The sequence below is a fragment of the Pseudomonas sp. HN8-3 genome, from assembly GCF_020790195.1.
In the GTDB taxonomy this organism is placed as follows: domain Bacteria; phylum Pseudomonadota; class Gammaproteobacteria; order Pseudomonadales; family Pseudomonadaceae; genus Aquipseudomonas; species Aquipseudomonas synxantha_A.
Genome location: NZ_CP086206.1, coordinates 1 through 56,079 on the forward strand (window position 1 = coordinate 1; position 56,079 = coordinate 56,079).

Below are 56,079 nucleotides of genomic sequence, written 5' to 3' on the forward strand. Positions count from 1 at the left end.
GTGTCAGTGGAACTTTGGCAGCAGTGCGTGGAGCTTTTGCGCGATGAGCTGCCTGCCCAGCAATTCAACACCTGGATCCGTCCGCTACAGGTCGAAGCCGAAGGCGACGAGTTGCGTGTCTACGCACCCAATCGTTTTGTTCTCGACTGGGTCAATGAGAAGTACCTGAGCCGCGTTCTCGAATTGCTCGATGAACATGGCAATGGCCTCGCGCCCGTGCTCTCCTTATTAATAGGCAGCAAACGTAGCTCAGCACCCCGTGCTGCGCCGAACGCGCCTTTGGCTGCAGCGGCATCGCAAGCCCAGGCGGCAGCGGCACCGGTTGCTGCTTCTACTGCACCTGCTGCAACGTCGTCCAAATCCTCTGCGCAAAAAAATGCGCCAGAGCATGAAGAACCGTCTCGCGACAGCTTCGATCCGATGGCAGGCGCCAGCTCCCAGCAGGCTCCCGTTCGTGCCGAACAGCGCACTGTGCAGGTTGAGGGTGGGCTCAAGCACACCAGTTATCTGAACCGCACCTTCACCTTCGAGAACTTCGTCGAGGGCAAGTCCAACCAACTGGCCCGTGCAGCTGCCTGGCAAGTCGCCGATAACCCCAAGCACGGTTACAACCCGCTCTTCCTTTATGGTGGCGTTGGCTTGGGTAAGACGCACTTGATGCACGCCGTAGGTAACCACCTACTAAAGAAGAACCCGAACGCCAAGGTCGTGTACCTGCATTCGGAGCGCTTCGTGGCTGACATGGTCAAGGCCCTGCAGCTCAATGCGATCAACGAGTTCAAGCGTTTCTACCGCTCCGTTGATGCTTTGCTGATCGATGACATTCAGTTCTTCGCTCGCAAGGAACGTTCCCAGGAAGAGTTTTTCCACACCTTCAACGCCCTGCTCGAAGGTGGCCAGCAGGTCATCTTGACCAGTGACCGTTACCCGAAAGAAATTGAAGGCTTGGAAGAGCGCCTGAAGTCGCGTTTCGGCTGGGGCCTGACCGTTGCGGTGGAACCGCCGGAGCTGGAAACCCGGGTTGCGATCCTGATGAAGAAGGCCGATCAGGCAAAGGTTGATCTGCCTCACGACGCTGCCTTCTTTATTGCCCAACGCATTCGCTCCAACGTGCGTGAGCTGGAGGGCGCGCTCAAGCGGGTCATCGCTCACTCGCACTTCATGGGCCGTGATATCACCATCGAGTTGATTCGCGAATCCCTGAAAGACTTGTTGGCCCTGCAGGACAAGTTGGTGAGTGTGGATAACATCCAGCGCACCGTGGCCGAGTACTACAAGATCAAGATTTCCGACCTGCTGTCCAAGCGCCGTTCGCGCTCGGTTGCACGCCCGCGTCAGGTGGCTATGGCTCTCTCCAAGGAGTTGACCAACCACAGCCTGCCGGAAATCGGCGATGTGTTTGGCGGTCGCGACCACACCACGGTCTTGCACGCCTGCCGCAAAATCAACGAACTTAAGGAATCCGACGCGGATATTCGCGAGGACTACAAGAACCTGCTGCGTACACTGACTACGTGATGACACCAGCGCAGCTTATTAAGGCAAGGGACTAGACCATGCATTTCACCATTCAACGCGAAGCCCTGTTGAAACCCCTGCAACTGGTCGCAGGCGTCGTCGAGCGCCGACAGACCTTGCCGGTGCTCTCCAACGTATTACTGGTGGTCGAAGGCCAGCAGTTGTCCTTGACCGGTACCGACCTGGAAGTCGAGCTGGTTGGTCGTGTGCAGCTTGAAGAGCCCGCCGAACCCGGCGAAATCACTGTGCCGGCGCGCAAGCTGATGGACATCTGCAAAAGCCTGCCCAACGATGCGCTGATTGACATCAAGGTCGATGAGCAAAAATTGGTGGTCAAGGCTGGCCGTAGCCGGTTCACTCTGTCGACCTTGCCGGCCAATGACTTCCCAACCGTGGAAGAAGGGCCAGGCTCGCTGACGTGCAGCCTGGAGCAAAGCAAGCTGCGTCGCTTGATCGAGCGCACCAGCTTCGCCATGGCCCAGCAGGACGTGCGCTACTACCTTAACGGCATGTTGCTGGAAGTATCCGAAGGCATCATTCGTGCGGTTGCCACTGACGGTCACCGTCTGGCGATGTGCTCGATGCGTGCCGATATCGGCCAGCCTGATCGTCACCAAGTGATCGTTCCGCGCAAAGGTATCCTTGAGTTGGCGCGTTTGCTCACCGAGCCGGACGGCAATGTCAGCATCGTGTTGGGTCAGCACCATATCCGCGCGACCACTGGTGAGTTCACCTTCACCTCCAAATTGGTTGACGGCAAGTTCCCGGATTACGAGCGTGTGTTGCCTAAAGGTGGCGACAAGCTGGTGATTGGCGATCGCCAGGCCTTGCGTGAAGCGTTCAGCCGTACTGCGATTCTGTCGAACGAAAAGTACCGTGGTATTCGCCTGCAATTGGCCAACGGCCAATTGAAAATCCAGGCCAACAACCCGGAGCAGGAAGAGGCAGAAGAAGAAGTGGGCGTCGACTACAACGGCGGCTCTCTGGAAATCGGCTTTAACGTGAGCTACCTGTTGGACGTGCTGGGCGTCATGACTACCGAACAGGTTCGCCTGATCCTGTCGGACTCCAACAGCAGCGCTCTGGTGCAAGAATCCGATAACGACGACTCGGCTTACGTTGTCATGCCGATGCGCCTGTAATCATGCTCAGCAGAAGCTAGATGTCCCTTAGTCGCGTCTCTGTCACCGCGGTGCGTAATCTGCACCCGGTGACCTTCTCCCCTTCCCCCCGCATCAATATCCTCCATGGCGCCAACGGCAGTGGCAAAACCAGTGTGCTGGAAGCTATCCACTTGTTGGGGCTGGCCCGTTCCTTCCGCAGTGCCCGCCTGTTGCCGGTGATTCAGTACGAACAGTTGGCGTGTACAGTGTTTGGCCAAGTCGAGTTGGCGGAAGGTGGTCAGAGTGCACTGGGGATATCCCGCGATCGCGGCGGGGAGTTTCAGATTCGTATCGACGGGCAAAATGCGCGCAGTGCCGCACAACTGGCAGAAATTCTGCCGTTGCAGTTGATCAACCCCGACAGCTTCCGTCTGTTGGAAGGTGCACCGAAAATCCGCCGCCAATTTCTGGACTGGGGTGTGTTCCACGTGGAACCCCGCTTCATGGCCACTTGGCAGCGCCTGCAGAAGGCCCTGCGGCAGCGGAACTCATGGCTGCGGCATGGTACACTTGACGCCGCTTCGCAAGCAGCCTGGGACCGAGAGCTATGCCTGGCCAGCGACGAAATAGATGAGTACCGTCGTGCCTATATCAAAGCCTTGAAACCAGTCTTTGAGCAGACCTTGAGCGAGTTGTTGGACCTCGAGGGGCTGACGCTGAGTTACTACCGAGGTTGGGATAAAGACCGTGAGCTCAGTGCTGTGCTTGCGACGTCCCTGCAGCGGGATCAGCAAATCGGACACACCCAGGCCGGCCCCCAACGCGCTGATTTGCGCCTTAGATTAGGTGCACATAATGCTGCGGATATTTTGTCCCGCGGCCAGCAGAAGTTGGTGGTGTGTGCGCTGCGTATTGCGCAAGGGCACTTGGTTAGCCAGGCAAGGCGCGGTCAGTGTATTTATCTGGTGGATGACTTGCCGTCGGAGCTCGACGAGCAGCACCGCCGTTCGCTATGCCGCTTGTTGGAAGACTTACGCTGCCAGGTATTCATTACCTGTGTAGACCACGAATTATTGAGGGAAGGCTGGCAGACGGAAACGCCAGTCGCTTTGTTCCACGTGGAACAAGGCCGTATCACCCAGACCCACGACCATCGGGAGTGAAGGCATGAGCGAAGAAAACACGTACGACTCGACCAGCATTAAAGTGCTGAAAGGTTTGGATGCCGTACGCAAACGTCCCGGTATGTACATTGGCGACACCGATGATGGTAGCGGTCTGCACCACATGGTGTTCGAGGTGGTCGATAACTCCATCGACGAAGCTCTGGCCGGTCACTGCGACGACATCAGCATTATCATCCACCCGGATGAGTCCATTACCGTGCGTGACAACGGTCGTGGCATCCCGGTAGACGTGCACAAAGAAGAAGGCGTTTCGGCGGCAGAGGTCATCATGACCGTGCTCCACGCCGGCGGTAAATTCGACGACAACTCCTATAAAGTATCCGGCGGTTTGCACGGTGTAGGTGTGTCGGTAGTGAATGCTCTGTCCGAAGAGTTGATTCTCACCGTTCGCCGTAGCGGCAAGATCTGGGAACAGACTTACGTCCACGGTGTGCCACAGGAACCGATGAAAATCGTTGGTGACAGTGAAACCACCGGTACCCAGATCCACTTCAAGCCATCGGCTGAGACCTTCAAGAACATCCACTTCAGCTGGGACATCCTGGCCAAGCGGATTCGTGAACTGTCCTTCCTCAACTCCGGTGTTGGCATCGTCCTCAAGGATGAGCGCAGCGGCAAGGAAGAGTTGTTCAAGTACGAAGGCGGCCTGCGTGCGTTTGTTGAATACCTGAACACCAACAAGACTGCGGTCAACCAGGTGTTCCACTTCAATATCCAGCGTGAAGACGGCATCGGCGTGGAAATCGCCCTGCAGTGGAACGACAGCTTCAACGAGAACCTGTTGTGCTTCACCAACAATATTCCCCAGCGCGATGGCGGTACTCACCTGGTGGGTTTCCGTTCTGCGTTGACGCGTAACCTGAACACCTACATTGAAGCGGAAGGTTTGGCGAAGAAGCATAAAGTCGCCACCACCGGTGACGATGCCCGTGAAGGCCTGACGGCTATTATCTCGGTCAAGGTTCCGGATCCGAAGTTCAGCTCCCAGACCAAAGACAAGCTGGTGTCTTCCGAAGTGAAGACCGCGGTTGAACAGGAAATGGGCAAATACTTCTCCGACTTCCTGTTGGAAAACCCCAATGAGGCCAAGCTGGTTGTCGGCAAGATGATCGATGCTGCCCGCGCCCGTGAAGCCGCGCGTAAAGCCCGTGAGATGACCCGTCGTAAAGGCGCGCTGGATATCGCCGGCTTGCCTGGCAAACTGGCTGACTGCCAGGAGAAGGACCCTGCCCTCTCCGAACTGTACCTGGTGGAAGGTGACTCTGCTGGCGGTTCCGCCAAGCAGGGTCGTAACCGTCGCACCCAGGCCATCCTGCCGTTGAAGGGCAAGATCCTCAACGTTGAGAAGGCGCGCTTCGACAAGATGATTTCCTCTCAGGAAGTCGGCACCTTGATCACTGCACTCGGCTGCGGTATTGGCCGTGATGAGTACAACATCGACAAGCTGCGTTACCACAACATCATCATCATGACCGATGCTGACGTCGACGGTTCGCACATTCGTACCCTGCTGCTGACGTTCTTCTTCCGTCAGCTGCCAGAGCTGATCGAGCGTGGCTACATCTACATTGCCCAACCGCCGTTGTACAAGGTGAAAAAAGGCAAGCAAGAGCAATACATCAAAGACGACGACGCCATGGAAGAATACATGACGCAGTCGGCCCTGGAAGATGCCAGCCTGCACCTGAACGACGAAGCCCCGGGCATCTCCGGTGAGGCGCTGGAGCGTCTGGTCAACGACTTCCGTATGGTCATGAAGACGCTCAAGCGTTTGTCGCGCCTGTATCCTCAGGAGCTGACCGAGCACTTCATCTACCTGCCGGCCGTGAGCCTGGAGCAGTTGGGCGATCACGCCGCCATGCAGGATTGGCTGGCCCAGTACGAAGTGCGTCTGCGTACCGTTGAGAAGTCTGGCCTGGTGTACAAAGCCAGCCTGCGCGAAGACCGTGAACGTAACGTGTGGCTGCCGGAGGTCGAACTGATCTCCCACGGTTTGTCCAACTACGTCACCTTCAACCGCGACTTCTTCGGCAGCAACGATTACAAAACGGTCGTTACCCTCGGCGCGCAACTGAGCACCCTGCTGGACGATGGTGCTTACATTCAGCGTGGCGAGCGCAAGAAAGCGGTCAAAGAGTTCAAGGAAGCCCTGGACTGGCTGATGGCTGAAAGCACCAAGCGCCATACCATCCAGCGATACAAAGGTCTTGGCGAGATGAACCCGGATCAGCTGTGGGAAACCACCATGGACCCGGCTCAGCGTCGTATGTTGCGTGTGACCATCGAAGACGCCATTGGCGCAGACCAGATCTTCAACACCCTGATGGGTGATGCGGTCGAGCCTCGTCGTGACTTCATCGAGAGCAACGCCTTGGCGGTGTCTAACCTGGATTTCTGATCAGGTAAACCTGCTTGAACAAAAAGGCCAACGCTTAGCGTTGGCCTTTTTTATTGGGTGATGGTTAAGCGTTTTAAAATGCTCCACGTGGAACATCAAGATTTCAACTTTGCGCCGTTGTCGCCACACTCTCCAAACGATACCCATATCCATAGATCGTCAACAGCTGCCAGCCGCGATCCGCCGTCAGCCCGAGCTTGTTACGCAGACGGTAGATATGGGTATCCAAAGGCCGTGACGAGACCATTTCCTCATGGCTCCAAAACCGCTCATACAGGTACTCGCGAGACAGCGGCCGGGCCAGGTTGGCAAACAGGCAACTGGCCAGGCGGTATTCCCGCTCTGTCAGGTTAATGGGTTTGCCGGCGCGGGTGACGGTCAGTTCGGCATCGTCGAAGGTTAGATCATTAAAGCTCTGTACTTCCTGGGTAGCCGACTTCTGCAAGCCGTGACGTCGCAGGACGGCGCTGACGCGTGCTTTGAGCTCGTTGGGGCGAAAGGGTTTGCTGACGTAATCATCTGCGCCGCTGTTCAATGCGGTGACGATATCGCTTTCGGCATCGCGACTGGTGAGCATGATGACCGCGGGGGGCGATTCCATGTGTTCGCGGGTCCAGCGCAACAAGGCAATGCCTGAGATATCCGGCAGTTGCCAGTCCAGGATCAGCAGGTCAAAGGTTTCCCGCCGCAGTTGGCGCAGCAGGTCTTCGCCGCGCTCAAAGAAATGCAGCGACCATGGCTGTTCCGCAGTGCTGGGAATCTGTCGCAGTGTCTGTTCCACCCGTCGCAACTCGGCGGGCTCGTCATCCAGTATTGCGACTCGCATTGGGGTCCTTCCTACAAAAAATACGACTGCTTTAATGAGTGGCGACTGTGCAAAGCCAGCCTCTGAATCTGAACAATTATGGGCGGATTCTACGATCCTTGTATCTCTCGATACGCTGATAAGATCCCGTGATGCTCAAAGCAAAGATACCGGCTCCTGTCTGTGAGGAAAAGGACTCGCTCATACCCTGCCCTGCAACAAGGTGAGGTATGGTTTGTTGCACGGTTCTGGGTAAAGTCCTCAACTGAGACCGAAATAAGCTTCACTTGTTTCAGAACACTGTTGAACGTCACCACATGGAGAGGGAGCGGGCCTATGGCACCTTTACGCGATGACCATCAATGCCTTCGCATACTTTCGGTGGTAGCCCTGTGAAACTATGGCGCAAAGCCGAGAAACGCCAACCCACCCAGGCACAGCTGTTGTTCCACGGGTTGGTCCGTGAATGGCTGCTGATCGGTCTGGTGTTACTGCCCTTTACCGTTTACCTGTCCTTGAGCCCGGGCCTGGCACTGAATAACCCTCTCTACGACAGCCTGCGCCGCCTGACACCTTTACCGGTGGATCCACGGATTCTGCTGGTCACCATTGATGCGCCCAGCCTGGAAGTACTCGGCCCATGGCCGTGGCCGCGCAGTGTGCATGCAGATCTGATTGAACGCGTTAGCGCCGCCCAGCCGGCAGGCATTCTGTTTGACGTAGTCTTCAGCGAACCTAGCAAGGGGGCCGATGGACGACGGTTGGCTGATGCGGTCTGCAATGCTGGCAATGTACTGCTGCCCATCGTCGGTGATAGCAGTGTAAGGCCCAGCCTGCCAGGAGAGCCGCTGTCACCGTTGCTCAAGTGCGCCAAGGGCGTGGGGCATATCAACGTCGAAGCGGATAGCGACGGCATCGTACGCAGCGTGTATCTGCGTGAAGGCCCACCGGGAAGCACGCTCCCTCAATTGGCATGGCTGGCGTTCGCGCTGAGTGAGCAAGCACCGGTAATGCCGGGCCTTGCCCAGGAGCCCAGCAGCCAGCAGTGGCATCAAGAGCATGAAATCCGCGTGCCTTTCACCTCGGAAGATGACCACTTTCCCAGCGTGTCCTACCTCAGCGTATTACGCGGCGAGGTAGCTCCCGAGACACTGCGCGGCCGGCTGATTCTGATAGGTGCCACGGCGTATGGAATGGCCGATCGTTTTGTGACACCGCTCTCCTCCACCGTCGGCACGACCGCAGGAGTGGAGATCCAGGCCGATATCCTCAATGGTCTATTGCAGGGACGCAGCATTGTCGACCTGCCCGGATGGCTTGCCGCCCTGTTGGCGACATCCCTGGTGACCTTGCTGCTGGGCCTTCTGCTGTATCGCCCTCGCTACGCCCTGTGGATGACCCTGGGTGGCATGACCGCGGCGCTGGTGGCCTCATGGGCATTGCTGCGCCTTGGGCATTGGTGGTCTCCCGCCGCATGTTTGATCGGGCTGTTACTCAGCTATCTCATCTGGAACTGGCGGCGCCTGAGCGTCATCCTGGCCTACTTTGGTTGGGAACTGACGCGGCTGGATAACGAGCCCAAGGTGCTGCCGGAGCGTCGTCGAGCGCCCGCCAGCAAGGGTGATGTGTTGCAGGGGCGGATCTTTGCCCTTGAGCAGGCAGTCAGTCGTACGCGTGATACGCGGCGCTTTATGGCTGACGGGTTGGAGTGCCTGCCGGTGGCTACGCTGATAACCGACCCACAGGGCAATATTCTGTTGGCCAACCGTGTAGCCCGTGATGTGTTTGGTAACGACCTGGTCAATTCAAACCTCATCGAACAACTCGCCGATCTGGGTTATCCCCCGCTGCATAACGGCGTACGCCCTGCCCTGTCAGCACTGGAATTGGTTGAGTTCCGCGATATCCACCAGCGCAGTCTGCGGATGGAGCTTGCGCCCTTGCTTCCGGCCGAAGGTGACTTCGCCCTCGGATGGCTGTTGAGCCTGACGGACCTGAGCAAGGAGCGAGAAGCCCAGCAGCATCGCGAGACCATGCTGCGTTTCCTCTCCCACGACCTACGCGCACCCCATTCGGCGATCCTCGCCCTGCTGGATGTGCATAACGGCGAATCGCCAGTCTTTGCCCAGGTCGAACAACAGGTCCGACGGGCCTTGAGCCTTACCGAATCCTTTGTGCAATTGGCCAAGGCCGAGGCTGACGGTTACCAGTTCCAGCCTACCTTGTTCGCCATGCTGGTGATGGACGCCTTTGATCAGGTTGCGGTGATTGCGCAGCTCAAGGGCATCCATCTGGTCAACGACCTGGATGAGGCGGATGAAGCCATGATCCATGCCGATCAATCATTGCTTACCCGTGCGTTGTTCAACGTGCTGGAGAATGCGATCAAATATTCCCCATCCGGCACTACCGTCAGGTTGAGGCACGGCAGTGCACAGGGTTGGTTGGAATGCCGCATCAGCGATCAGGGGCCGGGGATTGCCCCCGAGGATTTACCGGAACTGTTCAGCCAATACCGGCGTTTCGATTCGGCCCAGGGCAGTGACGGTCTTGGACTGGGGCTGACGATGGTTAAGGCCGTGGTGGAACGGCACGGTGGACGCATCGTTTGTGAAAGTGAGCTGGGCAAGGGCTCGACATTCATCCTGTTATTGCCGCAGTTGGAAGACTAAAAAACCGACTTTTCTGCTGTGCATAAAAAACCGGTCACAAGGACCGGTTTTTTTATGAAGAAAAAACTTATGCACGTTTTTCGAGATTTTATGACCTTCAGAAATATGCAGCTAAATCAGAAGGTTATGAATCAAAAAAGCCAATTCGCCAACAAAGCGTGCACAGGTTATCCACAGATCCTCAAATCGCCGGGGTCTCGACTACCAAGGGCTCAGGAGGCAGGGAACCCATGGCTCGCTGCTGTGCTTCATTCCATGCAGCGGCGCGGTCGTTCAGTGCAGCAATCGCACGCGGCCCCTCGCCTTCTGCGTACATCGGCTCGCCTATAACCACGGTGATGGTGCCAGCGCGTTTGGCCCAGCCGGTCTTCGGCCAGAACTTGCCGGCATTGTGGGCAATGGGTAGCACCGGCAGGTTGGCGTTGACCGCCAATGCCGTACCGCCCCGTGAGAACTTGCCTACGGTGCCGTAGGGCACACGCGTACCTTCGGGGAAGATCAGTACCCAGACGCCGTCCTTGAGCAACTCGTCGCCCTTCTTGGCCACGTGCTTGAGCGCCGCCTTGGGGTTGTCACGGTCAATGGCGATCGGGCGCAACATGGCCATGGCCCAGCCAAAGAACGGCACGTACAACAGTTCACGCTTAAGCACCTGGCTCAGGGGCGAGAAGTACGCGGAAAGAAAGAAGGTTTCCCAAGTGCTTTGGTGGTTCGACAAAATCACGCAGGGTTGGTCCGGGACGTTTTCTGCGCCCTTGACCTCAAAACGGATGTTCAGGAACACCTTGCTCAGCCACAACGCGCAACGGCACCAATAAACGTTGATGAAGCGATAACGCGCCTTGAACGGCAGGAAGGGGGCAATAAAAAAGCTCAGGGTGCACCAGAGAAACGAACTGGTGCCCAGCAGCAGGTAAAAGAAAAAGGTTCTGATGGCCTGCAAGATCGACATGGCGGCATTTACCGTTGCGGGACACGGCCCGCCTGTTAAAAGCGCACTCCCGAACAATCCTTGGTCAGGAAGTCGAGGGCGGCTAGTTGTTAATAAGTTCTGCGGCAACCGCCGCCAGATCGTCAAAAATCAAAGTGCCTACCGGCAGGTTTTTCGCCTGGGTCTTTTCGCCTTTTCCGGTCTTTACCAAAACTGGCTGAGAGTCGACGGCTTTGGCCGCCTCCAGGTCACCGAGGCTGTCCCCGACGAACCATATCCCAGCCAAGGGCACCTTGTAATGTTCTGCAATAGTTTTCAACATGCCAGGCTTGGGCTTGCGGCAATCGCAGCCCTCATCCGGCCCGTGAGGGCAGTAAACCACCAGCCCCACCTCACCTCCCTGTTCGGCCACCAACGTGCGCAAGCGCGCGTGCATGGCGTCCAGGGTGGCGATGTCGTAGTAACCGCGGGCGATGCCGGACTGGTTGGTGGCGATGGCCACCGTCCAGCCGGCTTTGCTCAACTGCGCGATGGCCTCGATCGAGCCGGGCAAGGGGATCCACTCCTGTACCGACTTGATGTAAGCGTCGGAGTCGTAGTTGATCACCCCGTCCCGATCGAGAATCAGCAGTTTCAACATGATCAACCCAATACGGAAATGTCAGCGATATTGATGAACAGGCCACGCAAACGCGCGAGCATGGCGTAACGGTTTTTCCGCACGCCGGCATCGTCGGCATTGATCATCACCGCTTCGAAGAACGCGTCTACCGGCTCACGCAGAGACGCCAGGCGCGCCAACGCTTCAGCGTAGTTACGCTCGGCGATCAGCGGTTTCACAGCGTTCTCGGCCTTGGCGATGGCCGAGTTCAGCGAGAACTCCTTGGCATCGGCAAACAGGCTTGGGTCAACGTCGGCATTGCCGAGGTTGTCGGCCTTGCTCAGCAGGTTCGACACACGCTTGTTCACGGCCGCCAGGGCATCGGCTTCCGGCAGCTTGCGGAACGCTTGTACGGCTTGTACGCGCTGGTCGAAGTCCAGTGCCGAACCCGGTTGCAGGGCACGTACCGACAGGTAGACGGAAACGTCCACGCCTTCGTCTTCGTAACGCGCACGCAGGCGGTCGAACACGAACTCCAGCACTTGCTCGGCCAGGCCGGCTTGCTTGACCTTGGTCCCGAACTGGCCGACCGCGAACACCACGGCCTGGGTCAGGTCGAGATCCAGCTTCTTGTCGATCAGGATCCGCAGCACGCCCAATGCCGCACGGCGCAGGGCATACGGGTCTTTGCTACCGGTGGGCAACATACCGATACCGAAGATACCCACCAGCGTATCGAGCTTGTCGGCGATGGCCACGGCCGCACCCGTCAGGGTGGTCGGCAATTCTGCACCGGCACCGCGTGGCATGTACTGCTCGTTCAGGGCCAGGGCGACGTCGTCCGGCTCGCCGTCGTTGAGGGCGTAGTAGTAACCGGCGACACCTTGCATCTCAGGGAACTCGCCAACCATCTCGGTGGCCAGGTCGCACTTGGACAGCAAGCCGGCACGGGCGGCCCAGGCTGCGTCGCCGCCGATGCGTGGCGCAATGTAGGCCGCCAGCTTGGAAACCCGCACGGCCTTGTCGTAGACACTGCCGAGTTTTTCCTGGAACACCACGTTTTGCAGGCGCAGGTTGAAGTCTTCGAGCTTCTGTTTCTTATCTTGCTTGAAGAAGAACTCGGCATCGGTCAGGCGCGGGCGAACGACTTTCTCGTTACCGGCGATGATCTGCTGCGGGTCCTTGCTTTCGATGTTGGCCACGGTGATAAAGCGCGGGAGCAACTTACCGTCTGCGTCCAGCAGGCAGAAATACTTCTGGTTGTCCTGCATGGTGGTGATCAATGCTTCTTGCGGCACGTCGAGGAAACGCTCTTCGAACGAGCACACCAGCGGCACCGGCCATTCCACCAGGGCGGTCACTTCGTCCAGCAGGCTTGGCGGCACGATGGCGGTGCCTTCCTGCAGGCGGGCCAATTCTTCGGTGCGCTTGCTGATCAGCTCGCGACGCTCATTGGCATCGGCCAATACGTAAGCGGCGCGCAGGTCGTTGAGGTAGTTGGCCGGCGAAGTGATGCGCACGCTTTCGGGATGATGGAAGCGGTGACCACGGGAATCACGACCAGCCTTCTGGGCGAGGATGGTGCAATCGATGACCTGGTCACCGAGCAGCATTACCAGCCATTGGGTCGGACGTACGAACTCTTCCTTGCGCGCACCCCAGCGCATGCGCTTGGGGATAGGCAGGTCGTTCAGGGAGTCTTCAACGATGGTCGGCAGCAGGCTGGCGGTCGGCTTGCCGGTGATGACCTGGCTGAAACGCAGTTTCGGGCCGCTCTGGTCGATCTCGCTCAGCTCTACGCCACATTTCTTGGCAAAGCCAAGGGCGGCTTGTGTCGGGTTGCCGTCGGCATCGAAAGCTGCCTGGCGCGGTGGGCCGTCCAGGTTGATGTTGCGGTCCGGCTGCTGGGTTTCCAGCGCGGTCAGCAGCACAGCCAGGCGGCGCGGCGCGGCGTAGACTTTTTTGGCTTCAAACTTCAGGCCGGCAGTCTGCAGGCCTTTTTCGATACCGGCCAGGAATGCATCGGCCAGGGTATTGAGTGCCTTGGGTGGCAGCTCTTCGGTGCCCAGTTCAACCAGGAAATCTTGAGCACTCATTGTGCAGCCTCCAGCTTAGCCAACACTTCATCACGCAGGTCAGGGGTTGCCATCGGGAAGCCCAGCTTGGCGCGAGCCAGCAAATAGGCTTGGGCGACGGAACGTGCCAGCGTGCGCACACGCAGGATGTATTGCTGGCGCGCAGTTACCGAGATGGCACGGCGGGCGTCCAGCAGGTTGAAGGTATGGGACGCCTTCAACACCATTTCATAGCTTGGCAACGGCAGCGGCTGGTCGAGTTCGATCAGGCGCTTGGCTTCGCTTTCATAGAAGTCGAACAGTTCGAACAGCTTCTCGACGTTGGCGTGTTCGAAGTTGTAGGTGGACTGCTCCACTTCGTTCTGGTGGAACACATCGCCGTAAGTCACCTTGCCGAACGGGCCGTCAGCCCATACCAGGTCGTAGACCGAATCCACGCCTTGCAGGTACATGGCCAGGCGCTCGAGGCCGTAGGTGATCTCCCCGGTCACCGGGTAGCATTCGATGCCGCCGGCTTGCTGGAAGTAAGTGAACTGCGTCACTTCCATGCCATTGAGCCAGACTTCCCAGCCCAGGCCCCAGGCGCCCAGGGTTGGCGATTCCCAGTTGTCTTCGACAAAACGGATGTCGTGCACCAGTGGGTCGAGGCCGACGTGTTTCAGCGAGCCCAGGTACAGCTCCTGGAAATTATCCGGGTTGGGCTTCAATACCACCTGGAACTGGTAGTAGTGCTGCAGACGGTTCGGGTTTTCGCCGTAGCGGCCGTCAGTCGGGCGACGACTGGGCTGCACATAAGCGGCGTTCCAGGTTTCCGGGCCGATGGCCCGCAGGAATGTAGCGGTGTGGAAAGTGCCGGCGCCTACTTCCATATCGTAGGGCTGAAGTACCACACAACCTTGCTCGGCCCAGTATTGCTGGAGGGCGAGGATCAAGTCTTGGAAGGTACGCACGGCTGGCGTAGGCTGGCTCACGAAATTCACCTGTTACTTGGGCTGCGATTTAAAGAGCGGGAGTATACCCGATTCGGCCCCGCCACCACTCCCTGGAGCCTTATGCCACGCTGCTTTTGGTGTTCTGAAGATCCGCTGTACATGGCTTATCACGATCAAGAGTGGGGAACGCCGCTGCGCGATGCGCAGGGTTTGTTCGAGTTGCTTTTGCTCGAAGGGTTCCAGGCGGGCCTGTCCTGGATCACCGTTTTACGCAAACGCGAGCATTATCGAAAGGTCTTGTTCGGCTTTGATGCGCAGCGTCTGGCGCGGTTAAGCGATGAAGAAATCGAGGCGCTGATGCAGGATCCGGGCATCGTGCGCAATCGCTTGAAGCTCAATGCTACCCGGCGCAACGCCGCGGCCTGGCTGGCGCTGGAAGACCCGGTGGGGTTGCTGTGGTCATTTGTCGGCGGTAAACCCAAGGTCAATCACTTCAAGGATCGCAGCGACGTCCCGGCCATTACACCCGAGGCTGAAGCCATGAGCCGCGCCTTGAAGAAAGCCGGTTTCACCTTCGTCGGGCCGACCATCTGCTACGCCTTCATGCAGGCCTCGGGCATGGTCATGGACCACACTCAGGACTGTGACCGTTACGCGGACTTGGTCAACGCCGGTTAGAATGCCGGTTTTGCGCACCACACACGATCAGGAGTGACCTGTGGAAAAGTTTAAAGGCGCCTTGCTGGTAGGCGCTCTCCGGTTGTTTGCCCTGCTGCCCTGGCGCGCCGTACAAGCCGTCGGCACGGGCATCGGCTGGATCATGTGGAAAACCCCCAACCGCTCCCGCGACACCGTGCGGATCAACCTCTCCAAATGCTTCCCGGATATGGACCCGGCCGAGCGCGAGCGCCTGGTGGGCCGCAGCCTGATGGACATCGGCAAGTCCCTGACCGAAAGTGCTTGCGCGTGGATCTGGCCAGCCCAGCGCTCCATCGACCTGGTGCGGGAAGTCGAGGGCCTGGAAGTGTTGCACCAAGCCCTGGCCTCGGGCAAAGGCGTGGTGGGTATCACCAGTCACCTGGGCAACTGGGAAGTGCTGAACCACTTCTATTGCAGCCAGTGCAAACCGATCATTTTCTATCGCCCGCCCAAGCTCAAGGCGGTGGACGAACTGCTGCGCAAACAACGCGTGCAATTGGGCAACCGCGTGGCGGCGTCGACCAAGGAAGGCATTCTCAGCGTGATCAAGGAAGTGCGCAAAGGCGGCCAGGTAGGCATTCCTGCCGACCCGGAACCAGCCGAGTCCGCCGGCATCTTCGTCCCGTTTTTCGCCACCCAGGCCCTCACCAGCAAATTCGTGCCGAACATGCTCGCGGGCCACAAGGCTGTTGGCGTATTCCTGCACGCGTTGCGCCTGCCGGACGGCTCAGGCTACAAAGTGATCCTGGAAGCGGCGCCGGAAGACATGTACAGCACCGACACCGCCACCTCCTGCGCGGCGATGAGCAAAGTGGTGGAGCGCTATGTGGGCGCCTACCCGAGCCAGTACATGTGGAGCATGAAGCGCTTCAAGAAGCGCCCGCCGGGTGAGGCGCGGTGGTACTGATTCACACCTGACTCAAGACCGATATAGAAACAATGTGGGAGGGGGCTTGCTCCCGATAGCGGTGGTTCAGTCAAATATGCATTGGCTGACACACTGCCATCGGGAGCAAGCCCCCTCCCACATTTAGTCCTGTATCAAGCCTGGCGATCGAGTTTCTTCAGGAACACGGTCATCTCTTTTTCGGCCTGCTTGTCGCCGTGGGCCTGGGCCGCTTCAATGCCTTTTTCCCACGCCTGTCGTGCTGAGGCACTGTCACCCTGCGCCTGGTGCGCCTTGCCCAACAGCTTCCACGCCGCCGAATACTTCGGATCGAACTCGACACACTTGCCCAGATGCTCGGCGGCTTTGGCGTTGTCCTTCAAGTCCAGATAACCCTTGCCCAAGCCGAAGCGCAGCAGCGAATTATCCACACCCTTGGCGAGCATTTTTTCCAGGGATTCGAGCATGTCGGTCACTCCGTTTGATCAGAAAAAGCTCAAGCCCACGTGGAACAGCTTCTCTACATCGCGGATATGTTTTTTATCCACAAGGAACAAAATCACATGGTCTCCAGTGGCGATCACCGTGTCGTCGTGGGCGATGATCACTTCTTCATCGCGGATGATTGCACCAATGGTGGTACCCGGCGGCAGGCCGATATCGCGGATGGCCTTGCCAATCACCTTGCTCGACTTCGAATCACCGTGGGCAATCGCCTCGATGGCTTCCGCCGCACCCCGGCGCAGGGAGTGCACGCTGACAATATCGCCACGCCGCACGTGGGCGAGCAAGGTACCGATGGTCGCCAGTTGGGGGCTGATGGCGATGTCGATATCGCCGCCCTGGATCAGGTCCACATAGGCCGGGTTGTTGATGATGGTCATCACCTTCTTCGCCCCCAGCCGCTTGGCCAGCAACGACGACATGATGTTGGCTTCGTCATCGTTGGTCAGGGCGAGGAAGATATCGGCGTCGGCGATGTTTTCTTCCATCAGCAGGTCGCGGTCCGAGGCGCTGCCTTGCAGTACGACAGTGCTGTCGAGGGTGTCGGACAAATGCCTGCAACGCGTCGGGCTCATCTCGATGATCTTCACCTGGTAGCGGCTTTCGATGGCCTCGGCCAACCGCTCGCCGATCTGCCCGCCGCCGGCGATGACGATGCGTTTGTAACTCTCGTCGAGCCTGCGCATTTCGCTCATGACCGCACGAATATTCGCCTTGGCGGCGATGAAAAACACTTCGTCGTCGGCCTCGATCACCGTGTCGCCTTGGGGCAGGATCGGCCGGTCACGACGGAAAATCGCGGCCACGCGGGTTTCCACGTTTGGCATGTGCTCACGCAGCTGGCGCAGTTGTTGGCCAACCAACGGCCCGCCGTAGTACGCCTTTACCGCCACCAGTTGCGCCTTGCCCTCGGCGAAGTCGATCACCTGCAAGGCGCCAGGGATTTCGATCAGGCGCTTGATGTAGTGGGTGACCACCTGTTCCGGGCTGATCAATACGTCCACCGGAATGGCGTCATTATCGAACAGGCCGGCGCGAGTCAGGTAGGCCGCTTCGCGCACCCGGGCGATCTTGGTTGGGGTGTGGAACAACGTATGAGCGACCTGGCACGCGACCATGTTGGTCTCGTCGCTGTTGGTCACCGCCACAAGCATGTCGGCATCGTCGGCACCCGCCTGACGCAGCACCGTTGGAAACGACGCCCGGCCTTGTACCGTGCGGATGTCCAGGCGGTCGCCCAGGTTGCGCAGGCGCTCGGCATCGGTGTCGACCACGGTGATGTCGTTGGCTTCGCCGGCCAAGTGTTCGGCCAGCGTGCCTCCGACCTGCCCTGCCCCAAGGATGATGATTTTCATCCGGTCACTCCCTTAAACCCATTCAGCCGCGTGCGGCGGCGATCTTGATCAGTTTGGCGTAGTAGAAGCCATCGTGCCCGCCTTCCTGCGCGAGCAGTTGGCGGCCGTGGGGCTGCTTGATGCCGGCGCTGGTAGCGAGGTCCAGTTCGCGCGCGCCGCTGGTGCGGGCGAGGAAGGCTTGGATGACCTCAGTATTTTCGGTGGGTAGCGTGGAGCAGGTGGCGTACAGCAGGATGCCGCCGACTTCCAGGGTTGGCCACAGGGCGTCAAGCAATTCGCCTTGCAGCACCGCGAGGGCGGCGATGTCGTCGGGCTGGCGGGTCAGCTTGATGTCCGGGTGCCGACGGATTACGCCGGTGGCAGAGCAAGGTGCGTCCAGCAGGATGCGCTGGAATGGCTTGCCGTCCCACCAGGTCGCTGTGTCGCGGCCGTCGGCGGCGATCAGGTCGGCGCTGAGGCCCAGGCGCGCAAGGTTTTCCCGCACGCGCACCAGGCGTTTGGCTTCAAGATCCACAGCCACTACACCGGCCAGGTCTTTTTCAACCTCAAGGATGTGACAGGTCTTACCGCCTGGCGCGCAGCAGGCGTCGAGTACGCGCTGGCCGGGGGCCAAATCGAGCAGGTCGGCCGCCAATTGCGCGGCCTCGTCCTGCACGCTGATCCAGCCTTCGGCAAAGCCCGGCAGGCTGCGCACATCAGTGGCGGCTTCGAGCACGATGCCGTCGGTGCTGTACACGCACGGGGTGGCGTTGATGGCGGCGTCGGCCAGTAATTGCAGATACGCATCACGACTATGGTGGCGACGGTTGACCCGCAGGATCATCGGCGGGTGCGCATTGTTGGCCGCGCAGATAGCCTCCCATTGCTCGGGCCAGAAGGCTTTCAGGGATTTTTGCAGCCAGCGCGGGTGGGCGGTGCGCACCACCGGATCATGTTCCAGCTCGGCCAGCAGTGCTTCGCTTTCACGCTGGGCCCGGCGCAGTACGGCATTGAGCAGGGCCTTGGCCCAGGGCTTTTTCAGCTTGTCGGCGCAACCGACGGTTTCACCGATGGCGGCGTGGGCCGGTACGCGGGTGTAGAGCAGTTGATAGAGGCCCACCAGCAACAGCGCCTCGACATCAGCGTCTGCCGCCTTGAACGGTTTTTGCAGCAGCTTGGCTGCCAGTGCCGACAACCTTGGCTGCCAGCGGGCGGTGCCAAAGGCCAGGTCCTGGGTGAAACCGCGATCCCGGTCTTCGACCTTGTCCAATTGCGTGGGCAATGAACTGTTCAGCGAAGCCTTGCCGTTGAGCACGGCAGCGAGAGCCTTGGCGGCGGCCAGACGTGGGTTCATTGAGTGGCCACCCCGAGGATCGTGCCCAAGGCAAATTTCTCACGGCGGCTATTGAACAAATCGCTGAAGTTCAGCGCTTTGCCGCCGGGCAATTGCAGACGTGTCAGGCACAGCGCCTGATCACCGCAAGCGACGAACAGCCCGTCTTTGCTGGCGCCGATAATCTCGCCGGGGGCGCCTTTGCCGTCGGCCAGGGTCGCGTTCAACACCTTCAAGGCTTCGCCGTTCAGGGTGCTATGGCAAATTGGCCATGGGTTGAAGGCACGTACCAGGCGCTCCAGCTCCACGGCCGGGCGGCTCCAGTCGATGCGCGCTTCGTCTTTGTTCAATTTGTGCGCGTAGGTGGCCAGGCTGTCGTCCTGTACCTCGCCTTTCAGGGTGCCTGCTGCGAGGCCGGCGATGGCCTGGATTACGGCAGGTGGGCCCATTTCGGCAAGGCGGTCGTGCAGGCTGCCACCGGTGTCTTGCGCGGTGATCGGGGTGGTGACCTTGAGCAGCATCGGTCCGGTGTCCAGGCCCGCCTCCATGCGCATCACGGTCACGCCGCTTTCGCTGTCGCCCGCCTCCACGGCGCGCTGGATCGGCGCCGCACCACGCCAGCGAGGCAGCAGCGAAGCATGGCTGTTGATGCAACCCAGGCGCGGGATATCCAGCACCGCCTGGGGCAGGATCAAACCGTAGGCCACCACCACCAGCAGGTCCGGTTTCAGCGCGGCCAGTTCGGCCTGGGCTTCGGCGTTACGCAGGGTCGGCGGTTGCAGCACCGCTATGTTGTGTTCAAGCGCCAATAGCTTGACCGGGCTCGGCATCAGTTTTTGCCCGCGACCGGCCGGGCGATCCGGCTGGGTGTACACCGCGACGATGTCATAAGGGCTGGCAAGCAGCGCCTTGAGGTGTTCGGCGGCGAATTCAGGGGTGCCGGCAAAAACAATGCGCAATGGCTCGGTCATGGGAGTTCTCGGTTAAAAACAGTCACAAAAGAAAAAGGCTTGCCGCAGCAAGCCTTTGGAAGAAGGGCATCAAGCTTGCTGGCGATGCTTTTTTTCCAGCTTCTTCTTGATCCGGTCCCGCTTGAGCGTGGACAGGTAATCGACAAACAGCTTGCCGTTAAGGTGGTCGCATTCATGTTGGATGCACACTGCCAACAGACCTTCGGCAATCAGCTCAAACGGTTTGCCATCACGGTCCAGGGCCTTGATCTTCACGCGCAACGGGCGTTCGACGTTCTCGTAGAACTCCGGCACCGACAGGCAGCCTTCCTGGTATTCGCCCATCTCATCGGTCAGCGGTTCGAACTCGGGGTTGATGTACACCCGGGGTTCGCTGCGATCTTCCGACAGGTCCATGACCACGACACGCAGATGCACGTTGACCTGGGTAGCGGCGAGGCCAATGCCCGGAGCTTCATACATTGTTTCAAACATGTCATCGACCAACTGACGAACCTTGTCGTCCACTACGGCCACCGGCTTGGCGATCGTGCGCAGGCGCGAGTCGGGAAATTCGAGGATGTTCAAAATAGCCATAAGCGTAATTGCTGCACATGTGAGGTAAAGACCAATCGGCGGTGGGATGGACCCACACGGCCGGTGTGAAACGCTCAGAAGCCACGAGGGCCAAGGCATTTCACGCGAACGCACATAATAAAGGAGATTCACCCCATGAGGAAATCGCTACTCGTCTTGCTGCTGTGGGCCCCCGTCGCCATGGCGTTGATTCCCAAGCCCACTGAACGCCTGGATCACGCGACGCAACAGGCCATCCAGCACTTTTTACTGCATAACCGGATTGTCGATACGCCCCAGGACCTGGACAACGCGCCTTATATCGTCGCAGCGCAAGGCGGTCGCGTGCTGGGGGCCAACGGTGAGCGCGTGCATGCTCGCGGTCAGCTGGACCCGGCCCAGCCAAGCTACGGAATCTTTCGTCGAGGCAAGGTCTACACCGACCCAGGCACCCAGGAGCTACTGGGCATCAATGCCGACGATATCGGCACCGCACGCTTTGTACTCGCCGACGACCTCACCACCCTGGCGGTGCAGCGGGTTACCCAGGAAATCCGTCCAGGTGACCGCTTGCTTGGTGCCCAACGTCCGGTCGCGCTGAACACCCTGGAGTCAGCCAAATCAACGGCTTTCATCGCAGGGCACATCATCGACATCCCCAGGGGCGTCACTCAGATTGGTGTGCTGGACGCCGTGACCCTGAACAAGGGCCGACGCGATGGATTGATCGAAGGCCAGTTACTGACGGTGATCAAGGCGGGTGCCACGGTGCGAGACGTCCTTACCGGCACGCCAACACAACTCCCGGAAGAACGGGCCGGCACCCTTCTGGTGTTTCGCACCTATGAAAAACTCAGTTACGCCTTGGTGCTCAGTGCTTCACGCGCGCTGGCTGTAAAGGATCGTTTCGAGACCCGTCAACAAGCGCAATAAATAGCCTGCTAAATAAGTTACCAACAGAGTTATCCACAGCTTGTTCCGGTCAAGGATGATCAAATGAATCCGATAAACAGTAGCGAAATTTCTCCGGCAGAGCTGGAAGCCCGACTACGCTTGCACAGGCTGCCAGAACTGGGTCCCAAGCGTTTTCACGTATTGATTCAAGCGTTCGGCTGCGCCTCCAAGGCCCTCAGTGCCCCCGCCAGTGCCTGGCGTTCCCTCGGGTTGCCCACCATCAGCGCCGATGCCCGGCGTAGCCCGCAAATCCGTGATGGCGCCAGTGCGGCATTGGCCTGGTTAGAGCGTCCGGCCCAGCATTTGCTGATGTGGGACCAACCTGAGTACCCGGCCTTGCTTGCTCAGATCGACGACGCACCGCCGCTGTTATTCGTTGCGGGCGACCCGGGCATTCTGGAAAAACCACAGTTGGCCATGGTCGGTAGCCGGCGTGCTTCCCGCCCCGGCATGGACACGGCCGCCGCGTTTTCCCGCAGCCTGGCGAGCGCCGGTTTTGTCATCACCAGTGGTTTGGCGCTGGGCATTGACGGCGCAGCACACCAGGCAGCGCTGGAGGTGGGCGGTCGTACAGTCGGGGTGCTTGGCACCGGGCTGGAAAATTTTTATCCACAGCGCCACCGCAAGCTCGCTGCCGCGATGATTGCCCAAGGCAGCGCGGTGGTTTCTGAGTTTCCGTTGGACGCGGGGCCCCAGGCCGGTAATTTTCCACGGCGCAATCGGATTATCAGCGGGCTCTCGCTGGGGGTTCTGGTGGTGGAAGCCAGCATGGCCAGCGGTTCGCTGATCACCGCACGGCTGGCCGCAGAGCAAGGGCGCGAGGTGTATGCGATCCCGGGCTCCATTCACCATCCCGGTGCCAAGGGTTGCCATCAACTGATCCGTGATGGCGCGGTGCTGGTGGAAACCATCGAACACATCCTTGAGGCGCTGCGCGGTTGGCAGGCGTTATCGCGCCCTGCGCCGGTGCCGATCACCCACCCACTGGTGGCACTGCTGCATGCTGCGCCGCATACAAGTGAAGCCCTGGCGATTGCCAGTGGTCGGCCGTTGTCCCAGGTGCTGGCGACTCTTACGGAGCTGGAGCTGGAAGGCCAGGTCATCTGCGAAAGCGGGCGCTGGCTGGCGCGTTGCCAGGTTTAGGTGCTGCCGGTTTTTGGCGCTGGGTTTTGTAACGAAGATCGGTAAACTGCCCAGAGCTTTAGTCCGGAGATTAAATAATGGTCAACAGGTGGCGTGTGCTGCAAGCCGCACGGGAAATTCGCGCAGGCGCGGTGATTGCCTATCCGACCGAGGCGGTCTGGGGCCTGGGTTGCGACCCGTGGAATGAAGAAGCGGTGGATCGGCTATTGGCGATCAAGAACCGCTCGGTGGACAAGGGCCTGATTCTGGTAGCGGACAACATTCGTCAATTCGACTTCCTGTTCGAAGACTTCCCGGACACCTGGATCGATCGCATGGCCAGCACCTGGCCCGGGCCGAATACCTGGCTGGTGCCCCACCAGGACTTGTTGCCCGAATGGGTCACGGGTATGCATGACACCGTGGCGTTGCGGGTCACTGATCACCCGTTGGTGAGGGATTTGTGCGCTCAGGTCGGGCCGTTGATCTCCACGTCGGCCAACCCTCAGGGGCGCCCGGCGGCACGCACGCGTATTCGCGTGGAGCAGTATTTCCGCGGGCAAGTGGACTTGGTGTTGGGTGGCGCGCTGGGTGGGCGCAAGAACCCAAGCCTGATTCGGGACCTGGTGACAGGTGAGGTTGTGCGCCCCTCCTGAGATCGAGGCACGGCCATCGCGGGCAAGCCCGGCTCCCACATTTGATCAGTCATCGCGGTCAAATGTGGGAGCTGGCTTGCCTGCGATGACGCACTCAAGGCAACAGAATGGTTGAGCCAGTCGTGCGTCGCGCCGACAACTCGGTCTGCGCTTTGGCCGCATCCGCCAGCGGGTAGCGCTGGTTGATATCAATGCGCACCTTGCCGCTCTTGATCATCGAAAACAGATCGTCCGCCATCGCCTGCAAGTTCGCCGGATTGTTGGCGTAGGTCGCCAGCGTCGGGCGGGTCACGTATAGCGAGCCCTTGGCCGACAGAATGCCCAGGTTCACCCCGTCCACCGCGCCCGACGCGTTGCCAAAGCTTACGACCAAACCCCGTGGCGCCACGCTGTCCAGAGAGGTCAGCCAGGTGTCCTTGCCGACGCCGTCGTACACCACCGGCACCTTTTTACCGTCAGTCAATTCCAGCACACGTTGTGCGACATTCTCCTTGCTGTAGTCGATGGTTTCCCAGGCGCCGAGGGATTTGGCCAGGGCGGCCTTTTCCGGCGAACTCACGGTGCCGATCAGCTTCACGCCCAGGGCCTTGGCCCATTGGCAGGCCAGGGAGCCGACGCCACCGGCAGCGGCGTGGAACAGGATGGTTTCGCCGCCTTTCAATTCGTAGGTCTGGCGCAGCAGATATTGCACGGTCAGGCCCTTGAGCATGGCCCCGGCGGCCTGCTCGAAACTGATGTCATCCGGCAGGTGCACCAGGTTGGCGGCGGGCAACACATGCAACTCGCTGTAGGCACCCAGCGGGCCGCTGCCGTAGGCCACGCGGTCGCCGACTTTGAACTGGGTGACTTCACTGCCCACGGCATCGACTACACCAGCGCCTTCTGCGCCCAGGCCCGATGGCAGCGCGGGCGGTGCGTAGAGGCCACTGCGAAAATAGGTGTCGATGAAGTTCAGACCGATGGCCTCGTTACGCACCCGCACCTGTTGTGGGCCAGGCTCCGCTGGCGTGTAGTCCACATACTCAAGTACTTCGGGGCCGCCGTGGGCGCTGAACTGGATACGTTTGGCCATCTGCACTTCTCCTTAGGTTCGAATCTGCGTAGCCCCCTATCGGACTCCTAAGCTTGATCTTCGTCAACTGCCGCGCACCTAAGTGCAGTGGCATGTGGGCGCAGTGGTATCCTGTGCGCCCATTTGCCGCCGACGCCCGATGGCCTCGCGTAGCTTTGCCCGATTCAAGGTGATGCCATGACTACCCGCACCGAGGCCGTTAAAGCCTACCTGCTTGACCTGCAAGATCGCATTTGCAACGCCCTGGAAACCTTCGAGACGGATACTCGCTTTATCGAAGACGCCTGGACCCGGCCTGCCGGTGGTGGCGGTCGCACCCGTGTGATCGAGAACGGTTCGGTGATCGAAAAAGGCGGCGTTAACTTTTCCCACGTGTTTGGCAGCGGTTTGCCACCGTCCGCCAGTGCCCATCGGCCTGAGCTGGCTGGTCGGGGGTTTGAAGCCTTGGGCGTGTCACTGGTGATTCATCCGCATAATCCCCATGTGCCGACATCCCACGCCAATGTGCGCTTTTTCATCGCTGAAAAAGAAGGCGAAGAGCCGGTGTGGTGGTTCGGTGGCGGCTTTGACTTGACCCCGTATTACGGCAACGAAGAAGACTGCGTCCACTGGCACCGTGTGGCCGAGCAAGCTTGTGCGCCCTTTGGCCCGTACGTGTACGCACGCTATAAAGCCTGGTGCGACGCCTATTTCCACATCAAGCATCGCAATGAACCTCGCGGTATCGGTGGCCTGTTCTTCGATGACTTGAACGAATGGGGCTTCGACACCTGTTTCGCCTTTATCCGTGCCATCGGCGATGCCTATATCGATGCCTACCTGCCGATTGTGCAACGTCGCAAGGCCATGGCGTATACCGAGCAGCAGCGTCAGTTCCAGGAGTTCCGCCGGGGCCGCTACGTCGAATTCAACCTGGTCTATGACCGTGGCACCCTGTTCGGTTTGCAGTCGGGCGGGCGTACAGAGTCGATCCTGATGTCGCTGCCGCCCCAGGTCCGTTGGAGCTACGACTGGAAGGCCGAGGCCGGTAGCGAAGAGGCGCGCCTCACCGATTATTTCCTGCAAGACCGCGACTGGCTCGGCGTCGTTGCAGCCAAGGCGGCGGTGTGATGGACCGTTATGTCGTGTTCGGCAACCCCATCGGCCACAGTAAATCGCCGCTGATCCACCGTATGTTCGCCGAGCAGACCGGCGAACAACTGGACTACAGCACGTTGCTCGCGCCGTTGGAGGATTTCACCCTCTGCGCCCGTGAGTTTTTTCGCCAGGGCCGTGGCGCCAACGTGACCGTGCCGTTCAAGGAAGACGCCTATCGTTTGGCCGATACCTTGACCGAACGCGCCCAGCGCGCTGGAGCCGTGAACACCCTGAGCAAACTGGCGGACGGTACGTTGTTGGGAGACAACACCGACGGCGCCGGCCTGGTGCGCGACCTGACGGTCAACGCCGGGCTGAACCTGCAAGGCAAACGCATCCTGTTGTTGGGAGCCGGTGGCGCGGTGCGCGGTGCACTTGAGCCGTTGCTGGCACAGCAACCCTCTTCGTTGATCATTGCCAACCGCACCGTGGAAAAGGCCGAGCTGCTGGCTGAGCTGTTCGACGACCTGGGCCCGGTGTCTGCCAGTGGTTTCGACTGGCTACGTGAGCCGGTTGACGTGATCATCAATGCCACGTCCGCCAGCCTGTCAGGCGATGTACCGCCGATTGCCGGCAGCCTGATCGAGCCGGGCAAGACGTTCTGCTACGACATGATGTACGCCAAGGAACCTACCGCGTTCTGCCGCTGGGCTGCGGAACACGGCGCTGTGGTGGCGATGGATGGTTTGGGGATGCTGGTGGAGCAGGCAGCGGAAGCCTTCTTCCTGTGGCGTGGTGTGCGCCCTGATTCAGCGCCGGTGTTAGCCGAACTACGCCGTCAATTGGCCTGATCGTGTTCAATCTTGGAAATGGAGGGGGCAACTCTTGGCCCCTTCCAGTTTTCTTAACTCTTCGATTACTTGCGGCCTGGCCCCACGCAAGGTCAGGCTACGCCCCAACCGCGCCAACCGTCGCGCCTCCTGATGCAGCATCTCCACCCCGGAGTAGTCGATAAAATTGATCTGCTGCGCTTCGATCACCACCCGCGTGCCCTGCAGACTTTGCAGGCGTACTTGCAGGTAATGGCTGGCGCCAAAAAAGATCGAGCCACCCACGCGTAATACATCCTCGTCCCCATCGCGCCATTGCTGAACCCGTGGTTGCGAAGTGCGCTTGAGGTAGAAAAACAGCGATGCCAACACCCCGGCATAAATCGCCGTTTGTAGCTCCAGCAGCAAGGTGGCGACACACGTCAGGCCCATCACCACGAATTCGGCGCGGCTGACACGAAACAAAGCACGAATCCCTCGATGATCCACCAAACCCCAGCAAATCAGCAGGATGCTGGCGGCCATGCTGGGGATGGGAATATGCGCGATCAACGTCGCGCCGAACAACGCAAATAACGCCACCCACAGCGCCGAAAACACCCCAGCCAGGGGCGAACAAGCACCCGCCTCGTAACTGAGGCCCGAACGGGTGAACGAACCCGCTGACAGGTAGCCGGAGAAAAATCCGCCAACGATGTTGGATAAACCCTGGGCGCGCACTTCCTGGTTGGCGTCGAGTAATTGTTGCGAGCGAGCCGACAGTGAGCGCGCAATCGACAGGCTGGTCACCAACCCCAGCATCCCCACCGCCACCGCGCTGGGCAACAGGCGCAGTACCAGGTCCAGGTCCATCGGCAATGGACTGAACGGCGGCAACTGGCCGATAAACGAACTGACCAGCGCCACATGCCCGAACATCGTCGGCCACAGCCATGCCGTCAGGCTACCCAGGACTAAAGCGATCAACAGCGTCGGCCAGCGTGGCACCAGAGACTTGAGCAGCGCGCCCACCAGCAAAGTGCCGAGCCCGAGGATCAGGGACGCACGATCCCACTCACCGCCATGGTCGACCAGCGCCAGCAGGCTGTTGAGGGCGGTGGCCTGGCTCGGCAAGTCCAGCCCCAGCAGGTTCGGCAACTGCCCCAGGGCAATCACCACCGCGGCGCCCAGGGTGAAACCCAGCACCACCGAATGGGAGACAAAATTCACCAGCGCGCCAAAGCGCAGAAGGCCGAGCAACCACTGGAACACCCCGGCGAGGAAGGTCAGCAACAGGATGAGGGTGATGTAGTCCTGGGAACCTGGCACGGCCAATGGGCTGATACTGGCGTAAAGCACGATGGAAATCGCCGCCGTGGGCCCACAGATCAGGTGCCAGGAAGAGCCCCACAGGCAAGCGATCAAGACCGGGATGATCGCCGCGTAGAGCCCGTATTCCGGTGGCAGGCCGGCGATCAGTGCGTAGGCAATCGACTGTGGCAGGGCCAGTACGGCGCCACTGAGGCCGACGATCGCATCCCGGCCGACGCTGGCGCGGGTTTGGCGCGGGAGCCAGCTGAGGAAGGGGAAGAGTGTGTGGCGGTTGGGCCGGGGCATCGCAGGCTCGGGTAGAAGGTTTGGCTTAGAGTATCAGTACACACCGGCTCCCTGTGGGAGGGGGCTTGCTCCCGATAGCGGTGTTTCAGCCAATACATTCATAGCTGATAGGCCGTCATCGGGGGCAAGCCCCCTCCCACATTTGGATCCAGGCGCATCTTAGAGTTGGGCTTTGACCGCGGGCAACGCATCCTGGCCATCCAGGGTTTTCACGCCGTCGAGCCACTTGTCCAGCACCGCGGGGTTGGCCTTGATCCACGCTTTGGCCGCCTCGGCATTGCTGACCTTGTTGTTGGCCACCTGCGCCATGATGCCGTTCTCCATCTCCTGGGTGAAACTCAGGTTGGTCAGCAGTTTGGCGACATTCGGGCAGGCTTGGGCGTAACCCTTGCGGGTCAAGGTATACACGCTACCGGTGGCGCCAAAATACTGCTCGCCGCCCTTGAGGTAATGCATCTTCAACTGCACGTTCATCGGGTGCGGCGTCCAGCCGAGGAAGGTGACGAAGCGCTGTTTCTTCACCGCTCGCGACACCTCGGCGAGCATCGCCTGCTCGCTGGATTCGATCAGCTTCCACTGGCCCAGGTCGAAGTCATTCTTTTTGATGATCTCCTGCAACGAGATATTTGCCGGCGCGCCGGAGCCGATGCCGTAGATCTTCTTGTCGAACTTGTCGGCAAACTTGTTCAGGTCGGCAAAGTCACGTACGCCGGCGTCCCATACGTAGTCCGGCACCGCGAGGGTGAACTCGGTGCCGTCGAGGTTCTTCGCCAGTTGCACCACATCGCCGTTGGCCACGAACTTGTCATAAAAACCTTGTTGCGCCGGCATCCAGTTGCCGAGAAACACATCCACCTGGCCGTCCTTGAGCCCGCCAAAGGTGATCGGCACCGCCAGGGTATCGACCTTGGCTTTGTAGCCCATGCCCGTCAGCAAAAAGCCGGTAATGGCATTGGTGGCGGCAATGTCGCTCCAGCCTGGATCGGCCATCTTTACCGTTTCACAGCGAGCGTCTGCGTACACGTTGGCGCTGCCCAGCGCCAATATGCTCAGTACCACGGTCAACTTTTGCATGGCCTTCCCTCTGTCTGTTTATTGGTTTTGGCAGGGTTGTGGATAACGTGCCTTGCGCTCCAGGTCGTCGAGGTCGATATGGTTGCGCATGTACTGCTGACTGGCATCCACCTGTGGCTGGTGGTCCCAGCTCTTGAGCGTGCCTTGAGTCAGTGCCTCAAACACCAGGCGGCGGCGACGCTGGCTGGCAAGCACTTGCTGATGGATCGCCGGGATGTCCCATTTGGCCCGCGCCTCATGCAAAAAGGCCTCGAACAGCGAGCGATGTTCTGCTGACAGGCTGAGGTTCTCCCGCTCGTGCGGGTCGTTGCGCACATCAAACAGTAGGCAAGGGTCGTCTTCGCTGTAGATAAATTTGTAGGCGCCCCGGCGAATCATCATCAATGGGCTGATGGTGCCTTCGGCCATGTATTCGCCAAACACTTCGTCATGCCCGCCCTGCCCTTGCAGGTGCGGGACCAGAGAGCGACCGTCCAGCGGCAAGTGTGGGTCCAGCTCGCCGCCGGCCAGCTCCACCAGGGTCGGCAGCAGGTCGGCGGTGGACACGGCCTGAGTGACCCGCCCAGCCGCAAATTGGCCCGGCGCACTGATCAGCAGCGGCACGCGGGCGGCCATTTCAAACCAGTGCATTTTGTACCAGAGGCCGCGCTCGCCGAGCATGTCACCGTGGTCGCCGGAGAAGATGATCAGGGTGTCGTCAGCCAGGCCGGTGTCTTCCAGGGTTTGCAGGAGTTTGCCGACATTGCTGTCGATGTAACTGCACGCACCGAAGTAGGCGCGACGGGCATCGCGGATCTTGTCCACAGGCAGCGGTTTATCCCACAAGTCATAGACCTTGAGCAGACGCTGGGAGTGTGGGTCCAGCTCTGCTTGCGCCGGCGTTGCAGGCAAAGGGATGTCGGCGTCGTCGTACAGGTCCCAGAACGGCTTGGGAATGGTGTAAGGGTCGTGGGGATGGGTCATCGATACGGTCAGGCAGAAGGGCCGATCACCGTCCTCGCGGATATGATCGAACAGGTATTGCTGCGCCTTGAACACCACCTCCTCGTCGAAGTCCAGCTGGTTGGTGCGCACGCACGGGCCCGCTTGCAGCACCGAAGACATGTTGTGGTACCAGGTGGGGCGTACGTCGGGCTCATCCCAATTCACCGCCCAGCCATAGTCCGCGGGGTAGATATCGCTGGTCAGGCGTTCTTCATAGCCGTGCAACTGGTCGGGGCCGCAGAAATGCATCTTGCCCGACAACGTGGTGCGGTAGCCGAGGCGACGCAGGTAGTGGGCATAGGTCGGCACATCGGCGGGGAAATCGGCAGCGTTGTCGTAGGCGCCGATCTTGCTCGGCAACTGGCCGCTGACCAGAGTGAAGCGCGAAGGCGCACACAACGGACTGTTGCAATAGGCGGCCTCGAATACCACGCCTTGGGCGGCGAGGCGGCTGAGGTTGGGCAGCTTGATCGAGGAAGGCCCGTAGAACGGCAGCATGGGAGCGGCCATTTGATCGGCCATGATGAAAAGAATGTTCTTGCGCTTCATGGTTTCTCGGCATTCCATAGTAAGTGTTTATGCCAATGAGAATGCGGCCCATGGAAATCAGGGTAAAGCCCATGACAAGCAATGCCTAGGATAACGACAGCTTATGTATGAAGCGCTGGGTAACCTCTCTCTCGATCTGCTGCGAGCCTTCGAAGCGGCGGCGCGCCACCGCAGTTTTACCGCCGCGGCGATGGAGCTTGGCACGACCCAGCCGGCGGTCAGCCAGCAGATCAAGCGTCTTGAAGAACAACTGGCAATCCGCCTGTTTGACCGCATCTATCGCGGTATCGAACTGACCGACGCCGGCGTGCTGTTGTTCGAGCACGTACAGGGCGCCCTGCAAAGCATCAATCAAGGGCTCAGCACCATCACCCAACAGGACCAGCACGAAGTACTGCAAGTGGCTACCGACTTCGCCTTCGCCGCCTATTGGCTGATGCCGCGCCTGCATCGCTTTCACCAGGCCAACCCGCAGGTGGATGTGAGCCTGGTTACCAGTGAGCGCAACCATGCCAGCCTGCGCAGCGATATTGATGTGGCGGTGCTGTTCGGCGATGGCCGTTTCAAGCAGGGCGACAGCCTGTGGTTGTTCAATGAGGAAGTGTTCCCGGTATGCAGCCCGCAGTGGCTCAAGGCTCAGGCCGCGCCGATGACGGTGCAATCCTTGCCCGAGTACCCGTTGCTGCACCTGCGTCAGGAAAACAACAGCCAATGGTTCGACTGGAGCGGGGTGTTCCGCCAATTGGGTATATCCGCTGCGCCAACTCCCGGGCAATTGCGCTTCGACAACTACACCTTGCTGATTCAGGCTGCGATTGCCGGCCAGGGCGTTGCCATCGGCTGGCGCCATTTGGTGGATAACCTGCTGGAACAGAACTGGCTGTGCCGACCGATCAGCCCCACGGTGACCTCGCGTTTCGGTTATTACGTGGTGCAACCCCAGCGCAAACGCCGCGGGCAGTTGGTTGAGCGTTTTGTCCAATGGCTGATGGCGGAACAGGCCAGCAGTGCGCAGTCGTTGACCGGGCTGGCCCTGCCTTCGATTGCGGTCTAGGATCGGCACATCGTGGATCCGGAGTCCGTCATGCAACGTATCAAGGGCTATCACGCCCATATCTACTTCGACGCCAGCACCATCGACCAGGCGCGCACGCTGTGTGAGGACGCCGCCAGGCTGTTCCCGTTGCGCATGGGCCGTGTGCATGAGCGGCCGGTGGGCCCGCATCCGGATTGGAGCTGCCAGCTGGCATTCGAGCCGGAATACATCGGCGTGGTGTTGCCGTGGCTGGCGCTGCACCGCGATGGCCTGGTGGTCTTCCTGCACCCTGAAACCGGCGATGACCTGAAGGACCACACCGACTACGCGATCTGGATGGGTGCGATGCGCGAGCTAGATCTGTCGGTTTTTTAACTTTCCTTATCAGATAACGCCTTGCCTTTCCCTAAGTAAAAACAGGGAACGGTGTAGGATTAATCTTGCTTCGTCTCATTATGTGGGATCGATATTTATATATTGAGATATTCCGGCGCGTAGGTTTATATTCGCCCATCTGCTTTTTTCAGCACCCACTCATTTCAGGTGAAGCGATGCAGGCGCAATTGATCGCGCTCGATTGGGGGACCAGCTCCCTTCGTGCTTACAAACTCGGCTCGGCGGGCGTTGTGCTGGAACAGCGCGCGCAAGCCTGGGGCATCATGCATTTGCCCAGCGAGCCACGGGACATCAACGGTATTCATTGCACTGACGGCTTCGAGTTGGCGTTCGATAGCGCCTGCGGCGATTGGCTCGACGCCCAGCCTGAATTGCCAGTGATTGCCTGCGGTATGGTTGGCAGCGCGCAGGGTTGGAGCGAGGCGGCTTATTGCGCCACGCCTGTGGATGTCGCCAGCCTGGGCTTGGCGTTGCACCGCGTGCGCAGCCTGCGTGGGGTGGATGTGCATATTGTGCCGGGGGTGATTGAGCAAGCGGGTTTGCCCAATGTGATGCGCGGCGAAGAAACCCAGGTGCTCGGCGTGCTGCAGGGGCTTGGGGCCCAAGTGCTGATCGGGTTGCCCGGCAGCCACTCCAAATGGGTCGAGGTGAGTGAAGGCTGCATTACGCATTTCGACACCTTCATGACCGGTGAACTGTTCGCGGTGTTGAGCAAACACAGCATCCTGGGTCGCACTCAACAGCCGAGCGAGCAATTCCAGGCCGAGGCCTTTGACCGTGGCGTGCACGTGGCGTTTTCAAAGGATGGCAGGCGTGGCGTGCTGTCGACCTTGTTCAGTGCCCGTACCCTGGGCCTGACGGCTGAGCTTGCACCCAACCAGCAGCCCGACTACCTGTCCGGCCTGTTGATCGGCCACGAACTCGCCGGTTTGCCAGACAGCGCCAAAACCAAGCCGATCATCCTGGTTGGCGCCGCCCCACTCTGCGCCCGCTATCAACGCGCTCTGGCCCTTTGCGGCTTCGCCCACGTCAGCCTGGCGCAGGAAGCCACCGAGCGCGGCCTGTGGCAATTGGCCGTGGCGGCTGGGCTCACTCAACCTGTAACGGAGGCCTGACATGCTCAAGCAAGCACTCGCGCAAAACGGTTTGATCGCAATCCTGCGTGGCATACGCCCGGACGAAGCCCAGGCCATCGGCCAGGTGTTGTACGACGCGGGTTTTCGTGTGATCGAAGTCCCGCTCAATTCGCCGGAGCCGTACACCAGCATTCGCACCCTGCGCGACAGCCTGCCCGCCGATTGCCTGATCGGCGCCGGCACGGTGTTGACGCCTGAACAGGTCGAGCAGGTGAAGGCGGCTGGTGGCCAAGTGATTGTCATGCCCCATAGCGATGCCAAAGTACTGCGCGCCGCCAAGGCCGCAGGCCTGTACTTGTCGCCTGGCGTGGCGACGCCAACCGAGGCGTTTGCCGCACTGGCCGAAGGCGCCGACGTATTGAAGCTGTTCCCGGCCGAGCAGATCGGTCCTTCGGTGATCAAGGCGTGGCTGGCGGTATTGCCGGCGGGCACGCTGCTGCTGCCGGTAGGCGGTGTTACGCCGGACAACATGCAGGTGTTTATCGACGCCGGCGCGAAAGGGTTCGGGTTGGGCTCCGGCTTGTTCAAGCCGGGAATGACAGTGGATCAGGTCGCGAGCCGTGCCCAGGCTTATGTCGCCGCCTGGAAAGCCCTGAGCTGATAGCAAGTTCCGCGCCCGCAGGCGCTGCATCCATAAGAGAGACAAGAGATGAAAATCACCAAATTGACGACCTTTATCGTCCCGCCGCGCTGGTGCTTCCTCAAGGTCGAAACCGACCAGGGCGTGACTGGCTGGGGTGAGCCCGTGGTCGAAGGCCGCGCTCACACAGTGGCCGCCGCCGTCGAAGAACTGTCCGACTACCTGATCGGCAAAGACCCACGCAATATCGAAGATATCTGGACGGTGCTCTATCGCGGCGGGTTCTATCGCGGCGGTGCCGTGCACATGAGCGCCCTCGCCGGTATCGACCAGGCGTTGTGGGACATCAAGGGCAAGGCGCTGGGCGTCTCGGTCAGCGATCTGCTGGGCGGCCAGGTGCGTGACAAGATTCGCGTGTACTCGTGGATCGGTGGCGACCGCCCCGCCGACACTGCCCGTGCAGCCAAAGAGGCCGTGGCTCGTGGCTTCACTGCGGTGAAAATGAACGGCACCGAAGAACTGCAGTTCCTCGACAGCTTCGACAAAGTCGACCTGGCACTGGCCAATGTCGCTGCCGTGCGCGATGCGGTGGGCCCTAACGTCGGTATCGGCGTCGACTTTCATGGCCGCGTGCACAAGCCCATGGCCAAGGTGCTGATGAAAGAGCTTGATCCTTACAAACTGATGTTCATTGAAGAACCGGTGCTCAGCGAAAACTACGAAGCATTGAAAGAACTGGCGCCGCTGACCAGTACGCCGATTGCCCTGGGCGAGCGCCTGTTTTCGCGTTGGGATTTCAAGCGTGTGCTCAGCGAAGGCTACGTCGACATCATCCAGCCGGACGCCTCCCACGCAGGCGGGATTACCGAAACCCGCAAGATCGCCAACATGGCCGAAGCCTACGACGTGGCCCTGGCCCTGCACTGTCCGCTGGGCCCGATTGCCCTGGCAGCGTGCCTGCAACTGGATGCGGCTTGCTACAACGCATTTATCCAGGAGCAAAGCCTGGGTATCCACTATAACGAAAGCAACGACCTGCTCGACTACGTGCGCGACCCGGGCGTGTTCGACTATGACCAGGGCTTTGTGAAGATCCCCAACGGCCCGGGCCTGGGCATCGAGATCAACGAGGAATACGTGATTGAGCGCGCGGCTATCGGCCATCGCTGGCGCAATCCGATCTGGCGCCACGCCGACGGCAGTTTTGCCGAGTGGTGATTTTTATCTGAAGGAATGCGCTCCCACATTGACCGCGTTCCTTCAGCACGTTTTGTCCTCAACAAACATAAAAAGAGGCACCCCATGCACCCTGAATCCCACACCGGGCAGGCTTCTTTAGTCACGCCTAGCCGAAAGCGCTTCTTCATCATGGTGCTGCTGTTCATCACCGTGGTGATCAACTACCTGGACCGCAGCAACCTGTCGATTGCCGCGCCTGCGCTGACCAGCGAGCTGGGTATCGACCCGGTGCAGGTCGGGCTTATTTTTTCCGCTTTCGGCTGGACTTACGCGGCCATGCAAATCCCCGGCGGCTGGCTGGTAGACCGGGTGCCGCCGCGCATTCTCTACACAGCCGCCCTGCTGCTGTGGTCGATTGCCACCGTGATGCTCGGTTTCGCCGCCAGCTTTATCGCGTTGTTCGTGTTGCGTATGGCCGTTGGCGCGTTGGAGGCGCCGGCCTATCCCATCAACAGCCGTGTGGTCACCACCTGGTTTCCCGAGCGCGAGCGCGCCACGGCTATCGGCGTCTACACCTCCGGGCAATTTGTCGGCCTGGCGTTCCTCACGCCGGTACTGGCTTGGCTGCAACACCAGTACGGCTGGCACATGGTGTTTGTCGTTACCGGTGGCGTCGGCATCCTGTGGGCCGCGATCTGGTACGCGGTGTATCGCGAGCCCAAAGATTTCAAAGGCGCCAACGAAGCCGAAATCCAGTTGATCCGTGACGGTGGTGGGCTGGTGGACATGCAGGCGCAAACGGCCAAGGCACCCTTCAGTTGGGTCGACCTCGGTATCGTGCTGAGCAAGCGCAAACTCTGGGGCATCTACCTGGGGCAGTTTTGCCTGAACTCTACGCTATGGTTCTTCCTGACCTGGTTCCCGACGTACCTGGTGAAATATCGCGGCATGGACTTTATCCAGTCAGGTTTGTTGGCGTCGTTGCCGTTCCTGGCCGCTTTTGTGGGCGTGCTGTGTTCGGGGGTGTTTTCCGATTGGTTGATCCGTCGTGGTGCCTCGGTAGGCTTTGCCCGCAAGTTGCCGATCATCAGTGGGCTGCTGATTTCCACGGCGATCATCGGTGCCAATTACGTGGACTCCACGGCGTGGGTCATCGCGTTTCTGGCGGTGGCATTTTTCGGCAATGGCCTGGCGTCGATCACCTGGTCGCTGGTTTCGACCTTGGCGCCTGCGCGGTTGCTTGGGCTGACCGGAGGCGTGTTCAACTTCATCGGTAACCTGTCGGCAATCGCTACGCCCATCGTGATTGGCTTTCTGGCCAGTGGTTCGTCGTTTGCGCCGGCGATTACTTACATCGCGGTGCTGGCGTTGCTGGGAGCACTTTCCTACATATTGCTTGTAGGTAAAGTCGAGCGGATCGAGCTGTAAAAAAGGGCGACCTTGGAGTCGCCCTTCTTTCGCGATTACGGCACCGACATTTCGTTATGGAAAATGTTGTGTGGGTCCCAGCGCTTTTTGGTACGCCGCAGGCGGCTTTCGATGATCAGGTCGGGAAAGAAGATCTTGTACCACTGTGGGTTTTTGCCATCGGCCGGATTGCCACCGATGTAGGTCATATCGAGGTCGGGGTAATTGATGTAACAACCTTCAAACTCGTCGTTGACCGGTACGCCCTGATCATCGGCGAACGCGTTGAAGTACAACCCTCGGATCCAGTCGGCATGGGCTTGATCCGAGGCGGCGCTATCGCCGCGCCAGTAACATTGCGGTTGCCACTTGAGGTATGACGAGCGCTGAGCGGCTGACGACTCCCTGCGCACTGGCTCGCTGGCGGCATTGATCTGGCCACCGAAAGACTGAATCTGAATGAGGCTTTGTGTCAGGTGGTTATCAGGGTCTGGCCAGGTCAATGTGGTCCAGATGGCGTCCAGCACTTGAGGGCTGAAAGGGCCCTTCTGGTAGGCCGATTTATAGCGCCCACGCTGGTTGTCCCCCGAACCGTTCAATGTCTGTTGGCACACCAGCCAGTCCAAGCGTTGAGAGGCTGCTCGGGCGGATGACACTGAGTCGATGGTGCGCCCGTTGGTAGTGCTGCGCGGCAGATGGATGACGTGAAATGGGACCAGGGACTCTGTAGCGGGCAGGCCAATGGCTGTGAGCATCTTGTCGACGAAGTCATCGAAGGGCGCCCGTTCGTTCAGTTCGCCATCCTTGTCCACATAGTGAATACCCAGGGTCACATTGCCTGTGTGCTGGTGGCGCATCTCCAGCTTGGTCGCCAGGCCCCAAGTGTCCGTGTTGCTTTGATTGCTGGCGAACCATGATTGATAGGCCACCAGCAGGTTATCGAGTGCAGGTTTGGTCAGTACGGACCAGTCCCATTCCAACACCAGCCACAGTACCTCTTTCGGTGCCGGTGGCAGGTCTTTGAAGTAATAGCTGGTGATGATGCCGAACTGTCCGCCACCGGCACCGCAACACGCGGCGAACAGGTCCAGTTCGTCCTGATTGGTGCTGTCGCGAGAAACGTGGCGCGGTTCGAGGCCTTTGCCAAGGCTGTCGGGCACCAGGATATCCACACCGCTGAGCCAGTCACATACCAGTCCATATTTGCGCGACAGCAGCCCATAGCCGCCTCCGCAAATATGTCCGCCAAGGCCCACTGAATAACACGAGCCACCGGGCAGGGTTTTGTTGGCAAGCTTGTATAACGCGACATAGGCATCCCAGTTTTGTCCGCCGGCTTCCAGGCGAAAGCTATAGCGTTCAGCAGCGCTGGGGTCCAGCTCGGAGCCGATTTGCCCGCTGGCGTCGTAGACCACCTGGTTCAACGCACTGATATCCAGAATCGACAGTACCTCAAGTGGACTGTCGGGCATCTTGTTGGCGACAAAGCCTTCGTAGCAATGACCACCACTGCGTACGGTGATGCGCCCCTCGGGAAGGGCCAATGCCTGCGCGGCGGCGTCAATGATGTCTTGTGGGTTGCGGCAGAGGTAGATCAGGTTGGCGCCATTTTGCGAAGACTGACCCTGCACATTGCCCAACGGCCAGCGCAGGTTGAAGCCCTTTTGCAAGGTTGAGTGACGGGAGTCTGAAGAGGTAATGAGATCAAAGGCCATGATGTACTCCTGAGAGCCAGGGATGACTTCTGATGCAACTAACTTAACGACCGGGAAGCAAGAAATGCGGGGGGGCTTGCGAGGGTGGTTAGACGGCAATAGGCATGGAAGTGCGTTGGGGTGACGTGGTGTCACCCCTCAGCGTAGCGCAAAGTATCAAAACGCAGGTGCTTACTTGCGTGCGTTGCGCACACCTGCCGACAGCGCCGCGCAATGACTCAGCACGCCATCGATCGCTTGCTGGTCGCTGCCGGCATTGGCGATGTGATCGATCAGTGCCGAACCCACCACCACACCGTCGGCCAGGCGCGCAATGGCCGCAGCTTGTTCCGGTGTACGAATACCGAAACCGATGCTGATCGGCAGGTCGGTGTGGCGACGCAGACGCGTGACCGCTTCTTCGACGTGTTCCAGCGTGGCGGCGCCGGCACCGGTCACGCCTGCTACCGACACGTAATACACAAACCCGGAACTGCCGTTGAGCACCGTCGGCAGGCGCACGTCATCGGTGGTCGGCGTGGTCAGGCGGATGAAGTCGATGCCCGCGGCCTGAGCCGGGTCGCACAACTCGCCGTTGTGCTCAGGTGGCATGTCGACCACGATCAGGCCGTCGACGCCGGCTGCCTTCGCATCGGCGATAAACTGCGGCACACCGTATTTGTGAATGGGGTTGAAGTAGCCCATCAACACCAGGGGGGTGTCGCTGTCGTCGGTGCGGAACTCGCGGACCATTTGCAGGGTTTTCGCCAGGTTTTGCTTGGCGTCCAGCGCACGGATATTAGCCAGTTGAATCGCCGGGCCGTCTGCCATCGGATCGGTGAAGGGCATGCCCAGCTCGATCACGTCGGCGCCGGCGGCCGGCAAGCCCTTGAGGATCGCCAGCGAGGCGTCATAACCCGGGTCGCCAGCGGTGACGAAGGTCACCAGGGCGGCGCGGTTTTGTTCCTTGAGTTGCGCAAAGCGGGTTTGCAGGCGGCTCATTTAGTGTTTCTCCTGCTTGGACTGTTCCATGTGATGCATCACGGTCTGCATATCTTTGTCGCCACGGCCCGAGAGATTGACCACCATCAGATGATCCTTGGGCAGGGTGGGTGCGCGCTTGAACACTTCAGCCAGGGCGTGGGCGCTTTCCAGCGCAGGAATTATCCCTTCCAGGCGGCAGCATTTGTGGAATGCATCCAGGGCTTCGTCATCAGTTACCGAGGTGTACTGGACGCGGCCGATGTCATGCAACCAGGCGTGCTCAGGGCCGATGCCGGGGTAGTCGAGGCCGGCGGAAATCGAATGGGCGTCGATGATCTGGCCGTCGTCGTCCTGCAGCAGGAAGGTGCGGTTGCCGTGCAGCACGCCGGGTACGCCGCCGTTGAGGCTGGCGGCGTGCTTGCCGGTTTCGATGCCATGGCCCGCTGCTTCGACGCCGATGATTTCGACGCTGGTGTCATCCAGGAACGGGTGGAATAAGCCCATGGCGTTGGAGCCACCGCCGATGCACGCCACCAGGCTGTCCGGCAGGCGGCCTTCCTGGGCTTGCAGTTGGGTGCGGGTTTCCTTGCCGATCACGGCCTGAAAGTCGCGCACCATGGCCGGGTAAGGATGCGGGCCGGCCACGGTGCCGATCAGGTAGAAGGTGCTGTCGACGTTGGTCACCCAGTCACGCAGGGCTTCGTTCATGGCGTCTTTGAGGGTGCCGGTGCCGGCGACCACCGGGATCACTTCGGCACCCAGCAGCTTCATGCGAAACACGTTGGCCTGCTGGCGCTCGATATCGGTGGTGCCCATGTAGATCACGCATTGCAGGCCGAAGCGTGCGGCAACCGTAGCGGTGGCTACGCCGTGCATACCGGCACCGGTCTCGGCGATGATGCGTTTCTTGCCCATGCGCCGTGCCAGCAGGATCTGGCCGATGCAGTTGTTGATCTTGTGCGCGCCGGTGTGGTTCAGCTCTTCGCGCTTGAGATAGATCTTGGCGCCGCCACAGAACTCCGTCAGGCGTTCGGCGAAGTACAGCGGGCTTGGGCGTCCGACGTAATCGCGCTGGAAGTAGGCCAATTCTTCATTGAACGCTGGATCCACTTTGGCCGCTTCGTATTCACGGGCCAGGTCGAGGATCAACGGCATCAGCGTTTCAGCCACGTAGCGGCCGCCGAACGCACCAAACAGGCCGTTGGCGTCAGGGCCGTTGCGTAGATCGGTCTGGGACTGGGTCATGGGGCGCTCCAGGAATGAATGTGTGTTGAGAGGCAATGACGGCCACTCTACCCCTGACGCTTTGGCCTGAAAACCGATAAGATCGCCGTAACCTGTCAGGAAAACTCACAGATGAGCCGCGACCTTCCACCCCTCAATGCCTTGCGTGCTTTTGAAGCCACCGCCCGCTTCAGTAGCGTCAGCCAAGCCGCTGAGCAACTGCACGTGACCCACGGTGCGGTCAGCCGGCAGTTGAAAGTCCTGGAAGAACATTTGGGTGTGAGCCTGTTCGTCAAGGATGGACGTGGCCTTAAACTCACAGATGCAGGCGTTCGGCTTCGGGATGCCAGCGTGGAGGCTTTCGAGCGGTTGCGGGACGCGTGCGCCGAACTTACCCAAAGCAGCGCCGACGCACCCTTTGTGCTCGGCTGTTCGGGTAGCTTGCTGGCGCGCTGGTTTATCCCCCGGCTGGGGCGCTTGAATGCCGACTTGCCCGATTTGCGCCTGCACCTGTCGGCGGGCGAAGGCGATCTGGACCCCCGGCGGCCTGGCCTGGACGCCTTACTGGTATTCGCCGAGCCGCCGTGGCCGGCCGATATGCAAGTGTATGAGCTGGCCAGCGAGCGAATCGGCCCGGTGTTGAGCCCTCGTTTCGCAGGTTTTGAACAGTTGCGTCAGGCTCCAGCAACGGCATTGCTAAGCGAAGCGTTGTTGCACACCACCTCACGACCCCAAGCCTGGCCCAGCTGGGCGCGGCAATACGGCATCGAGCCCGGCGCGTTGAAACTCGGCCAGGGGTTTGAGCACTTGTATTATTTGCTGGAAGCGGCAGTAGCAGGATTGGGAGTGGCGATTGCGCCAGAACCACTGGTGGCAGAGGACCTGCGAGCGGGTCGCCTGGTGGCGCCGTGGGGCTTCAGCGAAACCCCGGCGCACCTGGCGTTGTGGCTACCCAAGCGCGCCGCAGACGGGCGCGCCGGGCAGTTGGCGCAATGGCTCAAGGCTGAGCTGTTGCGTCAACCGGTGTAACCGGTCAATCAGTCACCGCGCTTGCACAGCAGGTAGGCTGCCAGCAAGCCCAGTGCACCTACGGCAACGCCGGCGGTCGTCCATGGGTGCTCTTGTGCGTAGTCACGGGTGGCAGCACTGGTTTCACGAATTTTGACTTTGCTTTCTTCATAGGCGTCGCTGATCAGGTGGCGAGAGTGCTTGAGGGCGTTCTCGGCATTGCTTTTCAGGGCCTTCAGCGTTTTGCGCGACTCATCGGACGCGTCGTCCTTGAGGCTCTCCAAAGATTTGAGCAGGCTCGAAATCTCGGCTTCCATGCTTTCCAGCGACGCTTTGCGTAAAGAAGTGTTGGCCATGTGGACATCTCCTGAAGTGATTGAGTGGCGTGTGTAGATACCGACTGCGCCGGTTTCAGAAAGTGCAGTAATTCTGAACTTTCACCTCCCAGCGGTCGCCAGAAGCAGTAAGCACATTCGCTGCTAGTCTTGATTGACGACCTATAGGAGAAACGCCATGAGTGATCATCACACCTACAAGAAAGTCGAACTGGTGGGCTCTTCCACCACCAGCATCGAAGACGCAATCAACAATGCTCTGGCTGAAGCCAACAAAAGCATCAAGCACCTGGAGTGGTTCGAGGTGACTGAAACCCGTGGTCACATCAAGGATGGCAAGGCCGCGCACTTCCAGGTCACGCTGAAAGTGGGGTTCCGAATTGCGAGTAGTTAATCCGCTCAGTTGAACTTTGCCCGCTGGCCGATTGCCATAACCTGCGCTACAACGAATGCGTGCCGATGCGATGAGCGTTGGCACGCTCTTTTTGATCAGCGCAAGGAAAGTAACGGATGAAGAAGTTTCTGTTGGCGGTGGGTTTGTTGAGCATTGCGGGTACGGCGATGGCAGCCAAGGACTGTGAGGAGCTGAAAAGCGAGATCGCAGCGAAAATCGATGCCAAGGGCGTACCGCATTACTCTTTGGAAATCGTAGATAAAGGTGCCGCAGCGGGTGGTGACGTCGTAGGGACGTGCGGCGGCGACACCAAGGAAATTGTCTACAAGCGCGGTTGATTCCGTGCTCCAGACATAAAAACCGACGCAAGTGCGTCGGTTTTTTTCGCTTGGATTTCAGTCCTTCATCACCTGTGCCAGCAGCTCGTAGGAATGAATCCGGTCGGCGTGCTCATAAAGGTCACTGGTAAAAATCAGCTCATCGGCGCCGGTCTGCTCGATCAACACCTCCAGCTTGGCGCGAATCTTCGCCGGGCTACCCACCATGGCCAGGCCAAGGAAGCTACCCACCGCGTCTTTTTCATGGGGCAGCCACAAGCCGTCCATGGTTTTTACCGGTGGGCGCTGCACCAGGCTCTGGCCGCGCATCAGCGCGAGGATGCGTTGGTACACCGAGGTGGCCAGGTAATCGGCCTGTTCGTCGGTATCGGCTGCCACCAGTGGAATGCCGAGCATCACGTAGGGCTTGTCCAGTACCGCCGAAGGCTTGAAGTGATTGCGGTACACACGAATCGCCTCATGCATCAGGCGCGGTGCGAAGTGGGAGGCGAAGGCGTAGGGCAAGCCACGCTCACCGGCCAATTGCGCGCTGAACAGGCTCGAACCCAACAGCCACACTGGCACATTGGTGCCCGTGCCCGGTACGGCGATCACCCGTTGGTCGGGCGTGCGCGGGCCCAGGTAGGCCATGAGTTCGGCTACGTCTTCGGGGAAGTCATCGGCACTGCCGGAACGTTCACGGCGCAGGGCGCGAGCGGTCATCTGGTCAGAACCGGGCGCGCGGCCCAGGCCCAGGTCGATACGGCCGGGGTAGAGGCTTTCCAGAGTTCCGAACTGTTCGGCAATCACCAAGGGCGCGTGGTTAGGCAGCATGACGCCGCCAGAACCGACACGAATGGTCGAGGTGCCGCCAGCCAGATAGCCGAGCAATACTGAAGTGGCAGAACTGGCGATGCCGTCCATATTGTGGTGCTCAGCCACCCAGAAGCGGTTGTAGCCGAACTTTTCCACGTGTTGGGCCAAGTCCAGGGAATTGCGCAGCGATTGTGCCGGGCTGCCATTGGCACGCACGGGCACCAGGTCGAGGGTCGAAAACTTTACGTCGGACAGCGATTTCATCAGCCTGCTTCTCCAATAGGGCGTACAGGCTTTTTTAAACGAGCTAAAACCTGCCGCTGCATGTGCATACTCTATGCAATGAGGGCATATACCCGAGATTCAATAGGTGGCTCCGAAATTTCCTACTGTATTGCTAGGTTTCTCCGACAAGGTGAACTTTGCCCACGGGTCTATCCTCAGAACCCTTACTGACGCAAAACCACCGTTCGAGGAGAAAGCTATGAGTATCGTTAAAAAGGCATCCGCGCATTGGGAAGGTGATCTGAAGACAGGCCTGGGTTCCATATCCACTGAAACCGGCGTGCTGCGCGAAGCGCCCTACGGCTTCAAGGCCCGTTTCGAAGGCGGCAAGGGCACCAACCCTGAAGAGCTTATCGGCGCAGCTCACGCCGGCTGTTTCTCCATGGCGTTTTCCATGATTCTCGGCGATGCCGGGCTCAAGGCTGACAGCATTGATACCCAGGCCGAAGTGACCCTGGACCAGGTCGAGGGCGGATTCGCGATCACTGCCGTGCACCTGATCCTTAAAGCCAAGATCCCGGGCGCGAGCCAGGCGCAGTTCGATGAACTGAGCAAAAAAGCCAAGGAAGGGTGCCCGGTGTCCAAAGTGCTGAATGCAACCATCACCTTGGATGCCACGCTGGTCAACTGACACAGCAGTACTCTTGTGTGGGAGCGGGCTTGCTCGCGAATGCGGTGGATCAGCCGATATCTCGGGGACTGACACTCCGTATTCGCGAGCAAGCCCGCTCCCACATTTTCAGTTGTGCGTTAAATCAGAACTCGTGTTTGTAAAATGTGGTCGAATAGCCCATGCAGCCTAGGCGCACACTCGTGCGCAGCGCATTCAGGGAGCTACACACATGAAACGTTTTGCCTTGGCAATCATCTGCGGTGTATTGGCCACTTCGGCCGTGGCCGCGCCAAAAGATTGTGAAGAGCTCAGGAAAGAAATCGAAGTGAAGATCCAGGCCAAGGCGATTCCGTCCTACACCCTGGAAATCATCACTGCCGAAGAAGCCGAGAACCATGACAGCGCCATGATCGTCGGTTCGTGCGAAAACGGTACCAAGCGCATCATCTATCAGAAAAACAATGACTGACTCAGATGCAGTTGACGCTGCGTTCTTCGGCCAGCAACTGGCGCGCTGAGTCATACAGCCGGATGTTGGGCGTGAACGCGAGCGAGCGACCTTCGAGCACATAGCGTTGGCCGGCCTGGAAATGGTCGTACTGCAGGGTCATGAAACAGGTGCGATACATCATCTGGCTAAGGCCCCCCAAACCGCCGCCGGCGGGCACTTCAAAGTCAAAGCGCACCATCAGCTCGTGAGGGCCGGGAGGCATTTGGAAGAAGCGCCCGTCGTTGAGGTTTTTCCCGTCCAGGCGCTGAGCCATGACCAATTTGGAGCCCGGCGTCGGCGTGGTGAAATCCACCCAGGCCTGTTGCGGGTCGACAGGCGGGATGGGGGCCGAAGTGCAAGCGCTGAGCAGGAGGGCGGCAACGGGCAATGGAAACTGACGCATGGCAGGTACTCAACGCGAGAAGAGCCTTGAGTATAAACATGCCGCGCCATGGAAAAATCCCGTTCAAGCGCGATAGTCTGGCGAATAAATCACCCAGGAGCAGTCGGTGCATGATCAGGTGTTTTCTTCCAGGGTTGATGGTTGTGCTACTCAGCGGTTGTTCCAGCGTCAGTTATTACAGTCAGTTGGCGAGCGGTCAGTGGCAGTTATTGCGGGCCCGGGAGCCGGTTGCCGAAGTTATCGCCGACCAGACTCGCCCTCAACTATTGCGCGAGCATCTCGTGCAATCGCAAAAAGCTCGCACCTTTGCCAGTGAGCACTTGCATCTGCCTGATAATCAAAGCTACCGGTTATACGCCGATATCGGCCGGCCCTATGTGGTCTGGAATGTCTTCGCCACGCAGGAATTTTCTCTGGCTCCTGAAAACCACTGCTTTCCCATCGCCGGTTGCGTTGCCTATCGCGGCTACTACAACCAAGGCGCGGCGCGTGGCGAGGCGGCGCTGTTGCGGCAACAAGGCATGGACGTGTCGATCGGTGGCGTCGAAGCCTATTCCACCCTGGGGTGGTTCAACGACCCGATCATGAGTTCGATGATGAGTTGGGGTGATGAGCGCCTCGCGACTCTGATCTTCCACGAACTGGCCCACCAGCGTTTCTACGTGAAGGATGACACCGAGTTCAACGAGTCATTCGCCACGTTCGTCGAGCAGGAAGGCACCCGTCAGTGGCGGGCGGCACGGGGCCTGGCGCCTGTCGGCGATGCGGCGTTGAAGCAGCGTGATCAGTTCATCCGACTCATTCTCGATACCCGCAAACGCCTGGAGGCGTTGTATGCGCAGCCGTTGGCGGCGCAGGTGATGCGGCAGGCCAAGGCCGCGCAGTTCGAGCGCTTGCGCACTGAATACCGGCAGATGCGTGATAGCCAATGGGGTGGCGAAAAGCCCTATGACGCTTGGATCAACCAGCCGATGAACAATGCGCGACTGTTGCCATTCGGGCTGTATGACCGGTGGGTGCCGGCGTTTGCGGCGTTGTTTGCGCAGGAGGGTGGGGATTGGGTGAGGTTTTATAAGGCGGTGGAGAGGTTGGGCGGGTTGCCGGTGGCGCAGCGTAAAGCAGCGTTGAGGCAGTTGGAAGGGGTTGGCCGTTAGGGCCTCATCGGGGGCAAGCCCCCTCCCACATTTTGATATGTGAACACATTCAAGTGTGGGAGCGGGCTTGCTCGCGAAAGCGGTTTCAAGAGCGCTGCAAAAATGCCTGGTGCATCTGTGCCAACGTCTCGAAGTGCCAGGTCGGCGCTTCGGCACTCAACTCTTCAAAACTGCCGAACCCATACCCTACCGCCGCCGAATCCAACCCATTGCTGCGTGCGCCGATCAGGTCATGCTTGCGATCACCGATCATCAAGGTTGTGGCCGGGTCCAGCCCTTCCTCACGGATCAAGTGGGCGATCAACTCGACCTTGTTGGTACGCGTGCCGTCCAGTTCGCTGCCGTAAATCACCTTGAAGTGCTTGGCAAAGTCGAAATGCCGCGCAATCTCGCGGGCAAATTCCCATGGCTTGGAGGTGGCCACGTACAGTTGGCGCCCTTGGCTGTTGAGTTCCTCCAGCAATGGCATCACGCCGTCGAACACGCGGTTTTCATACAGCCCGGTGACCTTGAAGCGCTCGCGGTAGAAATTCACCGCTTCCCAGGCCTTGGCCTCGTCGAAACCGTAGAAGTGCATGAACGCTTGCAGCAGAGGCGGGCCGATGAAATGTTCAAGCTTGGTCAGGTCAGGTTCGTCGATGCCCAATTTGCCAAGGGCGTACTGGATCGAACGGGTGATGCCCTCACGCGGATCGGTGAGCGTGCCGTCCAGGTCGAAGAGGACCGTTGGGTGGTTGAGGGTCATTGATCGAATCCTTCTGCCAGGTGCAGGTCCTTGAGCTTCACGTAGTTCGCAGCGCTGTAGGTGAAAAAGGCGCGCTCCTTGTCAGTCAGCGCGCGGACCTGTTTAACCGGGCTGCCCACATACAAAAAACCACTGTCGAGTTTCTTGCCGGGTGGCACCAGGCTGCCGGCGCCGATGATCACGTCGTCCTCGACCACGGCGCCGTCCATCACGATGCTGCTCATGCCAATCAAGACGCGGTTGCCCACCGTGCAACCATGCAGCATGACCTTGTGGGCGATGGTCACGTCGTCGCCGATCAGCAGCGGGAAACCATCAGGATTGAACGGCCCTGCATGGGTAATGTGCAACACGCAGCCGTCCTGCACACTGGTGCGTGCGCCGATGCGGATGCGGTGCATGTCGCCGCGAATCACCGTCAGCGGCCAAACCGAGCTGTCGGTGCCGATTTCGACATCGCCGATCACCACCGCCGAAATATCGACAAAAGCCCCGGCGCCCAGGGTTGGCGTGTGGTTCTGATAGGTGCGAAGGGTCACGATAGCCTCTCTCTCTTCTGCTGATAGCTGCGGTGGGTGTTGATTGTAATTAAGATGGCCCCATCTTTGTTCTTACATGTTTCTTCAGCCAAGGTGCCAACCGTGAGCGCGAACAACCCTCTTTTGCAGTCCTACGACCTGCCGCCGTTCTCGGCGATCCGTGCCGAGCACGTCCAGCCGGCCATCGAACAGATCCTCGCCGACAACCGTGTGGCTATCGCAGACATCCTGCAAAGCCAGGGCAAAAATCCGACATGGGCCGGTCTGGTCCTGGCCATGGATGAACTGAACGACCGCCTTGGCGCTGCCTGGAGCCCGGTCAGCCACCTCAATGCAGTGTGCAACAGCGCCGAGTTGCGTGAAGCCTACGAGGCTTGCCTGCCCGCCTTGAGTGCCTACTCCACCGAGATGGGTCAGAACCGTGAACTGTTCCAGGCTTTTGAAGCCCTGGCCAACAGCCCCGAGGCTGCTGGTTTTGATGTGGCGCAAAAAACCATTCTGGAGCATTCCCTGCGCGACTTCCGCCTCTCGGGCATCGACCTGCCGCCCGAGCAGCAAAAGCGCTACGCCGAAGTGCAAAGCAAGCTTTCCGAGCTGGGCAGCAAATTCTCCAACCAGTTGCTGGACGCTACCCAGGCCTGGACCAAGCACGTCACCGATGAAGCCACCCTCGCCGGCCTGACCGACTCGGCCAAGGCGCAAATGGCTGCCGCCGCCCAGGCCAAGGGCCTCGACGGCTGGCTGATCACCCTGGAATTCCCCAGCTATTACGCCGTGATGACCTATGCCCAGGACCGCGCCCTACGTGAAGAGGTCTACGCGGCCTACTGCACCCGTGCGTCGGACCAGGGCCCGAATGCCGGTCAGAACGATAACGGCCCGGTGATGGAACAGATTCTCGACCTGCGTCAGGAACTGGCCCAATTGTTGGGTTACGCGTCCTTCGCCGAGCTGAGCCTGGCGACCAAGATGGCCGACTCCAGCGACCAGGTGCTGAGCTTCCTGCGGGACCTGGCCAAACGCAGCAAGCCGTTCGCCACACAGGATCTGCAACAGCTCAAGGCTTACGCCGCCGAACAAGGCTGCGCCGACCTGCAAAGCTGGGATAGCGGTTTCTATGGCGAAAAATTGCGTGAGCAGCGCTACAGCGTGTCCCAGGAAGCCCTGCGTGCTTACTTCCCGATCGACAAGGTGTTGGGCGGCCTGTTTGCCATTGTGCAACGCCTGTACGGCATCGAGATTGCCGAACAGAAGGGCTTCGACACCTGGCACCCGGACGTTCGCCTGTTTGAAATCAAAGAAAATGGCGAGCACGTCGGGCGCTTCTTCTTCGACCTGTATGCCCGCGCCAACAAGCGTGGCGGTGCCTGGATGGACGGTGCCCGCGATCGTCGTCGCACCGTCGATGGCGTGCTGCAAAGCCCGGTCGCCAACCTGGTGTGCAACTTCACGCCAGCCGACAGCGGCAAGCCTGCGCTGCTCACCCACGATGAAGTCACCACCCTGTTCCACGAATTCGGCCACGGCCTGCATCACCTGCTGACTCGCGTCGAGCACGCCGGTGTATCCGGGATCAACGGCGTGGCGTGGGATGCGGTGGAATTGCCGAGCCAATTCATGGAGAACTGGTGCTGGGAGCCCGAGGGCCTGGCGCTGATCTCCGGCCACTATGAAACCGGCGAGCCCCTGCCCCAGGATCTGCTGGAAAAAATGCTCGCGGCGAAGAATTTCCAGTCCGGCCTGATGATGGTGCGTCAGCTGGAGTTCTCGTTGTTCGACTTTGAGCTGCACGCCACTCATGGCGATGGCCGCAGCGTGGCGCAGGTGCTTGAAGGTGTACGTGATGAAGTCTCGGTGATGCGTCCGCCGGCCTACAACCGCTTCCCCAACAGCTTCGCGCACATCTTCGCCGGTGGTTATGCGGCGGGTTACTACAGCTACAAATGGGCCGAAGTGCTTTCGGCCGATGCCTTCTCCAAGTTCGAAGAAGACGGTGTGCTCAATGCCCAGACCGGGCGTGCGTTTCGCGAAGCGATCCTGGCGCGTGGCGGTTCCCAGGCGCCGATGGTGCTGTTCGTCGACTTCCGCGGACGGGCGCCGTCGATTGACGCACTCTTGCGCCACAGCGGCCTGAGTGAGGACGCGGCAGCATGAGTGAAGCGCCTGTGATTACCAAAAAGCAATTTATCGCCGGGGCGGTCTGCCCGGCGTGCAGTGAGCCGGACAAGTTGAAAATGTGGACCGAAGACAGCGTGCCGCACCGCGAATGCGTGGCCTGCGGGTATACCGATACGTTGAATGATCAGGGGCTTTCGGTGCCCAAGGAGTTGGGCACGCGGGTCAATACATCGGCATTGAAAGCGCCGGCGGATCCAAAAGTGCAGGCGGTGCAGTTCTTCCCCAATCCCAAGCTCAAAAAAGACTAAACCGGACTCACTGTAGGAGCGAGCTTGCTCGCGAAAAACGTTAACGATAACGCGGTTTCCCTAAGTAAACGCGGTGTCATTCAGTTATTCGCAAGTAAGCTCACGCCTACAATTTTTTCTCTTCCTGGCCCGTTGTGGTGATCCAGTCTTTCATTGAGCACAACGCGAACGCGCTGGTGCTGCAATCGCCATTCGCCAAAGCTGTACGCAACTTGTCGACATCGGCTTTCATCATGTAGCGAACCCCGTCCTTGAAGCCATTGCTGCTGCCGAAGCCGCCCAAGGTCATCTCGTTCAGCGCGTCCTCCTTGCTCCATCCCTGAACCACCACCCGATACATCGCTGCCATCAGGCCAGTCCGGTCGGCGCCGTGCTTGCAGTGCATCAACACCGGGCCATCTGCTTCTGCTGTCTGAATCGCTCTGATCGCCGCCAACACGTCGGAATCGTCGACATGGTTGGTGCGATAGCTCAACTGCACCTGTTTGATATCAGATGATTTAAGCCACTGCGCATCAGATTCCGGCAAAAAGTTGATGACGGTAGCGATCTTGAGCTCTTCCAAAATGGGCAGTGCATCACCGTCTGGCAATGCGCTGCGATAGAGCGTGGGCGTCATTTGATGCAGGTTGTACTGGTCACCCACTGGTTGGGCCCATTCCGGCGAGCGGATCGAGATCGCGTCATCGGCCTGGGCTTGAAGCGTGTTGAACAGGGCCATGACCGCCAAGCCGAGGATAGGCAGTAATCGTGTGTTGAACATGGACAGTGTGACCGAATAAGGAAGTGGCTGATGGGCCGTAGATTCGCTTAGGGGCGGTCAATGTCGCGTGAGGTCTTCGTCAAAGAATTGTGATTCATCCGATCTGATCCGGTGTTTTTCTCGCTGAATCGACTCTTCTCAATTCTTAGCCTGCTATCATTTGTAACTATTGTTTGCCAATGTGTTCTATGTTTTTGGATCCCATTGCTTGGCAAGCCTTCACGCTGCTCCCAGAAGCGGCGGATAAACCCGTGACCACATGATGAGGTGTATCCATGTCTGATCAAGATCAAGACAACCCCCGGCGTGACTTTCTACGCAAATCCTTGACCTTGATCCCGGTGGTCACGGTTGCCAGCACCGGCCTGGGTGGTTCGATGCTGATGGCCACGCCGGAGCCTGCCCAAGCGGCGCCGGCCAAACCTGCGACGAGCGATAAAGCCTATGAGCCGAGCTATTTCACGGCCGAGGAATGGGCGTTCATCAACGCCGCCGTCGAGCGCTTGATTCCGGCTGATGCCCAAGGCCCTGGCGCACTGGAAGCTGGCGCGCCGGAATATATCGACCGCCAGATGAACACCCCTTACGCCAGCGGCGCCCTGTGGTTCATGCAAGGTCCCTTCAACGCCGATGCGCCGCCGGAAATGGGCTGGCAGAGCAAATTGGTACCCAAGGAAATCTATCGCCTGGGTATCGCCGCAACGGACGCTTGGTCGAAAGCGTTCAACGGCAAGGCTTTTGCTGCGCAAGACAGCGCTACCCGAGACGATATGCTACGCCGTCTGGAGGCCGGCGGCAGCGAAGTTGCCGCGCACTTCGACGCCGTGCCGCCAAAGATGTTCTTTAACCTGTTGCTGCAAAACACCAAGGAAGGTTTCTTCTGCGACCCGATCCATGGCGGCAATAAAGGCATGGTCGGCTGGACCATGATCGGCTTCCCCGGCGCCCGCGCCGACTTCATGGATTGGGTGGAACGCAACGAGCAATACCCCTTCCCGGCTGTTTCCATTCGCGGCGAGAGGGCATAAACGTGGCGACCATCATGAAGAAAGTGGATGCGGTGATTGTAGGCTTTGGCTGGACCGGCGCGATCATGGCCAAGGAGCTGACGGAAGCAGGCCTCAACGTGGTAGCGCTGGAGCGCGGCCCGATGCAGGACACTTATCCGGACGGCAACTATCCCCAGGTCATCGACGAATTGACCTACAGCGTGCGTAAGAAGCTGTTCCAGGACATTTCCAAAGAGACAGTAACCATTCGCCATAGTGTGAATGATGTGGCCTTGCCCAACCGTCAACTCGGTGCGTTCCTGCCGGGTAATGGCGTGGGCGGCGCGGGGCTGCACTGGTCTGGCGTGCATTTTCGTGTCGATCCGATCGAGTTGCGTATGCGCAGCCATTACGAGGAACGCTACGGGAAGAACTTCATTCCCAAGGACATGACCATCCAGGATTTCGGCGTCAGCTATGAAGAGCTGGAGCCGTTTTTCGACTATGCGGAAAAAGTCTTCGGTACCTCCGGGCAGGCCTGGACGGTCAAAGGTCAGTTGGTAGGCGAAGGCCGTGGGGGCAACCCTTACGCGCCGGATCGCTCCAACCCGTTCCCGTTGGAGGCGCAGAAGAATACGGTCTCCGCACAACTGTTTCAGAAAGCAGCGACGGAGGTGGGTTACAAGCCTTACAACCTGCCGTCGGCCAATACGTCGGGGCCATACACCAACCCCTACGGCGCGCAGATGGGACCGTGCAATTTCTGCGGCTTTTGCAGTGGCTACGTGTGCTACATGTATTCCAAAGCGTCGCCGAACGTGAACATCCTGCCGGCCCTGCGCCAGGTGCCCAACTTCGAGTTGCGGCCCAATTCCCACGTACTTAAGGTCAACCTCGACAGCACCAAGAAAAAAGCCACTGGCGTGACCTATATCGATGCCCAGGGCCGCGAATGCGAACAGCCGGCAGACCTGGTGATTCTGGGCGCGTTCCAGTTCCATAACGTGCGCCTGATGTTGCTGTCGGGCATCGGCAAACCCTACGACCCGATTACCAATGAGGGCGTGGTAGGCCGCAACTTCGCTTACCAGAACATGGGCACCATCAAGGCGTTCTTTGATAAGGACACCCACACCAACAACTTCATCGGCGCGGGCGGCAATGGCGTGGCCATCGACGACTTCAACGCCGACAACTTCGACCACGGCCCCCACGGCTTCGTGGGGGGCTCGCCGATGTGGGTCAACCAGGCGGGCAGCCGGCCGATTGCCGGTACTTCCAACCCGTCGGGCACGCCGGCCTGGGGCAGCGCCTGGAAGCGTGCCACCGCCGATTACTACACCCACCAGGTGTCGATGGATGCTCACGGTGCCCATCAATCCTACCGTAGTAACTATCTGGATCTGGATCCGGTTTACCGCGATGCCTACGGCCTGCCGCTGCTGCGCATGACGTTCGACTGGCAGGAAAACGACATCAAGATGAACCGCTTCATGGTCGAGAAAATGGGCAAGGTCGCACAGGCGATGAACCCCAAGGCCATCGCCGTGTTGGGTAAAAAAGTCGGTGATCACTTCAATACCGCCTCTTACCAGACCACCCACCTCAACGGCGGCGCCATCATGGGCACCGACCCGAAAACCAGTGCGTTGAACCGCTACCTGCAGTGTTGGGATGTGCACAACGTGTTCGTCCCGGGCGCGTCTGCTTTCCCACAGGGCTTGGGCTATAACCCTACCGGCCTGGTGGCAGCTTTGACCTATTGGTCAGCTCGAGCAATCCGCGAGCAGTACCTGAAAAACCCCGGCCCACTGGTTCAGGCATAAGGAGCGATGACCATGAAAGCACTCGTTATCGCCTCCCTGGCGCTCTTCAGCAGCTGCTCGGTGAGCGCTGCGGAATCTGACTTGATCAAGCAGGGTGAATACCTGGCACGTGCCGGCGACTGCGTGGCTTGCCACACCGCCAAAGGCGGCAAACCCTTCGCCGGTGGCCTGCCGATGGAAACGCCCATCGGCGTGATCTATTCCACCAACATCACCCCAGACAAGACCGGCCTGGGCGACTACAGCTTCGAAGACTTCGACAAGGCCGTGCGCCATGGCGTCGCCAAGAACGGCAGTACGCTTTACCCGGCGATGCCCTATCCGTCCTACGCGCGTGTCAGCGACAGCGATATGCAAGCGCTGTATGCGTACTTCATGAAGGGCGTCGAGCCGGTAGTCCAAGAGAACAAGGACAGCGATATCCCCTGGCCTTTGAGTATGCGTTGGCCGTTGGCCGCGTGGCGCTGGATGTTTGCGCCGGCGGTCGAGGTGCAGCCGTCACCAGCCGCAGCGGATCCGGTGATCAGCCGTGGCGCGTATTTGGTGGAAGGCCTGGGACACTGCGGCGCCTGCCATACGCCGCGTGCCCTGACCATGCAGGAAAAAGCCCTGAGCGCCACTGACGGCAACGACTTCCTGTCCGGCAGCGCGCCGTTGGAGGGCTGGATTGCGAAAAGCCTGCGTGGCGACCACAAGGACGGCCTCGGCAGCTGGAGCGAAGAGCAACTGGTGCAGTTTCTCAAGACCGGTCGCAGTGACCGCAGTGCGGTGTTCGGTGGTATGAGCGATGTTGTCGTCCACAGCATGCAGTACATGTCAGTAGATGACTTGACCGCTATCGCCCGTTACCTCAAGAGCCTGCCGGCGGTGGACCCTAAGGATCAGCCGCACCAGTACGACAAGCAGGTGGCCGAGGCGCTTTGGAAAGGTGATGACAGCAAGCCGGGCGCCTCGGTGTATATCGACAACTGCGCGGCCTGCCACCGCACCGATGGTCATGGCTATACGCGGGTGTTCCCGGCGCTGGCGGGTAACCCGGTCGTGCAGACGGCGGACGCCACGTCGTTGATCAACATTGTGTTGAACGGCGGCACCTTGCCGGCGACGCATACCGCGCCGTCCACCTTCACCATGCCGGCATTCGCCTGGCGCCTGTCGGACCAGGAAGTGGCCGATGTGGTCAGTTTTATCCGTGGCAGCTGGGGCAACCAAGGGGCGCCGGTAAACGCCAGCGATGTGGCAGGCCTGCGCAAAAGCGATATGCGCACCACGTCGGGCGATGATCTGGGGCAGGTGACGCAAAAGCACTGATCCCACTCTAGCCGCCCAACGGCACTGGTCAGCAACCCCGCGCCTCGATACTGTATATAAAAACAGTATCGAGGCGTTTTCATGACTACTGCGCTGCCGCCCCGGGGTCGGGGCACGGCCACCAACCTGCACAACCGGTTTGCACCTACGGTCAGCGTGGCCGAGGACGATGGCTGGTACCAGGAGGTGCCGCCCACTCAAGGCACCGAAGTGCGTATCGAAACGGCCAAGACCATCATCACCCGCAACAACTCGCCGGACTTGCCGTTCGATCGCTCGATCAACCCTTACCGCGGCTGTGAGCATGGGTGCATCTATTGTTATGCACGGCCCAGCCATGCCTATTGGGACATGTCCCCGGGGCTCGACTTCGAGACCCGGCTGATTGCCAAGAGCAATGCGGCCGATGTGCTGGAGCAGCAGCTGTCCAAGCCTGGCTATGTGTGCGCGCCGATCAACCTGGGCTCTAACACCGATCCGTACCAGCCTATCGAACGCGAATACAGGATCACGCGGCAAACCCTTGAAGTGCTGCTACGCTACCGTCACCCGGTGACGATCATCACCAAGGGCTCGCTGATCCTGCGTGATCTGGACCTGCTCACCGAGTTGGCCCGTCAGCGCCTGGTGGCGGTGATGATCAGCCTGACCAGCCTGGATGACGAGCTCAAGCGCATCCTGGAGCCACGCACGGCGGCGCCGAAGGCGCGGTTGCGGGCCATTCGGGTGATGCGCGACGCGGGTATTGCGGTGGGTGTGTTGTGCTCGCCGATGATTCCGATGATCAACGACAGTGAGCTGGAAAACCTGCTGACCGAGGCTCATGCGGCCGGTGCGCAAAGCGCGGCGTACATGATGCTGCGCCTGCCGTTGGAAGTGGCGCCGCTGTTCGAGGAGTGGCTGGCGGCACACTACCCGCAGCGTGCGGCTCATGTGATGAGCCTGGTGCGTCAGGTACGCGGTGGTGAGGTGTATGACAGTCGCTTCGGTGTGCGCATGCGGGGTGAAGGGCCCTTTGCCGATTTGCTGGCTCAACGCTTCAGCAAGGCGATCAAGCGTTTGGGGCTGAACCGACGCGAAGGATTCAACCTGGATTGCACCGCATTCTGCCCACCGGGCAGACAGATGACATTGTTGTAAACTGAAGAAGATGGCGGTGAATTTACCGTAGGAATAGTCGCCTTTTGACATCACTGAAACCCGCGATCTAGAGCGTTTCATTCAGTTTGAGTTAAGTTTCAGCGGTTACCTTGTTCAGCGAGTGACTGACGAGTCGGTGCCCTGTTCTGCGGTGGTTTTACAACTATTTCACTGCCCTGGCGTCGAACTGACCTGAACCCTCCCCTGCATTGATCAAGAGGATGAATCATGAGTGACAAGGATAAACAGCCGTTGGCTGCGTCGGCTTCAGCCCCTGTGGCGGAGTCCGCCGATGCAGCGCTGCAACACATCGTTGACGGTTTTTTGCATTTCCATCACGACGTCTTCCCTCAGCAGGAAGAACTCTTCAAGAAACTTGCCACGGCCCAGAGCCCGCGGGCAATGTTCATTACCTGCGCCGACTCGCGCATCGTGCCCGAGCTGATTACCCAAAGCTCCCCGGGCGACCTG

The 56,079-nt window shown here is 59.7% G+C and carries 54 protein-coding genes (1 of these 54 only partly in view); 31 read left to right on the forward strand and 23 right to left on the reverse strand.

Annotation, left to right across the window (positions count from 1 at the left end):
- From dnaA to gyrB, 4 genes are read left to right on the forward strand one after another with little or no spacing between them, the layout of a single operon-like run.
- The gene (gene dnaA, locus LJX92_RS00005) at positions 1-1,518 is read left to right on the forward strand and encodes a chromosomal replication initiator protein DnaA (RefSeq protein ID WP_032878608.1); all 1,518 of its coding nucleotides are present in this window, start codon (positions 1-3) and stop codon (positions 1,516-1,518) included.
- 38 nt (positions 1,519-1,556) lie between these two features.
- Positions 1,557-2,660, forward strand: a complete 1,104-nt coding sequence (gene dnaN / locus LJX92_RS00010) for a DNA polymerase III subunit beta (protein ID WP_005783345.1) — start codon at positions 1,557-1,559, stop codon at positions 2,658-2,660.
- Between the two features lie 20 nt (positions 2,661-2,680).
- Positions 2,681-3,784 (forward strand): DNA replication/repair protein RecF, encoded by a 1,104-nt coding sequence (gene recF, locus LJX92_RS00015; RefSeq protein WP_032878606.1) that lies wholly within the window; start codon positions 2,681-2,683, stop codon positions 3,782-3,784.
- 4 nt (positions 3,785-3,788) lie between these two features.
- Positions 3,789-6,206: a DNA topoisomerase (ATP-hydrolyzing) subunit B gene (gene gyrB / locus LJX92_RS00020; protein WP_005783347.1), complete on the forward strand. Its 2,418-nt coding sequence runs from the start codon at positions 3,789-3,791 to the stop codon at positions 6,204-6,206.
- A gap of 103 nt (positions 6,207-6,309) precedes the next feature.
- On the opposite strand, the gene LJX92_RS00025 is transcribed toward gyrB, so the two are convergent.
- The gene (locus LJX92_RS00025; protein WP_005783372.1) at positions 6,310-7,032 is read right to left on the reverse strand and encodes a response regulator transcription factor; all 723 of its coding nucleotides are present in this window, start codon (positions 7,030-7,032) and stop codon (positions 6,310-6,312) included.
- 371 nt (positions 7,033-7,403) lie between these two features.
- On the opposite strand from LJX92_RS00025, the gene LJX92_RS00030 reads away from it, so the two are divergent.
- Entirely contained in the window at positions 7,404-9,683 is a 2,280-nt protein-coding gene (locus LJX92_RS00030) for a CHASE2 domain-containing protein (protein ID WP_228309935.1), read from the forward strand.
- A 181-nt stretch (positions 9,684-9,864) separates the two neighbouring features.
- On the opposite strand, the gene LJX92_RS00035 is transcribed toward LJX92_RS00030, so the two are convergent.
- From LJX92_RS00035 to glyQ, 4 genes are all read right to left on the reverse strand, one after another.
- Positions 9,865-10,635, reverse strand: coding sequence for a lysophospholipid acyltransferase family protein (locus LJX92_RS00035; protein ID WP_005783374.1), 771 nt, complete (start codon positions 10,633-10,635; stop codon positions 9,865-9,867).
- A gap of 82 nt (positions 10,636-10,717) precedes the next feature.
- On the reverse strand, positions 10,718-11,257 hold the full coding sequence (gene gmhB / locus LJX92_RS00040) for a D-glycero-beta-D-manno-heptose 1,7-bisphosphate 7-phosphatase (protein ID WP_177327431.1): 540 nt from the start codon (positions 11,255-11,257) through the stop codon (positions 10,718-10,720).
- On the reverse strand, positions 11,257-13,311 hold the full coding sequence (gene glyS, locus LJX92_RS00045; protein ID WP_078822694.1) for a glycine--tRNA ligase subunit beta: 2,055 nt from the start codon (positions 13,309-13,311) through the stop codon (positions 11,257-11,259). Before glyS ends, gmhB begins: the two co-directional genes overlap by 1 nt.
- Positions 13,308-14,261, reverse strand: coding sequence for a glycine--tRNA ligase subunit alpha (gene glyQ / locus LJX92_RS00050; protein WP_003213601.1), 954 nt, complete (start codon positions 14,259-14,261; stop codon positions 13,308-13,310). Before glyQ ends, glyS begins: the two co-directional genes overlap by 4 nt.
- An 81-nt stretch (positions 14,262-14,342) precedes the next feature.
- On the opposite strand from glyQ, the gene LJX92_RS00055 reads away from it, so the two are divergent.
- Positions 14,343-14,900, forward strand: coding sequence for a DNA-3-methyladenine glycosylase I (locus LJX92_RS00055; RefSeq protein WP_005783377.1), 558 nt, complete (start codon positions 14,343-14,345; stop codon positions 14,898-14,900).
- Positions 14,901-14,940: 40 nt separating this feature from the next.
- Positions 14,941-15,828, forward strand: a complete 888-nt coding sequence (locus LJX92_RS00060; RefSeq protein WP_005783378.1) for a lysophospholipid acyltransferase — start codon at positions 14,941-14,943, stop codon at positions 15,826-15,828.
- Between the two features lie 134 nt (positions 15,829-15,962).
- Here LJX92_RS00060 and LJX92_RS00065 read toward each other — a convergent pair whose 3' ends face one another.
- The 5 genes from LJX92_RS00065 to def all read right to left on the reverse strand — a co-directional run bounded on the left by LJX92_RS00065 (position 15,963) and on the right by def (position 20,525).
- Positions 15,963-16,274, reverse strand: coding sequence for a tetratricopeptide repeat protein (locus LJX92_RS00065; protein WP_223017804.1), 312 nt, complete (start codon positions 16,272-16,274; stop codon positions 15,963-15,965).
- A gap of 18 nt (positions 16,275-16,292) precedes the next feature.
- Positions 16,293-17,666 carry a Trk system potassium transporter TrkA gene (gene trkA, locus LJX92_RS00070; protein ID WP_014716287.1) on the reverse strand — a complete coding sequence of 458 codons (1,374 nt, stop codon included), beginning with the start codon at positions 17,664-17,666 and terminating at the stop codon, positions 16,293-16,295.
- 22 nt (positions 17,667-17,688) lie between these two features.
- Complete coding sequence (rsmB, locus tag LJX92_RS00075) at positions 17,689-18,999, reverse strand: 16S rRNA (cytosine(967)-C(5))-methyltransferase RsmB (protein ID WP_032878600.1); 1,311 nt, start codon at positions 18,997-18,999, stop codon at positions 17,689-17,691.
- The gene (gene fmt / locus LJX92_RS00080) at positions 18,996-19,949 is read right to left on the reverse strand and encodes a methionyl-tRNA formyltransferase (RefSeq protein ID WP_228309154.1); all 954 of its coding nucleotides are present in this window, start codon (positions 19,947-19,949) and stop codon (positions 18,996-18,998) included. The genes rsmB and fmt overlap by 4 nt, the downstream gene beginning before the upstream one ends.
- 69 nt (positions 19,950-20,018) lie before the next feature.
- Complete coding sequence (def, locus tag LJX92_RS00085) at positions 20,019-20,525, reverse strand: peptide deformylase (protein ID WP_005783383.1); 507 nt, start codon at positions 20,523-20,525, stop codon at positions 20,019-20,021.
- Between the two features lie 135 nt (positions 20,526-20,660).
- Between def and LJX92_RS00090 the strand changes: the two genes are divergently transcribed.
- From LJX92_RS00090 to LJX92_RS00100, 3 genes are all read left to right on the forward strand, one after another.
- Entirely contained in the window at positions 20,661-21,437 is a 777-nt protein-coding gene (locus LJX92_RS00090) for a peptidoglycan-binding protein (RefSeq protein WP_078822696.1), read from the forward strand.
- Positions 21,438-21,500: 63 nt separating this feature from the next.
- Complete coding sequence (gene dprA, locus LJX92_RS00095; protein ID WP_228309155.1) at positions 21,501-22,601, forward strand: DNA-processing protein DprA; 1,101 nt, start codon at positions 21,501-21,503, stop codon at positions 22,599-22,601.
- A 77-nt stretch (positions 22,602-22,678) separates the two neighbouring features.
- Complete coding sequence (locus LJX92_RS00100) at positions 22,679-23,236, forward strand: L-threonylcarbamoyladenylate synthase (protein WP_032878595.1); 558 nt, start codon at positions 22,679-22,681, stop codon at positions 23,234-23,236.
- A gap of 94 nt (positions 23,237-23,330) precedes the next feature.
- Here the strand turns inward: LJX92_RS00100 and LJX92_RS00105 are convergent, their stop codons facing one another.
- Positions 23,331-24,308 carry a quinone oxidoreductase family protein gene (locus tag LJX92_RS00105; protein WP_032878594.1) on the reverse strand — a complete coding sequence of 326 codons (978 nt, stop codon included), beginning with the start codon at positions 24,306-24,308 and terminating at the stop codon, positions 23,331-23,333.
- A gap of 177 nt (positions 24,309-24,485) precedes the next feature.
- On the opposite strand from LJX92_RS00105, the gene hemF reads away from it, so the two are divergent.
- Positions 24,486-25,418 (forward strand): oxygen-dependent coproporphyrinogen oxidase, encoded by a 933-nt coding sequence (hemF, locus tag LJX92_RS00110; RefSeq protein WP_228309156.1) that lies wholly within the window; start codon positions 24,486-24,488, stop codon positions 25,416-25,418.
- Entirely contained in the window at positions 25,418-26,236 is an 819-nt protein-coding gene (gene aroE, locus LJX92_RS00115; protein ID WP_078822698.1) for a shikimate dehydrogenase, read from the forward strand. The genes hemF and aroE overlap by 1 nt, the downstream gene beginning before the upstream one ends.
- A 6-nt stretch (positions 26,237-26,242) precedes the next feature.
- Here the strand turns inward: aroE and LJX92_RS00120 are convergent, their stop codons facing one another.
- From LJX92_RS00120 to betC, 3 genes are all read right to left on the reverse strand, one after another.
- Positions 26,243-27,811, reverse strand: coding sequence for a SulP family inorganic anion transporter (locus tag LJX92_RS00120; RefSeq protein ID WP_032878591.1), 1,569 nt, complete (start codon positions 27,809-27,811; stop codon positions 26,243-26,245).
- Positions 27,812-27,970: 159 nt separating this feature from the next.
- Positions 27,971-28,885, reverse strand: a complete 915-nt coding sequence (gene choX / locus LJX92_RS00125; protein ID WP_032878589.1) for a choline ABC transporter substrate-binding protein — start codon at positions 28,883-28,885, stop codon at positions 27,971-27,973.
- Between the two features lie 18 nt (positions 28,886-28,903).
- Positions 28,904-30,418 (reverse strand): choline-sulfatase, encoded by a 1,515-nt coding sequence (gene betC, locus LJX92_RS00130; protein ID WP_228309157.1) that lies wholly within the window; start codon positions 30,416-30,418, stop codon positions 28,904-28,906.
- Positions 30,419-30,521: 103 nt separating this feature from the next.
- Between betC and LJX92_RS00135 the strand changes: the two genes are divergently transcribed.
- The 6 genes from LJX92_RS00135 (at position 30,522) to LJX92_RS00160 (ending at position 36,173) form a co-directional block, all read left to right on the forward strand.
- Positions 30,522-31,472: a choline sulfate utilization transcriptional regulator gene (locus LJX92_RS00135; protein WP_032878587.1), complete on the forward strand. Its 951-nt coding sequence runs from the start codon at positions 30,522-30,524 to the stop codon at positions 31,470-31,472.
- 30 nt (positions 31,473-31,502) lie between these two features.
- Positions 31,503-31,829: a DOPA 4,5-dioxygenase family protein gene (locus tag LJX92_RS00140; protein WP_032878586.1), complete on the forward strand. Its 327-nt coding sequence runs from the start codon at positions 31,503-31,505 to the stop codon at positions 31,827-31,829.
- 176 nt (positions 31,830-32,005) lie between these two features.
- Positions 32,006-32,965 carry a 2-dehydro-3-deoxygalactonokinase gene (locus tag LJX92_RS00145; RefSeq protein ID WP_228309158.1) on the forward strand — a complete coding sequence of 320 codons (960 nt, stop codon included), beginning with the start codon at positions 32,006-32,008 and terminating at the stop codon, positions 32,963-32,965.
- A 1-nt stretch (position 32,966) separates the two neighbouring features.
- Positions 32,967-33,587 carry a 2-dehydro-3-deoxy-6-phosphogalactonate aldolase gene (locus LJX92_RS00150; protein WP_005783399.1) on the forward strand — a complete coding sequence of 207 codons (621 nt, stop codon included), beginning with the start codon at positions 32,967-32,969 and terminating at the stop codon, positions 33,585-33,587.
- Positions 33,588-33,635: 48 nt separating this feature from the next.
- Positions 33,636-34,784 carry a galactonate dehydratase gene (gene dgoD / locus LJX92_RS00155; protein ID WP_005783400.1) on the forward strand — a complete coding sequence of 383 codons (1,149 nt, stop codon included), beginning with the start codon at positions 33,636-33,638 and terminating at the stop codon, positions 34,782-34,784.
- 84 nt (positions 34,785-34,868) lie between these two features.
- The gene (locus tag LJX92_RS00160) at positions 34,869-36,173 is read left to right on the forward strand and encodes an MFS transporter (RefSeq protein WP_078822703.1); all 1,305 of its coding nucleotides are present in this window, start codon (positions 34,869-34,871) and stop codon (positions 36,171-36,173) included.
- A gap of 35 nt (positions 36,174-36,208) precedes the next feature.
- Here the strand turns inward: LJX92_RS00160 and LJX92_RS00165 are convergent, their stop codons facing one another.
- The 3 genes from LJX92_RS00165 to trpB form a co-directional block, all read right to left on the reverse strand.
- Entirely contained in the window at positions 36,209-37,867 is a 1,659-nt protein-coding gene (locus LJX92_RS00165; RefSeq protein ID WP_228309159.1) for an FAD-dependent oxidoreductase, read from the reverse strand.
- A 171-nt stretch (positions 37,868-38,038) separates the two neighbouring features.
- Complete coding sequence (gene trpA, locus LJX92_RS00170) at positions 38,039-38,848, reverse strand: tryptophan synthase subunit alpha (RefSeq protein ID WP_005783403.1); 810 nt, start codon at positions 38,846-38,848, stop codon at positions 38,039-38,041.
- Positions 38,849-40,075, reverse strand: coding sequence for a tryptophan synthase subunit beta (gene trpB / locus LJX92_RS00175; RefSeq protein ID WP_005783404.1), 1,227 nt, complete (start codon positions 40,073-40,075; stop codon positions 38,849-38,851).
- A gap of 111 nt (positions 40,076-40,186) precedes the next feature.
- Between trpB and LJX92_RS00180 the strand changes: the two genes are divergently transcribed.
- On the forward strand, positions 40,187-41,083 hold the full coding sequence (locus LJX92_RS00180) for a LysR family transcriptional regulator (RefSeq protein ID WP_228309160.1): 897 nt from the start codon (positions 40,187-40,189) through the stop codon (positions 41,081-41,083).
- A gap of 8 nt (positions 41,084-41,091) precedes the next feature.
- Here the strand turns inward: LJX92_RS00180 and LJX92_RS00185 are convergent, their stop codons facing one another.
- Positions 41,092-41,418 (reverse strand): DUF883 family protein, encoded by a 327-nt coding sequence (locus LJX92_RS00185; protein ID WP_003187304.1) that lies wholly within the window; start codon positions 41,416-41,418, stop codon positions 41,092-41,094.
- A 157-nt stretch (positions 41,419-41,575) separates the two neighbouring features.
- On the opposite strand from LJX92_RS00185, the gene LJX92_RS00190 reads away from it, so the two are divergent.
- Entirely contained in the window at positions 41,576-41,791 is a 216-nt protein-coding gene (locus tag LJX92_RS00190) for a dodecin (protein ID WP_005783406.1), read from the forward strand.
- A gap of 116 nt (positions 41,792-41,907) precedes the next feature.
- Positions 41,908-42,129: a DUF1161 domain-containing protein gene (locus tag LJX92_RS00195; protein ID WP_032878581.1), complete on the forward strand. Its 222-nt coding sequence runs from the start codon at positions 41,908-41,910 to the stop codon at positions 42,127-42,129.
- Positions 42,130-42,186: 57 nt separating this feature from the next.
- On the opposite strand, the gene LJX92_RS00200 is transcribed toward LJX92_RS00195, so the two are convergent.
- Positions 42,187-43,188 carry an LLM class flavin-dependent oxidoreductase gene (locus LJX92_RS00200; RefSeq protein WP_148854275.1) on the reverse strand — a complete coding sequence of 334 codons (1,002 nt, stop codon included), beginning with the start codon at positions 43,186-43,188 and terminating at the stop codon, positions 42,187-42,189.
- Positions 43,189-43,408: 220 nt separating this feature from the next.
- Here LJX92_RS00200 and LJX92_RS00205 point away from each other — a divergent pair, with 220 nt between their 5' ends.
- Both LJX92_RS00205 and LJX92_RS00210 read left to right on the forward strand, forming a co-directional pair.
- Positions 43,409-43,840, forward strand: coding sequence for an OsmC family protein (locus LJX92_RS00205; RefSeq protein ID WP_003187311.1), 432 nt, complete (start codon positions 43,409-43,411; stop codon positions 43,838-43,840).
- A gap of 211 nt (positions 43,841-44,051) precedes the next feature.
- Complete coding sequence (locus tag LJX92_RS00210; RefSeq protein ID WP_005783409.1) at positions 44,052-44,291, forward strand: DUF1161 domain-containing protein; 240 nt, start codon at positions 44,052-44,054, stop codon at positions 44,289-44,291.
- Position 44,292: 1 nt separating this feature from the next.
- Here LJX92_RS00210 and LJX92_RS00215 read toward each other — a convergent pair whose 3' ends face one another.
- The gene (locus LJX92_RS00215) at positions 44,293-44,715 is read right to left on the reverse strand and encodes a hypothetical protein (protein WP_005783410.1); all 423 of its coding nucleotides are present in this window, start codon (positions 44,713-44,715) and stop codon (positions 44,293-44,295) included.
- Positions 44,716-44,825: 110 nt separating this feature from the next.
- On the opposite strand from LJX92_RS00215, the gene LJX92_RS00220 reads away from it, so the two are divergent.
- Positions 44,826-45,869, forward strand: coding sequence for an aminopeptidase (locus LJX92_RS00220; protein ID WP_228309161.1), 1,044 nt, complete (start codon positions 44,826-44,828; stop codon positions 45,867-45,869).
- A gap of 85 nt (positions 45,870-45,954) precedes the next feature.
- Here the strand turns inward: LJX92_RS00220 and LJX92_RS00225 are convergent, their stop codons facing one another.
- Complete coding sequence (locus LJX92_RS00225) at positions 45,955-46,614, reverse strand: HAD family hydrolase (RefSeq protein ID WP_103734086.1); 660 nt, start codon at positions 46,612-46,614, stop codon at positions 45,955-45,957.
- Positions 46,611-47,153: a gamma carbonic anhydrase family protein gene (locus LJX92_RS00230; RefSeq protein ID WP_228309162.1), complete on the reverse strand. Its 543-nt coding sequence runs from the start codon at positions 47,151-47,153 to the stop codon at positions 46,611-46,613. The genes LJX92_RS00225 and LJX92_RS00230 overlap by 4 nt, the downstream gene beginning before the upstream one ends.
- A 54-nt stretch (positions 47,154-47,207) precedes the next feature.
- Here LJX92_RS00230 and prlC point away from each other — a divergent pair, with 54 nt between their 5' ends.
- Both prlC and LJX92_RS00240 read left to right on the forward strand, forming a co-directional pair.
- Complete coding sequence (prlC, locus tag LJX92_RS00235) at positions 47,208-49,307, forward strand: oligopeptidase A (protein WP_194439675.1); 2,100 nt, start codon at positions 47,208-47,210, stop codon at positions 49,305-49,307.
- Positions 49,304-49,579, forward strand: coding sequence for a YheV family putative zinc ribbon protein (locus tag LJX92_RS00240; protein ID WP_032878575.1), 276 nt, complete (start codon positions 49,304-49,306; stop codon positions 49,577-49,579). The genes prlC and LJX92_RS00240 overlap by 4 nt, the downstream gene beginning before the upstream one ends.
- Positions 49,580-49,685: 106 nt before the next feature.
- On the opposite strand, the gene LJX92_RS00245 is transcribed toward LJX92_RS00240, so the two are convergent.
- Positions 49,686-50,342, reverse strand: coding sequence for a dual specificity protein phosphatase family protein (locus LJX92_RS00245; protein WP_032878574.1), 657 nt, complete (start codon positions 50,340-50,342; stop codon positions 49,686-49,688).
- A 275-nt stretch (positions 50,343-50,617) separates the two neighbouring features.
- On the opposite strand from LJX92_RS00245, the gene LJX92_RS00250 reads away from it, so the two are divergent.
- From LJX92_RS00250 to LJX92_RS00270, 5 genes are all read left to right on the forward strand, one after another.
- A complete protein-coding gene (locus LJX92_RS00250; protein ID WP_032878573.1) occupies positions 50,618-51,370 on the forward strand; it encodes a gluconate 2-dehydrogenase subunit 3 family protein in 753 nt (250 codons plus the stop codon).
- 2 nt (positions 51,371-51,372) lie between these two features.
- Positions 51,373-53,157: a GMC family oxidoreductase gene (locus LJX92_RS00255; protein ID WP_228309163.1), complete on the forward strand. Its 1,785-nt coding sequence runs from the start codon at positions 51,373-51,375 to the stop codon at positions 53,155-53,157.
- A 12-nt stretch (positions 53,158-53,169) separates the two neighbouring features.
- The gene (locus LJX92_RS00260) at positions 53,170-54,468 is read left to right on the forward strand and encodes a cytochrome c (RefSeq protein WP_228309164.1); all 1,299 of its coding nucleotides are present in this window, start codon (positions 53,170-53,172) and stop codon (positions 54,466-54,468) included.
- 81 nt (positions 54,469-54,549) lie between these two features.
- The gene (locus LJX92_RS00265; RefSeq protein WP_032878571.1) at positions 54,550-55,608 is read left to right on the forward strand and encodes a PA0069 family radical SAM protein; all 1,059 of its coding nucleotides are present in this window, start codon (positions 54,550-54,552) and stop codon (positions 55,606-55,608) included.
- A gap of 228 nt (positions 55,609-55,836) precedes the next feature.
- A protein-coding gene (locus tag LJX92_RS00270; protein ID WP_005783421.1) for a carbonic anhydrase crosses the window boundary here: on the forward strand, positions 55,837-56,079 show its 5' portion. 486 nt of this gene lie beyond the right edge of the window; 243 of the gene's 729 nt are visible here — the first part of the coding sequence; the start codon lies at positions 55,837-55,839; the stop codon falls past the right edge of the window.

What these genes read in the sequence shown, in the direction of transcription:
- LJX92_RS00200 (WP_148854275.1), bottom strand. Translation starts at nt 43,188, where the DNA reads ATGAAATCGCTGTCCGACGTAAAGTTTTCGACCCTCGACCTGGTGCCC.
- dnaN (WP_005783345.1), top strand. Translation starts at nt 1,557, where the DNA reads ATGCATTTCACCATTCAACGCGAAGCCCTGTTGAAACCCCTGCAACTG.
- LJX92_RS00245 (WP_032878574.1), bottom strand. Translation starts at nt 50,342, where the DNA reads ATGTTCAACACACGATTACTGCCTATCCTCGGCTTGGCGGTCATGGCC.
- LJX92_RS00120 (WP_032878591.1), bottom strand. Translation starts at nt 27,811, where the DNA reads ATGCCCCGGCCCAACCGCCACACACTCTTCCCCTTCCTCAGCTGGCTC.
- LJX92_RS00140 (WP_032878586.1), top strand. Translation starts at nt 31,503, where the DNA reads ATGCAACGTATCAAGGGCTATCACGCCCATATCTACTTCGACGCCAGC.
- fmt (WP_228309154.1), bottom strand. Translation starts at nt 19,949, where the DNA reads ATGACCGAGCCATTGCGCATTGTTTTTGCCGGCACCCCTGAATTCGCC.
- LJX92_RS00090 (WP_078822696.1), top strand. Translation starts at nt 20,661, where the DNA reads ATGAGGAAATCGCTACTCGTCTTGCTGCTGTGGGCCCCCGTCGCCATG.
- dgoD (WP_005783400.1), top strand. Translation starts at nt 33,636, where the DNA reads ATGAAAATCACCAAATTGACGACCTTTATCGTCCCGCCGCGCTGGTGC.
- rsmB (WP_032878600.1), bottom strand. Translation starts at nt 18,999, where the DNA reads ATGAACCCACGTCTGGCCGCCGCCAAGGCTCTCGCTGCCGTGCTCAAC.
- recF (WP_032878606.1), top strand. Translation starts at nt 2,681, where the DNA reads ATGTCCCTTAGTCGCGTCTCTGTCACCGCGGTGCGTAATCTGCACCCG.
- LJX92_RS00265 (WP_032878571.1), top strand. Translation starts at nt 54,550, where the DNA reads ATGACTACTGCGCTGCCGCCCCGGGGTCGGGGCACGGCCACCAACCTG.
- LJX92_RS00100 (WP_032878595.1), top strand. Translation starts at nt 22,679, where the DNA reads ATGGTCAACAGGTGGCGTGTGCTGCAAGCCGCACGGGAAATTCGCGCA.
- gyrB (WP_005783347.1), top strand. Translation starts at nt 3,789, where the DNA reads ATGAGCGAAGAAAACACGTACGACTCGACCAGCATTAAAGTGCTGAAA.
- LJX92_RS00055 (WP_005783377.1), top strand. Translation starts at nt 14,343, where the DNA reads ATGCCACGCTGCTTTTGGTGTTCTGAAGATCCGCTGTACATGGCTTAT.
- prlC (WP_194439675.1), top strand. Translation starts at nt 47,208, where the DNA reads ATGGCCCCATCTTTGTTCTTACATGTTTCTTCAGCCAAGGTGCCAACC.
- LJX92_RS00240 (WP_032878575.1), top strand. Translation starts at nt 49,304, where the DNA reads ATGAGTGAAGCGCCTGTGATTACCAAAAAGCAATTTATCGCCGGGGCG.
- LJX92_RS00065 (WP_223017804.1), bottom strand. Translation starts at nt 16,274, where the DNA reads ATGCTCGAATCCCTGGAAAAAATGCTCGCCAAGGGTGTGGATAATTCG.
- hemF (WP_228309156.1), top strand. Translation starts at nt 24,486, where the DNA reads ATGACTACCCGCACCGAGGCCGTTAAAGCCTACCTGCTTGACCTGCAA.
- trkA (WP_014716287.1), bottom strand. Translation starts at nt 17,666, where the DNA reads ATGAAAATCATCATCCTTGGGGCAGGGCAGGTCGGAGGCACGCTGGCC.
- LJX92_RS00260 (WP_228309164.1), top strand. Translation starts at nt 53,170, where the DNA reads ATGAAAGCACTCGTTATCGCCTCCCTGGCGCTCTTCAGCAGCTGCTCG.
- LJX92_RS00225 (WP_103734086.1), bottom strand. Translation starts at nt 46,614, where the DNA reads ATGACCCTCAACCACCCAACGGTCCTCTTCGACCTGGACGGCACGCTC.
- glyS (WP_078822694.1), bottom strand. Translation starts at nt 13,311, where the DNA reads ATGAGTGCTCAAGATTTCCTGGTTGAACTGGGCACCGAAGAGCTGCCA.
- LJX92_RS00035 (WP_005783374.1), bottom strand. Translation starts at nt 10,635, where the DNA reads ATGTCGATCTTGCAGGCCATCAGAACCTTTTTCTTTTACCTGCTGCTG.
- LJX92_RS00135 (WP_032878587.1), top strand. Translation starts at nt 30,522, where the DNA reads ATGTATGAAGCGCTGGGTAACCTCTCTCTCGATCTGCTGCGAGCCTTC.
- LJX92_RS00105 (WP_032878594.1), bottom strand. Translation starts at nt 24,308, where the DNA reads ATGGCCAAACGTATCCAGTTCAGCGCCCACGGCGGCCCCGAAGTACTT.
- LJX92_RS00165 (WP_228309159.1), bottom strand. Translation starts at nt 37,867, where the DNA reads ATGGCCTTTGATCTCATTACCTCTTCAGACTCCCGTCACTCAACCTTG.
- trpB (WP_005783404.1), bottom strand. Translation starts at nt 40,075, where the DNA reads ATGACCCAGTCCCAGACCGATCTACGCAACGGCCCTGACGCCAACGGC.
- dprA (WP_228309155.1), top strand. Translation starts at nt 21,501, where the DNA reads ATGAATCCGATAAACAGTAGCGAAATTTCTCCGGCAGAGCTGGAAGCC.
- LJX92_RS00180 (WP_228309160.1), top strand. Translation starts at nt 40,187, where the DNA reads ATGAGCCGCGACCTTCCACCCCTCAATGCCTTGCGTGCTTTTGAAGCC.
- LJX92_RS00215 (WP_005783410.1), bottom strand. Translation starts at nt 44,715, where the DNA reads ATGCGTCAGTTTCCATTGCCCGTTGCCGCCCTCCTGCTCAGCGCTTGC.
- betC (WP_228309157.1), bottom strand. Translation starts at nt 30,418, where the DNA reads ATGAAGCGCAAGAACATTCTTTTCATCATGGCCGATCAAATGGCCGCT.
- LJX92_RS00160 (WP_078822703.1), top strand. Translation starts at nt 34,869, where the DNA reads ATGCACCCTGAATCCCACACCGGGCAGGCTTCTTTAGTCACGCCTAGC.
- trpA (WP_005783403.1), bottom strand. Translation starts at nt 38,848, where the DNA reads ATGAGCCGCCTGCAAACCCGCTTTGCGCAACTCAAGGAACAAAACCGC.
- LJX92_RS00210 (WP_005783409.1), top strand. Translation starts at nt 44,052, where the DNA reads ATGAAACGTTTTGCCTTGGCAATCATCTGCGGTGTATTGGCCACTTCG.
- aroE (WP_078822698.1), top strand. Translation starts at nt 25,418, where the DNA reads ATGGACCGTTATGTCGTGTTCGGCAACCCCATCGGCCACAGTAAATCG.
- LJX92_RS00195 (WP_032878581.1), top strand. Translation starts at nt 41,908, where the DNA reads ATGAAGAAGTTTCTGTTGGCGGTGGGTTTGTTGAGCATTGCGGGTACG.
- LJX92_RS00145 (WP_228309158.1), top strand. Translation starts at nt 32,006, where the DNA reads ATGCAGGCGCAATTGATCGCGCTCGATTGGGGGACCAGCTCCCTTCGT.
- LJX92_RS00185 (WP_003187304.1), bottom strand. Translation starts at nt 41,418, where the DNA reads ATGGCCAACACTTCTTTACGCAAAGCGTCGCTGGAAAGCATGGAAGCC.
- choX (WP_032878589.1), bottom strand. Translation starts at nt 28,885, where the DNA reads ATGCAAAAGTTGACCGTGGTACTGAGCATATTGGCGCTGGGCAGCGCC.
- LJX92_RS00025 (WP_005783372.1), bottom strand. Translation starts at nt 7,032, where the DNA reads ATGCGAGTCGCAATACTGGATGACGAGCCCGCCGAGTTGCGACGGGTG.
- LJX92_RS00220 (WP_228309161.1), top strand. Translation starts at nt 44,826, where the DNA reads ATGATCAGGTGTTTTCTTCCAGGGTTGATGGTTGTGCTACTCAGCGGT.
- LJX92_RS00150 (WP_005783399.1), top strand. Translation starts at nt 32,967, where the DNA reads ATGCTCAAGCAAGCACTCGCGCAAAACGGTTTGATCGCAATCCTGCGT.
- LJX92_RS00190 (WP_005783406.1), top strand. Translation starts at nt 41,576, where the DNA reads ATGAGTGATCATCACACCTACAAGAAAGTCGAACTGGTGGGCTCTTCC.
- def (WP_005783383.1), bottom strand. Translation starts at nt 20,525, where the DNA reads ATGGCTATTTTGAACATCCTCGAATTTCCCGACTCGCGCCTGCGCACG.
- LJX92_RS00250 (WP_032878573.1), top strand. Translation starts at nt 50,618, where the DNA reads ATGTCTGATCAAGATCAAGACAACCCCCGGCGTGACTTTCTACGCAAA.
- LJX92_RS00205 (WP_003187311.1), top strand. Translation starts at nt 43,409, where the DNA reads ATGAGTATCGTTAAAAAGGCATCCGCGCATTGGGAAGGTGATCTGAAG.